We start from the raw sequence: 57,671 nt of genomic DNA, 5'->3' as shown, positions 1-57,671 counted from the left end.
GTTTATTATTTAATTATCTTCTTGAAATATAGTCAGATAACATATGGTTAATATAATATTCGTATATTTGCGCTACTTTCTAGTCATAGATTTTTTAAATAATGTTTATTAATAGTGTAATGCTTAAGAAATTATTATTTCTGTTAGGCCTGTGTCTATTGCCCTTGCTGACTTATTCACAAGCTTACGAGTTTAAGCGTTTGCCTCAAGGCGTGAACTCGATTTTTACAGAATACGCACCAACCTTAAGTGCCAACGGGAAAACAATGATTTTTCAGAGTGATAGGGATGAAGGGAAGTGGAAATTATTTGAAACCAAGTATGAAGACGGAAATTGGACAAGCCCTATTCCTATTGAAGCAGCAAATGCTTTAGTAAAGGATGGAGGTCTGATTGGAGGTCCTTCGATTACCTATGATGGTAACTATCTTTATTTCTTTGCGGCAGCCGAAGGCGGAATGGGTGCAGGAGATATTTATTATTGTGAACGTACAGAGTCAGGTTGGAGTGAACCTTTTAATGTAGGAGAACCAGTCAATAGTGACAGTGAAGATACCTTCCCTTCGGTATCGGCAGATGGAAACCAATTGTACTTTGTTCGTTTAGATACAGTGGTAAAAGAGAATGGTTCTGTTTGTTATGATATCATGGAGTCACACAAACAAGAAGATGGAAGTTGGGGTGAACCTCGCCCGCTACCAACTCAAATCAATATGGATTGTGAAAAAGCTCCTCGTATTATGTCAGATGGTAAAACGCTAATCTTCTCATCTAAAAGAGCTGGAGGTAAAGGCGGTTACGATTTATATATTTCTAAAAGAAATTCGGCAGGGGAGTGGTCAGATCCTCAAAACTTGTCTTTTGCAAATACACCAAGAGACGATCAGTTCTCTTCAGTATCGGCAAATGGTGACTTGCTTTTCTTCATTTTTGGAGAACCACATTCTGAAGAGATCATGGAGGAGCAAGAAGGGCTTCTGAAATGGAACTATGACATTTATCAAGCGGTAATCCCTGAAGAACACAGACAATACAAAAACATTACGATTCAAGGGTATTTCAGAGATACGAATGGTAATCCTGTGATTGGTGGTCTGAAAGTGCAAGATGCAGAAACTACAGAGTTCATCTTTGAGCAAGAGTGTAGTGAAGATGGTTGGTACTCATTGGTACTTACTGAGGGTAAGAATTATGAGATCAATGCCACAGCAAACGGTTTTTCAGATTATACATTCTATTATGACTTGAGAGACTTGAAGCAGTATCAAGAGATTGGGAAAGATATAGAGCTTTTTGCTACAGCAAATCTCCAATTGAATCTTTATGATAAAGAAATTTTGGAGCAGATTGATGCAAATCTTTTGGTGCGTGATGCTGAGACCATGGAGGAAATTGCTACTTTCTCAAAGTTGCATAAAGTAGAAAATAATATTTTGAGTCTTCCTTTAGGTAAGAAATACCACTTTACAGCTTTTAAAGAAGGTTTTGATTCAGCTTATTTTACTTTTGATTTGACTTCAACAGTAAAGTATCATGACTTTGAATATGATTTGGAACTACCTCCGATAATGGAAGAGTTTGAGTTCAATATTGCAGATGTCGAATCTGGAGGAGAAGTAGATGCAAACATTGTAATTACCAACAAAGAAACTGGTGAAGTGATTGAGATCAGTGCTGAAGAAGGAAAAGACGGTAAGTATAAAACGAATCTTCGTAAAGGCGGTAAATATAATGTTGAGGTAAGAAGTCCGAAAGGTTATTCATTCTTCTCAACCAAGTTTGATACTAAAAAGAAAAACAAAAAGCTAGATGTGAGTTTGCATGCTTTGAAAGCAAATACGAAACTTCCATTGAAAGACATTCTTTTTGAGTCAAATTCAGCTGAACTTGTAGAAAGTTCATACAAAGAGTTGAAGCGTTTGGTGAAAATGATGAAGGATAACCCAAATATTGTGGTTGAGCTTGCTGCACATACCGATGATGTAGGTAAGGATGATTACAATTTGGAGCTTTCACAAGATAGAGCCTTAAGTGCGGCGGCATACGTGAGTACCTTCGGTATTCAAGGTGACCGCATTGTGCCTAGAGGATATGGCGAAAGCCAACCTGCGGTAGAAAACGATACGGAAGAAAATCGTGCATTGAACCGTAGAGTTGAGATGAAAGTACTATCTATTATCAACTAATTTTTTTGAACCATGTCTGCTAAAAAATATATATTCTTACTTTTTGGCCTTTTCTCAATACAGTCAATTTCTAATGCTCAGATCATTAGTGAAGAAGAACTGTATCTGCCATTAAAGTATAAGGACCTTTTTCCTCTGATCGAGGCAAATGAAGATGAAAATCCGAAAGTACTTCGTCATATGAAAAAGTTCTTACAATATCATCCATTAGAGGTGAATGTAAGATATCAGATCGGGAAATATTATGAGCGTCAGATCAAAGGATTTGATGTTCTGAAGGAGGATGATGCCGTTTTTGCTACTGTAGATTCTACCGTCAAATATATGGAAATGACTCTTCCTGTACTTAACGAGAAAGAAGTGAAAGGAAAGAAGGCAAAGACTTTTTACCTAGAATTCTTGAAATCTTCTTTTGCACAAGTAGGGCAGGAAAAAGTGGATCATTTCTTAGTAAAGAAAGAAATAGAAAGCCGTGTCGCTGCAGCTAAACTTTATAAAGCCAATGTTGATACGGTTAATATGTATTTCAACAAAGCTGTAATTCATTACACTGAAGGGCAGGAAGAGTTTATCAGTATCTGTGAAAAATACGGAACACTGAAAGACTTGTACATGATGGCTGATGCTGATCTATTTGAACGATTAGCGAAAGTAAAAGCAAACTACAACGCATTTGTAGCTTATTTTGATAAGTATAAAGCGTTTATCAAAGATTTCCCGATTGAAGGTTATAATCAAACTTATACATTAGCACCAATTGAAAACTACAGATTGCATGGGTTTGCAAAGTCTGATTTTCTAGCCAATGAAATCACAGTTTGGGATTATAGCACTTGGCATGATGATGTTGTCGCTTATCATACAGAACATATTGTTCCTTTGAGAGCGTTGATCACCAGCTATGACAAAGAATTGGACTTGGGGATTAAGGAACGAGCAACAGCTACAGTGCCTAATGAAGAAGACCTTCGTGTAAATAGAAAGAATATTCTTAAAATCAAGAAGTTTGATCTTTCAGCATTACCTGTAGATTTGTACCGCTATAAAGTTTCTAAAATCAATATGTTGAATCAGAAAATTCAAGGAGATTCAGCAACATCAGCACTTTCTTATCAAAGAGAATTACGTTCGTTGGCAGAGCAATGGACATACACTATGATTAGTGAAGATTTCTTGGGTAAAGTTAAAGCTAAATCTAAAGATCCTGTGCAATTATTGAAGCATAGAGACTTTTTTGATGAGTTGTATTTAGGCAAACTTAATTCCTTTTTAGGAGCGGAAAAGAAACAATTGAGTAGAGAGTCTCTGAAGACTCAAAATGACATCATCGATCTTATTTCAGAAAGTAATAAGCCTTTTACAGATTCTCTTTATGTAATATATGATGAAGTAAAAATTCCATTATTTATTGATGAGGATGGTCAGAAAGATGATGATTTACTTTTTGATATCGGAAGTGAATTAGAAGAAGATGAATTTGCTACGGAAAAGAAAGAAGTTAAAGTTGAAAAAAGAGAGACTAGATACTTTACTCAATTCTTAGAACGAAGTACAGATTCTACTTTTGTTGTAGCAGGTTATAAGTCCGATCATACAGGAAGAAAACCTTTCATTCTTCAAGTAAAAGGAGAAGAGTTGGATTGGTATAAAGAACCTCAAATCGCTGAAGATAGCTTGAAAGGAACTTTGCATACAAAAGTCGCGGCTTTCAATATCAAACGTAGAAACACAACTTTAGTACTTCATACGGAAGCAACAGAGGAGAATGAGAAAGGAGAAACTGTTATGAATACTTTAGTCAGGTTTAATGATAGAGGTATGCAAGGGCATAACTTTATTGTTCCAAGTCAACTAGAGCCTGAGACAGTTAGTCCATTTGCTGAAAAGAGAGCGTACCTATTTACTTTCAAGTCTGAAGGGATTAGTACTCCAGATAACTTGCAGCCTACTCAATTGCTATGTGCCAAATCTGACGGAGAGGAGCTATGGGCTGATTCATTAATGCTTGCTGGAGAAATTCAATCATTTGAGCCATTTGGAGATCATTTGCTTTTAGTGTCGAATTATCAATCTATTGTTGATGCTAAAAAACAAAAAGTAAATGCTGTAGATGCTTCTTCGGGAGGTACAAATATTTACATTGGTGTGTATGATCATCTCGGGAATATTATCAGAGATTACAAGACAAAATCAAAAACACAATATGCAGTTGAAGCTGTCAGTAATCATGATGACCGTATCAATATTATTGGTATGGAAGGGAAGAAAAGCGATGATAAAGACTTAAAAGATCAGAAGCTAGTTCTTCTGACTTTGAATGATGAGCTACGTCTCATTCAAGGAAATGTAGAATAAGAAAAGATTACTTTTTAGCGTGTAGAGAGGGAATGTGTGTGACTTAGAACCGACATTCTCTCTTTATGCTTTTAAACTAAAAACAGAAACAGATCTATATTGGGGAGAACTAATAACTTAATACAATGACCAGAATTTTTTTATTATCAATTGCAACTTTCTTACTGAGCTTGTCCACCTTATTTGCTCAGGATGCAAAACAAGACCCAGAACTTCAGGCAAAGTGGCATGTTCATATGGACAAAGCCGAGCTTCTTTATCAGGAAGAAAATTATGAAGAAGCACTTTATTCATTTGTAGAAGCGATTCGAGTTATCCCAACTGATACTACAGCCTACATTTATGGCGCAAACTGTGCGTTTGTACTGAATGACTTTGGTTTAGTACAAGATTTTGCAAATGACTTCCAAGGTTATTTCAAATACCTTTCGCCAGATATTGCGATGCTTCTTACGCAGATTGATGAGTTGGAATATTTAGGCAAAGTTCAAGAAATGGTAGAGACAGATGTAGATCAAGCTTTGGTGCTCCTTGATTCTGCTGCTGAAAAATACCCTGCAAGAGCTATAGAATTTTCGAAGTTTAAATTAAATATATTCTTCCAAGAACAACGAATAGAGGAAGCTGTAGCTTTGCTTGAAAACTTGGTAGAAACCTATCCTGAAGAAGTTGATTTCAAATACAATTTAGCATTGATTCTTCATCAGAGTGATGATCTGGAAGGAGCTGTATCTCTTTATGAGCAGTGTTTGGATGTTGACCCGAATTACTTCAATGCATTGTACAACTTAGGTATTATCAATTATAATACTGCTGTTGGTTTGTTGAACGAGATGAATCAACTTACAGATGAGGCCTTTCAAGCTGAAGGTAATGCATTAAGAAAACAGTCATTGGATCATTTCTTAAAAGCAAAGCCATACTTTGAAAAAACAGCTGAACTAAACACGGAAGATAATGATGCGATAGAATCTCTAAACTCAACGGTTCTTCAGTTGGCAAACTTACGTCAGTTGGGTACTGCATTTGGAGAAGATGAAATTGTAGCGACTAACAGAAGTTCAGTAGATGATCTGAAAGAGGCTGAAAATTCAATTGAAGAAGTAGCCAATGATGGAGAAGGAATTGATGCATTAAAAAATAGTGAGGAGTCGATTGCTGCAATAACAGCGGAAGAAGAAGTTGTAGAAGCAGTAGAAGAAACACCGAAAGCTCAAGGACAAAGTAAACTATTGGTTTCTAATCTCCGATTTGAATACCCAGAAGGAGCACAAGAACTTGAAAAAGGAGGGAAAGGTTTTATCAAGTTCCGTGTAGATAACTTTGGAACAGGTGTAGCTGAAGAACCTACTGTAAAACTATTCTCAGTAATTGAAACACCAGGTTTGGTTTTCGATAAAAATGTTGTGATAGAGAACCTTGAAGCCATGCAAGGTGTCGAGGTTTCTTTAGAAGTGAGCTATACCGATTCGCAGGTAGCGACAAGGGGCTTTAAGGCAATTAAGACGGATGTGAATTCATTCAAATTAATGATTGCGGATAAAAGTCTTTCTCAATCGGATATCTTGAGTTTTGACCTAAATCTTTCAGACAAGCCTTCAGCTGCAGAGGAAGATTTTGCGATGGATTTGGATATCGATGTGATGGAAGCTCCTAAGTATTATTTATTGATGATTTCAGTAGATGAATACACCGAGTGGACACCTCTAGATAATGCGGTAAAAGATGCACAAGATGTAAGAGATATGCTGACACGTCATTATACTTTTGAAGATGAAAATGTGTTTGAATTGTATAACGAAGAAGTGACTGCATCAAATATTCGTAAGGTTATTCTTGAACTGAAAGAAAAAATTCAACCTACAGATAACCTTTTGATTTATTATTCGGGACATGGTTATTACGATAAAGCTTTTGAGGAAGGATTCTGGGTTCCAGTTAACGGTTCCGCTGATCTAAGTGCAACAGATACTTATATCTCTAATGAAACAATTTTGAAGTATGTGAAAATGTTGGATACACAGCATACATTCTTAATTGCAGATGCATGTTTCTCAGGTTCGTTATTCGCTCATGGTCATAGAGGCGCTAGTTACGCTGATGAAGCTGAGTTGTTTAAATCTCGTTGGGGACTAACTTCAGGTTTCCTTCAGTATGTTTCTGATGGAGAAGCGGGTACAAATTCACCTTTCGCAAAAGCGTTGATGACTTATTTGAGAGTAAACAGAAAAGATAAAATGTTGGTGACTCAGCTTATTCAATATGTAAAAGAAACTGTTTATAATAATACAGATGGTCAGATGCCAATGGGTGACCGACTTAGAAATGTTGGTGATGAAGGGGGAGAGTTTGTATTCAGAAAACGTCCTGAGCCTCAGATATAATTCTCATCATAAAACAGAATTAAATAAGGAGCTTGATCTATGATATATAGGTTGAGCTCTTTTTTTTATGTTTTGTGTCAGCTAGATCGTGTGGTGAAATTTGTGATGTCGAATACTAAAGGTAATAACTCCCCAAACACGAAAAGTATCTTTTTTAGGGTCTATTTTACGAGGTCTAAACTTGTAGTTTTCGGCTTTTAGCCAAGTATCTGTATCTGTCTGAAGAAATCTTTTGACCGTAAACTCGCCATTGAGCCAAGCCAGTATCACATCATTGTGTTTAGCCAAAACGGAGCGATCAACAATGAGAAGGTCATTGTCGAAAATACCTGCATTGTGCATCGATTCACCTTTTACACGAATCATGAAAGTTGCAGGCTGATTTCTGATGAGGTATTCTTCTATTCGTAAGTCTTCCTCCATAAATTCATCAGAAGGAGATGGGTAGCCAGCAGGAATGATAGAACTGAATAATTTAATCACGATAAAGCATTTTACGCGTATTGACACTTTCATCTACGCTAATAAAATACATAAAAGTAGAATATATTTTAATTTAAAGATCTTTTTTTCTAATTAATTGTAAGGAAGAATCTTTTTAAGATAGTCTTTTAGTTGAGGAATGCTCCTGTAGGTAAAAAAGTAAGTGCTGTTATTTTTAGTATTAGTAAAGTAAGTATTGTTTGTTCGAGCTATTTATTCTGAATATTATTTGCGTACTCTATTAGTATAGTTTATTGTGAATTAGCGAAATAATTAAGCATTTTTTTCTATTTGTTTGTCAACATGTGCTAGTAAGCTGTCTCAAGCATAAGAGAATGAAAAATCGAAAGATCAGCTAAACTAAAATCCCCAATAAGAATGATCAAAAGTTTTATTTATCGCATAGGTGTGGTCTTGTTAATTGGAATCTGTGCATGTTCGGAACTAGATGAGTTAGTAAATGCAGATGCTCCATTGACAGATGTTGAAAGAGAGGCAGAGTTAAGTATTGTATCTGATGATGCTCAAGCGGATCAAGAATATGATGTTGTAGAGGCCGAGTTAGATTTTGTGATTAGACAGTTTGAAGAAAGTAGTAATGCGAGAAGTAGTACTTCAGAAACTACTTGTGCGGTGGTTACATTAGATACAGTACTGTATAATGTGTCACCTTTATCTATTATTAACGAGTATACCGTAGATTTTGGAGAAGAAGGTTGTGAGAGTGAGGTATTTGGAATAACAAGAGTACTAAGAGGTAAATTGCATGTAGTTGATGAGGCTTTGTTGAGTAATGCACAAACTCGTTTATCTCTTAAGAGAAGTATTGTATTTGAATCATTCTATGCCAATGATGTAAAAGTAGAAGGAACAAGAACAACTCGAGCGATTTTTGAAGAGGGACAAAACGATTTATTGATTTCAACCTTGAAAGGTGGAAAGTTGACCTTCTTCGATGGTTCTTCAATAACAAGAGATGCCGATTGGACAATCGAGAAAGTTGCAGGAGAGAGTTTTTTTGAAGAAGAGTTTAGTATAGAAGGAAATGCTTCGGGGCAGAAAAGAGATGGTGGAGTTTATACAATGGAAGTAGTATCGCCTCTTATTGTGAAAAGGTCTTGTGGTCTAGCATGGATTCCTGTAAGCGGAGAGAAAAGATTTACAAGTAGCAATCATAGTATTCAAGTGAATTATGGTGATGGTACTTGCGATGATGAAGGTTATGTAGTAAGTGTAAGTTTAGATGATGGGGATTACTTTACAGTCAATCTCTCTGAATAAAGATTACAAACTTTTTAAAGCTCATCCATGAGGAAAGCCTCTGTTTTTTAAGACAGAGGCATTTTTTATGTCTTATTTTTCTCTATTTATAAAGATAGCTTGTAGCTCTTCTGCATTTTCAGGTTTCATTTTTCCTGCTAATATCAAACGTAGTTGTCTTCTACGGAGCGCAGAAGCGAATTTATCTTTCTCTTGCTCCGTTTCAGGAACAAGTTGAGGAACCTGTACTTTATTACCTTTCCCATCGATCGCCACAAAAGTAAGATAGGCTTCATTGGTCATTTGTTTAATTCCCGTAGTGATATCTTCAGAAGAAACCTTGATGTAAACTTCCATTGACGAGGTGAATGAACGTGTAACTTGGGCTTCAAGTGTCACTATATTTCCAAGACCAATCGGGTGATTAAAAGATACATTATCTACAGATGCCGTAACTACAATGCTATTGCTATGTCTTTGCGCTGCAATTGCAGCTGTCACATCCATTTGGTGTAGAAGTTCACCTCCCATTAGTTTATTCAGAGGATTGGTTTCGTTGGGTAGTACAATTTGGTTGGTAACAACTTTAGATTCACTCGCCAGTTTTTGCTGTTTTGTCATCGTGTTTTGTGTTTATTGGTTTTAGTTGAGACTATCCCAACCTTGTTCTCCTCTCAATTTAACAAAAGAGAATAGTTCGAAAGTCTCTTTTTTAAATTCATTTTCTGAAATACGGTGGTAACGGGTCATTATCTGAGAACTGGAATCTCCAATTGGAATCACCAAAATTCCTCCTGTCTTCAACTGAGAAAGAAGCTTATTCGGAACAAAAGGAGCACCAGCAGTGACAATGATTTTATCATAAGGCCCTTTGACGGGATAGCCCAATGAGCCATCTCCATGAATACAGTCTACTTTGTAGCCTAATTTTTTAAGTAGATTATTAGCTCTTACATGTAACGATTGTAGGTATTCAATACTTGTAACCTGAGCACCCATATCTGCTAAAACGGAGGCTTGATAACCTGATCCAGTACCAATTTCTAATACTTTATCTCCTTTTTGAAGTTCTAATAATGAGCTTTGAGTTGCAACGGTATAAGGACTAGAAATTGTTTGCCCATGACCAATTGAAAAAGGTTTGTCTTGGTAGGCATGTTCTAAGAAAGCACTATCCATAAAGAGGTGACGAGGTATCCTTCCCATACTTTCTAAAACTTGATGGTTTGAAATACCTTTTCGTTGAAGCATTTTTATCATTTGACTTCTGAGTCCTCTATGTTTATAACTTTCTAGCACTATTTTGATGTTAAATTAGATGATGAAGATAGCTTTTTTATTGTAAAAAAATAAAAGAAAAAGTTTACAGCATCTACATACAAAACACATTTGAATGCTTTTTTGAAAAGAATTTTGAGCTGAAAGAAAAAAAAGTGGTTGATAATCAGTTTGCAATGGCTAAGCTTGCATTTTTATTTTAGAAAGCTTTGGTGAAACTACCTTTATCTGCTACCTTTGCATCGCAAAAAAGACAAAAGGTCTCGTGGCCGAGTGGCTAGGCAGTGGTCTGCAAAACCATGTACAGCGGTTCGAATCCGCTCGAGACCTCTCTTTTATAAAACGCTTAGAAGTTTAACTTCTAGGCGTTTTTTTTTACCTTTTTCGTAACAAGTAGTTCATGTTGTTACAGTTTATTAGTCTGATCTTTTTATGAGATTTAGTAATTCTTATAAAAGTACAATTCTACACTTAAGAGTTAATAAAAGTGAATAATGTTTAACATGAGGGACAACTTGCTTTCATATCAAGAAGCCTTCATAACATAGAGGAGGTATTCATGTTGACTAAATAAGTGTTTGACGGTGCTTTCCTCTAATTGTTAATGGAGATGTTTTTATGACACTTTATGACAACAATATAACTCGATAATGCAATTTAGAGTTATTCTAAATAAGTCGAAATAAGCCTTAATCGGTGTTAATATGCTGATTATGAATGAACTTTTTTAAAATCAATATCAAAATGTTTATGATTAAAGTCACCATTCAGGCTTGATATTTATTTGAAAAGAGGACGCTTAGTACTAGATTTGCGGATGTTAACATAGAAGAGTAATAGTAAGACTAAAAACTATACAAAAATGAGTATCGGCAGAAGTGTTACAAGATTGCGATTCGCAATCCTTTGGCTTGGGTTACTGCTGGCGGCAAATCTCTCATTTGGACAAGGAGCTGGAGACGGTATCCCATCAGATGAAGGACAAGTTGCAGCAGGTGCGGAACTGTTTGACGCCAACTGTTCGTCATGTCACGCTGTTCATGAGCAGGTTGTAGGACCAGCTTTGAAAGCGGTATATGAGCGAAGAGACGTTAAGTGGATCCAGAATTTTGTTAAATACCCAAAGAAAGTTATCGATAGTGGGGATGAATATGCAAAAGCCCTCTACGAGCAGTATCAGCAGTACATGCCTAACCAGGCGGTATCTGATGAAGAGATTTTATCTATTCTTGCTTATGTGAAAGCGGAGACTATCGCAGGTCCTAAAGTGGCAGAGGTAGCAACTGATCCAGCAGCGGGCGATGCAGCTGTAGCAGGAGCTGAACAAGCAGTTAGTACAAATCTATTGATCGGAATCATCATTGGTTTAGGTGTTATCTTGGTGATCGTATTAGTTGTTCTTTTGATGTTGATCAATGTATTGACAAAATACTTGAACCAACAAAAGGATTTGTCATCAGATGACGCAGCTTATGTAAACCAGAAATTTGACCTTAGCGCAGTATTCAAGAGTCAAATATTTGTAGGATTTGCATCATTCGTATTTATCATAGTGGTAGCTAAAGCGACAATCGATGGATTATTCTCTATTGGTGTACAACAAGGTTATGCTCCTGAGCAGCCAATCGCTTTCTCACATAAGCTACACGCAGGATATTACGAAATCGATTGTAAGTACTGTCATACAGGCGTAGAGAAGTCAAAGAATGCAAACATTCCTTCTGCTAACATTTGTATGAACTGTCACTCGCAAGTAAGAACTGAGTCTGAAGAGATTCAAAAAATCTATGCTGCGATTGAAAATAATCAACCTATTCAGTGGGTAAGAATCCATAACCTACCTGACTTGGCTTATTTTAACCATCAACAACACGTTAAAGTGGGTGGTGTCGAGTGTGAAACTTGTCACGGAGATATCAAGGAGATGGAAATCGTGCAACAACATTCACTTCTAACAATGGGATGGTGTATTGACTGTCACAGAAAAACAGATGTGAATACAAAGGGTAACGAATACTACGATAGACTAGTTGAGTTGCACGAAAGCACGGCTAAAGAACCAATGAAAGTAGAAAATATCGGAGGTTTGGAGTGTGCGAAATGCCACTACTAATTTTTGTCTAACGTTTGGCATACAAACTTTAAAGTTTTTGACTAAAAGACCATGACAAAGAAAATATATTGGAAGGGCGTTGAGCAACTGACAAACGACCCTGAGTTCGTAAAAAATGCAGATAAGGAATTCCCAGAGCATTTACCAATTAAAGATGCTTATGGTGATAATAGTGGGGAGGAAAGTGGCGACACTAGACGTGACTTCTTGAAGAAAATGGGATTCAGTTTGGCGGCAGTTTCTTTGGCAGCTTGTGAAGCTCCAGTAAAGAAAGCTATCCCTTACTTGAACAAACCTGAAAACGTAGACCCAGGTGTTCCTAACTATTATGCTTCTACTTTCATCAATGGTAGTGAGGCTTACCCAATCGTTGTAAAAACAAGAGAAGGTAGACCAATCTTTGTAGAGGGTAACACATTCTCTTCAGTTACTAGAGGTGGTGCATCAGCTAGAGCGCACGCTTCAGTGATCTCACTTTATGATGTAGAGAAAATCCAGTATCCAACGAAAGGTGGAAAGAAAGTTAGCTGGAAAGAATTAGATAAAGAAGTAATCAGTGGCTTGGGCAAAGCTGGGAAAACTGTAGTAGTCTCTCACTCTATCGTTTCTCCTTCAACAAAAATTGCTCTTAATGCATTTGCTGATAAATATAATGCAGAGGTAGTTACTTACGATCAAGAAACTGTTTCTGCAATGATCGAAGCTAACAAGGCACAATTCGGTAAAGCAGTTGTTCCTTCTTATAGCTTTGACAAAGCAAACGTTATTGTCAGCTTTGGTGCTGATTTCCACAATAACTGGGTAGCTGGTGTTGAGCATACTGCTCAATATACTCCAGGACGTAAAGTAGGACCGAACAAGAAGGAAATGTCTCAACACTTCCAGTTCGAAAGCATGTTGACAATTACAGGTTCATCTGCTGACTACCGTACGCCAGTTAAACCTTCAGAAGAAGGTCTTTATGTTGCCGCTCTTTACAACGAAGTAGCAAAAGCAACAGGAAATACAGCCGTAAAAGCTCCAGCAGTAAAAGCTGAGACAATTACTAAAGCTGCGAAAGCCCTTTTGAAAGCAAAAGGCAAATCATTGGTAGTGTCAGGAATCAACAATGTAGCAGTACAACAGTTGGTGAATGGTATCAACCAAATGCTAGATAACTACGGTAAGACATTGGACTTGAACAATCCTTCTTTCACTAAGCAAGGAAGTGACAAGGCAATGACTAATTTCATCAACGACTTGAAATCAGGTCGTGTAGGTTCAGTAGTTTTCTACAACACAAACCCTGTGTACGATCACCCAAGAGGTGCTGAAATCGCTGAGGCAATTAAGAAAGCTAAACTTTCAGTTGCTACTGCAGATAGATTAAACGAAACAGCTTCTCTTTGTACATACAACGCTCCAGATACACATTATCTTGAGGCTTGGAATGATGCAGAAGTTAAGAAAGGTTTCTTCTCATTAGGACAACCAACAATCTCTAAAATCTTCGATACTCGTCAAGCACAAGATTCATTCTTGACTTGGGCAGGCGATGTACGTAGTTACGAGGAAATCATCAAGACTTATTGGAAAGAGAACTTGTTCCCTCTTCAATCAAAAGAAGCTACTTTTGATAAGTTCTGGGTACGTTCACTTCACAATGGTGTATTGGAAGTTGCTTCTACAGTAAGTGTACACGAATCTAGTGATGCTTCAGTAGATTATACTTCAAGCTTTGATGTTGATGCTGCTGGTCAAGTAATCAGATCAAAGTATAAGAAAAATAACGAAGGTATTGAACTTGTAGTTTTTGCTCCAACCCTAATCGGTAACGGTGCAATGGCTAACAACCCAATGCTTCAAGAAACTCCAGATCCAATCACGAAAGTGACTTGGGGTAACTACGTTGCAATTTCTCAAGCTTTGGCGAAAGAATTGTTCTCAGCTGAAGAGTTTGAGACTAAGAAAAACGTAGTAGCGATCACGATCAACGGTAACACAATCGAGTTGCCAGCAATCGTACAGCCTGGTTTGAAAAAGAACGTAATCGCAATTCCTTACGGATACGGTAGAGGTGAAGGTGCAGGACGTGTAGCAGCTGAGGCTGGTGGCGTTAACGCATTTGCATTTGCTGGTTCTGACAATGGATTTGTAGACTATAATATTACTTCAGGTATCGAAGTGAAGTCGGCAGGTAGACAAGAGCAAGTTGCTCAAACACAAACGCATGAGACAATCATGGCGCGTGAGTCTATCATCCAAGAGACTACACTTGCAGAATATGTGAAGAATCCTGCTGCTGCAAGACACGAAGTGAAAATTTCATCTTACAACGGTGAGAAAAAACCAACAGATATCTCTCTTTGGGATATCCAAGGTGATGGTTATAAAAATGCAGATGAAAAAGCTGCAGAAATCGCTAAAAAACCAGCTACAGCATTGTTGTGGAACGAGAGAATCGGATTCAAATCTGATGTTCACGAATACAACAATCACCACTGGGGATTGGCTATCGACCTTAACGCATGTAACGGATGTAACGCCTGTGTAGTAGCTTGTCACACTGAGAACAACGTTCCTGTGGTAGGTAAAGAAGAGGTAATCAACCGTCGTGAAATGCACTGGTTGAGAATTGACCGTTACTACGCTCACGAAGAGGCAGACGTATCAATGCCAGACGATTATATGACAATGGAAAGAGCTTTGGAAAATCCTGAAGTTGTATTCCAGCCTATGATGTGTCAGCACTGTAACAACGCTCCTTGTGAAACTGTATGTCCGGTAGCTGCAACTACGCACTCTACAGAAGGTTTGAACCAAATGACTTACAACAGATGTATCGGTACGAAATACTGTGCGAACAACTGTCCTTACAAAGTACGTCGTTTCAACTGGTTCAAATACCACAACAATAATGAGTTCAACTATCATATGAACAACGACTTGGGTAAAATGGTATTGAACCCAGACGTTACAGTTCGTTCAAGAGGTGTAATGGAGAAATGTTCTATGTGTGTTCAGAGAATCCAAGCTGGTAAATTGAAAGCTAAGACTGAAGGCAGAGAAATGAGAGACGGAGATGCTACTACAGCATGTGCTGCTTCTTGTACTGCTGGAGCTATTCAGTTTGGTGACTTGAACGACTCTAACTCAAATGTTCGTAAACTTCTTGAAGGAGAGTTGGAAGAAAGAGCTTACAACGTACTAGATGAGATCAACGTTCGTCCAAACGTTTATTATCTAGCGAAAGTAAGAAACAAAGACGCTTCTAAGAAACATGACGCATAAATGATAGCGGATAAAGGATGTCAAAATCCTTTATCCCTTTCCTTTTAGCAGATTTCTGTAAAAACTGAAACATAGATAACCAAAAATATATGCAGGTTGTATCAAAAGTTCGTGAGCCACTGGTAACCGGTGGTAAAACGTATAAGGATATTACGGAAGACATTTGTCGTCCGGTGGAGGCTGCGCCTAATCCTCGTTGGTTGGCTGCCTTCGGTGTGTCTGTTCTTTTGTTGTTAGCTGGTGGCTACTACTTAGGGGACATGCTATGGAATGGTATTGGTAAGTGGGGTATGAACAAGACCGTACAGTGGGCTTGGGATATTACCAACTTCGTATGGTGGGTAGGTATCGGTCACGCCGGTACATTGATTTCTGCCGTATTGCTTTTGTTCCGTCAGAAATGGCGTACATCAATTAACCGTGCTGCTGAGGCGATGACAATTTTCGCCGTTATTTGTGCCCTTCTTTGGCCAGTAGTACACATGGGACGTCCATGGATTGGTGGTATCTGGGCATTGCCTTTACCAAACACATATGGTTCACTTTGGGTGAACTTCAACTCTCCACTATTGTGGGACGTATTTGCGATTTCAACATACTTCTCAGTATCGTTGGTATTCTGGTTCATCGGTCTTATTCCTGACTTTGCAACTATCCGTGATAGAGCAACGACAAAAATGAGCCGTTTGATGTACGGTATGTTGTCAATGGGTTTCAACGGATCAGCAAAAACTTGGATGCACTATGAAGCTGTATCATTGATCTTGGCTGGTTTGTCAACTCCTCTAGTACTTTCAGTACACACTATCGTATCATTTGACTTTGCAACATCAGTTATCCCAGGATGGCATACAACGATCTTCCCTCCTTACTTCGTAGCAGGAGCGATCTTCTCAGGTTTTGCCATGGTATTGACGTTGATGATCATCACTCGCAAAGTTTACAAATTAGAAGATTATATCACTATGGAGCACATCGAGTTGATGTGTATCGTAATCACGATTACAGGTTCTGTAGTAGGTATCGCTTATATTACTGAGTTCTGTATTGCATGGTATTCAGGTGTTGAATACGAGCAATATGCATTCGTAAACCGTATGACAGGTCAGTACTGGTGGGCATATTGGGCTATGATGGGATGTAACGTAATCTCTCCTCAAATGTTCTACATCAAGAAAGCAAGAACAAGCATCGGCTTTATCTTCTTCATTTCTATTGTAGTAAACATCGGTATGTGGTTTGAGCGTTTCGTAATTATCGTAACTTCGCTTCACCGTGACTTCTTGCCATCAAGCTGGTTGTACTTCAACCCTACAATCCACGATGTGATGAGTTATGTAATGACATTCGGTTTATTCTTCACTTTATTCTTCCTATTCTCGAAATACTTCCCAGTTGTCAACATGGCAGAGGTGAAGTCAATCTTGAAGGATTCAGATTCTAAAGTGTACAAGAGTAGAAGAACAATTTCTAATGATGTGTTGCCTGAAGCTGACCGTGTGCCAGTAGAAGAGCAAGGATAATCTTTAACAGAAAAAAGAGAAACGACATGGAGAAAAATAAGCATTTTTTAGTCGGTATTTTCGATGACCATGACATCTTGCTGAATGCGGTAAAACACGTTAGAAAACAAGGTGTAAAAATCGAAGAGGTTTACACTCCTTATCCAGTTCACTTCTTGGAGGATGCACTTGGCTACAAACGTTCTTTCATGCCTAAAGCCGCTTTCGGTTTTGGTGCACTAGGAACATCATTAGCAATCTTCTTCCAAACTTGGGTAATGGGTATTGATTGGCCTATGATCATTGGTGGTAAAACACACGTAGCTATTCCTGACTTTGTGCCAATTACTTTCGAATTGACTGTACTTCTTTCAGCTTTCGGTATGGTAGGTACATTCTTCGGAACGCAAGATTTGAAGCCTCACAAAGTACCTCGTGTATTTGACAGAAGACAATCTGACGATAAGCACGTAATGGCAATTGACCTTGCTGCAAATAGCCTTAGCGAAGAAGAACTAACTGCTTTATTGAAAGACGTTCAAGCTGAGGAAGTAAATCGTAAAGATTTCACTGATAAAGAAAATAAAGGCTCATTTATCGAGTATGTAGTTGACTTGTTCACTAACGGTGTTACTGAGTCTGCTAGATCACTTAATAAATAATCCTTTTAGACATCGTTTATTCTAAAGTTAAAAGAAAAGATCATGCGATTTTTTAGCAATAAATTAGCAGGACTATGTCTGATCGGAGCTGTAGCCTTAACAGGTTGTAGCGCTGATGGAAACGATCCGGGTGTTGAATATGCACCTCAGATGTATCACTCAGTACCATACGAGCCATTGACTCAGATCACAGGTGAGGAAATTCCTACAAGTTTGGGTGCAATTGCTTACGGTGTTGTAGATAAATTCTATGGAGCAGATGAGAATGAGAACTACTACAAGCAGTTCATCAACTCTCTTCCATACAATGATTACAACGGTAAAGTTGCAATCAACGTGAAGAAACCTGTAGAAGGAACTGTTGCAAGACAGAACTTCACTTCTGTTACAGGTGCAAACGAAGCACAACCAGATCAGCTGATTTTGGATTATTCAAAATACGGCAAAGAGGATATCGAGTTGGCTGCGGCTGAGTTAGTCAATCCATTGACTGACAAGGAAACAGTTTCAACAATGTTGAAAACTGCAGGTAAAGGCGCTTCTGACGCTGAGCTTGCTGCTTTTGATAAAGACCTTGTAAAAGATGGTAAAGCACTTTATACTTCTTACTGTCAGCCTTGCCACGGTGCAGAGGGTAACGGTAAAGGTAAAGTTGGTGTAGTATTCAAAGGGGTTGCTAACTTGAAAGGTAACGCTGTGAAAACTGCATCTGACGGACACATCTTCCACGTGATCACTCACGGTAGAGGAAGAATGTGGGCGCACAAATCTCAGATTAACCCTGAGGAGCGTTGGAAAATTGTTCGTTACGTAAGAACACTTCAAGGTAAGTAATCAACTTAAACGAATCTGATAATGGGACACGTTGATATAGATATTAAAAACGCGGTTGAGGAGCAGTTTGAGTTTAAAAGCTCCTTGAAGAAAGGCATTATCACTGTTGGAGTGGTAGGAGTTGCCTTGTTCGTACTAGGATTGGTGATCGCTATGTTTGGTGGTCACGGTCATGAAGAAGCACATCACGCAGTAGAAGGTGCAGCTGAAGCTCATGCAGCAGTTGCAGATCACGCTGCTGAAGGTGAGCACCACGGACCATCTCTATTCACTAGAGTATTGTCAGCTATTTGGTACAACAACCTTTACTTCCTAGGTTTGGGTATCATTGGTGTATTCTTCTTTGCATTACAATTTGTAGCGAATGCAGGATGGTCAGTACCTTTCTTGCGTATCATGTTACGTTTCGGTCGTTTCTTGCCAATTTCATTGGGTGTGCTTTTAGTGACATTCCTAATTGGTAGCCACGATCTATTCCACTGGACACATGATTACCTTTGGGCTGATCCTACAGCAGATACTTTTGATCCAATTATTGCTGGTAAGCGTCTTTACTTGAACACTCCTTTCTACATTGGTAGAATCGTATTCATCGGTGCAGGATGGTTGTTCTTCATGTGGATGCTTAAGAAAGTAACTTTGGATGAAGATAACCAACCACAAGGAACAACATTGAACTTCCGTAAACTACAACGTTTGGGTGTTGCTTTCTTGATTTTCTTCGGAGTTTCAGAATCAATCTCTTCATGGGACTGGTACATGTCAATTGACCCTCACTGGTTCTCGACATTGTACGGATGGTACATCCTTTCAGCTTACTTGGCTTCAGGTATGGCTGCATTGATGCTTGTAACTATGAAGTTGAAAGATTGGGGATATTTGAAAATCGTTAATGAGAACCACGTACACGATATCGGTAAGTTCTTGTTCGGTTTCTCAATCTTCTGGGCTTACTTATGGTTTGCACAGTTCCTATTGATCTACTACGCAAACATTCCAGAAGAAACGATTTACTTCGTAGACAGATTGATGTCTGATAAATATTCTTGGTTGATCTTTACTACCTTGATCTTCAACTTCTTGATGCCATTCTTCGTCTTGATGACAAGAGATGCTAAACGTAAGTTTGGTATTGCTCAAGTAGCTGCAGTATTGGTATTGGTAGGTCACTGGTTAGAGTTCTATTTGCTAATCACTCCAGGAGTAATGAAAGAGGCTGGTTCTCTAGGATTTATCGAAATCGGATTGGGCGTAATCTTCTTCGCTGCATTCGTATTCGTATTCTTCCAAGGTTTAGCAAAACACAAATTGGTTGCTAAGAATCACCCAATGCTTGAAGAAGCAATTCACCACCACTGCTAGGATTTCCTAGTAAGGTGTAGAAATACAAAATCCCTTAGGCAGTAATGTCTAAGGGATTTTTTCGTTCTAAGTTTTAGAGAGTATATATTTTTATTCGGTTCTAGATATTATGAAATACTTTTTAGCCTTTATTTTTTTAGCCTCAACTTTAAGTTTGACTAGAGTTCAGGCGCAAATAGTATCAGCAATAATCAATGACTCTGATGGTTATACAAATGTTAGAGAAATAGCTACTATTCAATCAGAAATCAAGGATAAGTTTGTAGATGGGGAAGTTTTTGAATTTAATAGTGATGACAAGTTTGAAAAGAAAAATTGGATTTCTGTTTATCTGAATCGTGATTCAAGAAGTAAATGTGGACAAGCTAGTAAAATGATGAGTAGTGGATTTCTGCATTCCTCGAGACTGTTACCATTATCTGAAATCAAAACAACTTATAAACGGAAAAGAGTTTCAGTAAATCTGATAGAACTAAGTTCTGATAATTTTAAAGTTTTTATTGAGACTCGTAAGCTTTCTGATAAAGAAAATAAGGAGTTATTCTATGAATGCCTTTGGGGTACTGATACAGGTAATCCAAGTAATGTGATTCATAAAATCACAATTCAAATAGAACAAGCTACTTTTGATTTACCCACCAATGCATTTAATGATCTTTATAAGGTCACTTTAGATAAATCATATTTGAAGAAGTATAAAGATTTTATTTATGTGACGATGAGCAATAGTGATGGGGCAGGTTTCTATGAGGTTACTTGGGTATTTAAAGAGAATAAATATTTAAGAAGATATATAAATCAAGGACCTTAGAAATTATAGATAGGATAATACTTACCGAAGAGGAAAACTGATAAGCAACTAAAATGACAACTTATATGATAAGATCGAAGAAAAACCTTTTCCCTTTTTTGCTTCTATTTTTTACGTTGCCAATTGCTTTATTACTTTCTACAAAGTTATTTATAGATTCGGTACAGGTACTAAAAAGTGGTTTTGCCTTTCAAGAAGTATGTATGATCATTTTTAGTCTTCTGATTTCTTATACCTTCCTCAGGTATTTTATTATCTTGAATACAAAGATTAAAATTGATCAAGAGGCAATCCTGTTCAAATCGTTTACTAGACATCGAGTATATAAACTGGAGGAAATCGATTTTTGTATAGTGACTGAAGAGTATGCACGTTATCATGTGGCATACGAAACTATATATCTTGTAAAGGATAATTTGATTGTTGAGCGAATTTCAAGCTTTGATTATAAAAACTATGATCAGATAAAGGATACTCTTGCCATGATTCCACAAGAATATTTATATATAAACTCTTTGAAACAAGCAGTAATTATTGTGGGAATAAGAGTCAAAGCGAAATAGAAATTAACTAATAGAATGAGGTTTATCGTGGGAATGGATTGTGGGTGATTCAATTTTTTCATACTTAGAAAACCAAAAATGAAACAAAGCATAAGCTACTATCTCACACTATTTATCATTAGACTAAAAGGAATAAAAAAGAATTTTAGTGAAGACCCGATTGATGTTTTTAAAGTAAGGAAAGAAGATCAGCATAAACCCAAAGGTCAATTTTTTAAACGAAATAGGTTAAGAAGTATAGAAATAGCCGATTCTGTAGTAACTGAAGTAGGATTAAATAAAACTTCAAATCAGCTTGTGATTTCCATTCATGGTGGAGCATTTATTTCTGGACCTACGCAATTGCATTGGGATGCCGTTAAGAAAATAGCAACTCAAACAGCTCAAAAAGTCTGGCTTTGTGATTACCCTAAAGCACCCGAAAATCAGATTGGGACGATATCAGAGAATATTTATCTAATTTATCAGAAAGCACTAGAGGAATTTGAACCTCATAATATCTCTATGATTGGTGATTCTGTAGGCGGAACGTTAGTGGTGAGTTTAATGCAATGTTTGATAAAGCAGACAATAAAGCTTCCCAAGCAAATCATACTTATTTCACCAGTGATGGATGCATCTATGACAAATTCAGAGATAGAAGCTGTAGAATTTAGAGATCCGATGTTGGCAAGAAAAGGTGTACTTAGTGCAAAGAAACTGTGTGCAGGTAAGCTAGAATTGAAAGATACTTTAATTTCTCCGTTATATGGTGAATTTGATAGATTTCCTTTAACAACCATTTATGCTGCTGAAAACGATATTACTTATCCTGATCAAAAGTTGACTATTGAGAAGCTAAAAGAATCAGAAGTAGAGGTTAAAGTAATTACAGGTGAAAATATGCCTCACATTTGGCCGTTATTACCTGTGATGAAAGAAGCGGAATTGTCTTTTCAATTGATTGTTGAAAGCTTGAAAAATAAAGTTACCTCTCATCAGAAAGAATAGAATAAGTAAGAGATCAGATATAAGATGGAGGAAGTAGAAAAAGGAAGTGTCTACCATGATAAACACTGTAGGAAGTCGTCAAGAGAAAATAAGATTGGCATATTTAGTATGCTTATCGGTTTGAATTTTTTAGGACTCGCTGCTTTTTGGTTGAAGGCAATGGATATTGATAGCCCACCTTCAGAAATGAGAAATACCATAATTTTTTTCGTACTAGCAATTGTATTTCTTAGTCTTATGAAGTTTGGTATTCGTCCTTATGTGAAAAAAAGAAAGCAGTTTGCTGAATCCTTCTTTTCACATTTAAAGAAAATATACTTTGTAGAACGTGAATATGTTTTAGTCCAAAAGGATGATAATTATGGTTTGTTGGATACAGAGTATATTTCATTGATGCCATGTATTTATTCTAAGTTAGATTTTAAGAAAATTGATAGATACATCGTAGTGGAGAAAGACGGTAAAGAAGGCGTATGCAATGCTTTTGGAAAGAATATTATTCCTACAGAATATGATGAAATTGTAGAATATGATATTATGAAACGATGTTTTATATGTCTTAAAGGCGATAAGGTTGAAAGAAGAGACAAAAGAGGGCGTATTTTATCTGACTTACTTCAATGATGAATAAGAAAGTGATTTTTTTGATGTTACTGCAAGTCTTACTATTTCAAACCATATTTTCTTGCAGGCAATATATCCCAAAGGAGGTGACTAATTATCAATACTTTGATAAAGAGCTTTCAGATACGTTAGTTTCAGAGCCATTAATAGCTATTACCAATGAAGATTACCTCAGATATGGTGTAAGTGTAGCATATATCAGCATAGAAGGTGATACGATTATTCCTTTTGGCAAATATGCTTATTTCGGAACAGATACTTTAAAGCATTTCGCTTATGTGATGGAACACCCGAATGATAGTACGTATGGAAGACAGGTTATCATTGATAAAGATGAGAATACCCTTTTTGATATCGTAACCTATGACATCGGTCCCGATTATTTCAATGAAGGATTAACTCGAGTATCAAGAAATGGAAAAATGGGTTTCGCTAATATTTATGGGCAGCTAGTTATTCCATGTCAGTTTGATTTTGCAATGCCTTTTTATGATGGGAAATCAGAAGTTACTTATACAGCAAGAGAATATTTGGATGGAGAAGACCATTTAAGGATAGAAAGCGAGGAGTGGTTTGTAATTGATAAAAAAGGAAATATAATAGAAGGAGAAAAATCCCAAAGGTAGCGTAGCCTATGGGATTTTTTCAAATACACTTCTTTGAGTGAAGTAAATATTTATACCGCTTTTTCTTCAAGCTTTTTACTGATGATTGCCAAATCAAAAATAAGAACTGTCATTACACCTAGGGTATAAGCTAGGATATCGTACCAATCAAAAGAATGCCCAAGAGTGAGGTTTGTAAATGTATTTTTTTGAATTCCTAAGCGATTTAAAATGTCAATATATTGACCAAATTCGATAAAGTAGGCGAATAGTAAGACGCTAATTCCAAGAACGATTGGCCTAATATTGATTACAGCTCTAGGAAGTGCATACATTAGAATGACAACCAAGTAATCTCCAAATGTCGGTCTGAGAAAAGTGTCTTTGAGTATTGTTGCTAGTAATACTTCAAAAAGAAAAACTCCGAGTGCTAAGCCTAAAAAAATCTGTTTCTTATTCATTTTTGCAAGTTTAAGCGAACAAGTTAAGTGTTAGATTTGATTCGTGCTTTATTTTTAGAATGAAATTATCCTAAGGTTTAGCATGAGAAACAAAGGTTCTTTCTAGTTTGTATTTCCCGATATACGGAATGTTATCTCCACCAATATAAAGATGCCCGTCAAACTCTTTTACCGCTCCTGCTTCAGGAATTACGTTGCCTTCTAGGTCAAAAAGAGCATTCAGAATTTCACCTTCTGAACTGATGTTTAAGATCATTCCAAAAGCCTGTTGCTTGGGTTGAAGAACTTCTGGAAGTCCGTAAATCAGCTTTTTAAACCCTGTTTTAGCATGTACATTATCAAGCGCATCATTTCGACAAGTAGAAAAACCTAACCAAAAACTACCATCTTCCCGAATAGAGATTCCGTTTGGAAAACCAGGGAGGTTATCCATAAATACTTCTGACGTCCCTTGTTTCTCACCTTTTAGCCAATATCTGATAATTCGGTATTTACTGGTTTCGGTCATTAAAAGGAAGTCTTCGTTTTTTGAAAGGACAACACCATTCCCAAAATAAGTACCATTGATTAGTGTTCTTACTTTCTTGGTGTAAGGGTTGTATTGGTAAAGTCCTCCTTCGGCTTTCAGTTCCATGATCAATTTCCGGCCATATTTGACAGTGTATGGAGAGCTACTAGAAGTATTCGAAAAGTAAATCATACCGTCAGAAGCGATATCTAATCCATTTGGAATTAGAAATGGCAATTGTTTTTCATTTTTTTTGGCTAATACCGTTACCTCTTTATTTGGACTGATACAGATTAAACCTTCTTTGTGGCTTAATGCAATCAAATTATTGGCTTTATCGAAATGTAAACCAGCTACCCAAGAGCCTGCGTCGTAAAAAATTTCAACTGTTCCTGTCGGAGAAATTTTCAATATTTTTCCATCACTAAAATCATTTACTCCTTTATGTACTCCACAATATAAATTTCCGAGATCATCAAAAATGATATCTTCTGGCCCTACCCAAGTTTTTAATGCTATTTTTTGAGCAGAAAGCAATTGTTGATTTGTGCTTAACTCATTTTCGAATTTTGGCTTTTTCGGAGGATTCCATGCTGAAGGTTCTAAGGAGCAAGAGGTGAAAAAAAGCAAAAGCAAAAAGTAATAGCTGTGTCTTTTAAGATTTGTCATTTGAATCGAATTTTGTTTTTGACAAATCTCGGAGTAAATAAAGGAAGTCTCGTTTACCTATGTAAAGACTTTAGTAGTTGACCGTATGTAAGTTTTTGCGAAGCCTACTGAGTTGAGTAGCTGAAATTCCTAGGTAAGAAGCAATGTGATATTGAGGGATGACTTGTTCTAGGTTTGGAAATTGTTTTCTGAATTTCAGATAGCGTTCGGTTGCATTTTGAAGTGCCATTTCTAGCTCTTTTTTCTCTTTCTCAAGAAAGTAGAATTCAGCTATTTTTCTTCCTAAGCGTTCTAGGTCATGATATAGTTCATACATTTTTTCAAGTTCATTGAAGTCAGCTATCCATATTTTACACTCAGTGAGTGCTTGTTGAGGAATTAGATTAGGTGTTTTGGTCAGAAGAGAGGTGTAAGCCCCGATCAGACTCGGAGCGACAAAGAATTGCTTGTTATATTCTTTGGCTTCGTTATTTGTGAAAAATGCACGAACACAGCCTTCTTCAAGAAATGCTATTTTTTCAGCATACTTGTTTTCTTCAATAAAGAATTCTTTTTCATTGAGTTGCTCAAAAGTGAAGAGCTGAGATACGGCAGTCCATGTTTCTTCAGAGATAGGAGATATAGTAGATAAATACGATTTGAGATTTTCCATGGAGAAGAAAAAATAGTTTAGGGTATTGAAATGTAATTATAAAAATAACTAACAAAAGGATTTTGTAAACTAGACTGTAAGGTGTCTATAAAACAAAAGAGAAACAACCTAACAGGTTGCTCCTCTCTAAAAATTAAACAGCTAGATCTGTTCTAAGTACATGATGTGTGTTTGTAGCGTTTGAATTATCTCTCTTGTTTTTATTTCTTTTACACCTTTCACTGCAATATTTTACTTCATCCCAATCTTTTGCCCATTTCTTGCGCCATGTAAAACTTCGGTTACATACGGGACAAATCTTGGTGGGAAGGTGTTGCTTTTTCATTGTTTATACCTTTTTGAATTCGGGCACTTCGTGAGGTCGAGCGTAAGGAAATTGACCGACTTTCTCCAATGCGTAATAAGCATTTAGTCCTCCTATACCTACATCTTCAGTACTACTTAGGTCTATAAGTCCTTTTTCATCTACAGCATGGTCTGGTACAATCAAGTGTTCAATCTGTCCGATGACCATCATCGTATCATTGATTGGAATCGGAATAGTTTCTAGGTAACGCATACCTAATTTCACCTGACTTTCTTTGACAAAAGGAGCTTGAAAACCTTCTATATATTCTTCTGTGAGTTGGCATTCTTCAAATTCTGATAATTCTCTTTCAAACTTAGCAGAAGTGTAATGTGCCTTATCGATAAATTCTTGATGGACTCTATTGATCGTAAATACCCCCGTTTCTAGAATATTCTCGTAGGTATGACGACACACTTCATGTTGTGGTCTGAGAATAAAGCCGAGTAATGCAGGATGACTTCCTAGGTGAACTACTGAGCTGAAGATGGCCAGATTTGAACCATCGTTTTCCGAGTAAGTACCGATTAGGTTGGCAGGTTTTACTCCTGTTATCGAATTGATAAGGTTCAGTCGCTTAACACGTCCTTCGTTTTCTATGTCTTCTTTGGTTAAATGCATCGTAAAAATTTTGGTTAAGCTTCAGCGAGTTGTTTCAATTCTTTTCGACATTTCTTCCAATAAGCGAAGAATGATGGGAAGTAACCTTTAGGACTAAACATCCAATCTCTAGGCTCTTCTGTTCCTTTGTAGTGTTGGTTGAGTGGGTGTTCTTTATAGACTATATCATTCAACTTATATTCTTGTTTCATTTCAGTGAATTCACCTATATAGACTTGAATACCCTCAATGTTATCGGATAGTGAAAGTATGAAATCAATGCTTTTTTGTGAAACAGGATACTGTTCGAAAAGGCTAGGCTCCAATAGCAGTATTCTGTTAGCTTTCTCTTCTTGATGCCATAGTGGATCAAGGTTATAGAAATTATAGATATAAGTTGGTAACTCAGAGTCTACCTCAATTTGTTGTTTTTCGGGTAAAGGTGTTTCAAATTTAAAAGTACTTGTATCTATTAATTCATTCGGAATATCAACATCATGCAAATCCTCTTTGGGCATATCCAAGTATGTGCCATGTTGTTCGGTGTAACAAAACTTGTTGATATTTGCCTGTTCTGCATAATATTTCTTTCCGCTGTTAGCTCCAGCAACCCATTGCCAACTAAGGGCATTGCTCGCCCAATCTGCATCTAATAAGTTGTAATACATCCACTGTGCAGGCGCAAACCAATGACTCTGTCCAATGTTACAAGCAATTGCGGCAATGTACATACGTATATGATTGTGAATGTATCCGGTGTCATAGAATTTAATGATTGCATGATCTACTGCCGCAATGCCTGTCGTAGCTTTCATCAAGGAGGTGGGGATATCATGATGAGCTACTTTTTCTTGTTGCTGTTTAAGATCGGTATTTATTTGATCTCCTTTGGCTACCCATATTTGTTGCCAATAGTCTCTCCAAGCCAATTCTTGGATAAACTTCTCTTGATGATAGAGATTGTAGCCTCTATCGATCAAGCTTTGCAAAACTTGTTTTGTAGATATGACTCCTCTAGAAATGTATGGTGACAAATAACTTACATTTCCATCAACATAGTTTCTGGTACTAGAATAGCCTACAGGATCAAGTGTCTTTACTTTTTGGGCAATATTTTGGTAATCTGTAGAGAACATTTATCGTTTAGAAATCTTGTTACAGCTAATGATGCGTTGTCTATTGCATTTAAACCTTTTAATTTCGGGATTACGTTTTTTCGAGTGTTTTTGACTTTTACCTTCTCCAACTCTTTTGCGCCACAACCTAAAACTACTTGCTTTCAAATTAGCTCTCATGAACTTAATCACATCGCTTTCGGATAGGTTGAATTGATAGTCGATAGCTTCAAAGGGAGTTCGGTCTTCCCAAGCCATCTGAATTATCCTGTCAGAATCTCTCTCACTCAGAGATGTAAACTTTGACATACGAAACGTAAATTACTTTTGAACTGGGATTTCATTGAACTTACCAAAGCGTTTTTCAACGGCTATCCATCGGTAAGCAAAGATTTCATTGAGTTTACTCTCAATAAATAATGAGTTGGCAATAGCACCAAGAAATCCCATAGGTGGTTGATAAGTAACAATGTCTTTCATCAAAACGCCACCATCAATTGGTTCTATATGATGCTGATGATGCCACATGCTGTAAGGGCCAACACGTTGTTCGTCAACAAAGAATTCAAAGTCTTTGACATGAGTGATCTCAGTTACCCAATCCGTTTTAATACCCAAAAGAGGACTGACTTTATAACTGATGATCATTCCTGGGTACATTTTTTCACGGAGCATTTTTGAGGTGATATCAAAGCCCATGTAGTCGGGCGTGATTTCCTTGAGATTTCTTGGGGAGGAAATGAAATCCCAAACCTGTTCAATGCTTGCGTTAACTTTTTGTTCTCTGTAGAATTGATAGAAAGCCATGAGAAAAGTTAGTTTTGAGTTGGTAATGCTTCAATTTCTTTAAGTACTTCCATTGCTTCCGCATACTTTTGGTCTCCCTTCATGCGGTTACTTTTGGATAGATCATGTGACTCTTTCAGTAACTTTTCGTATTTCTTTTGGAGTATCTCCGCTTTTGATTTTTTCTTGAATAGACCGAACATGCTTTTGGGATTTATTTTGTTTAACTAAAATTCTTAATCCTTAAACAATGAGTTTTTCAAAATGTTCAGAACTTTGTCGAAAGCTTTTTAATTTTTCTCAAAACTGTCTGATTATTATCTGTTTTCGCTGAAAAATAGATTTTTTCCCCGTTTGTCTTTGTGATCAACAAAATAGGCTTCCTTACTTTATTAATCACTAGTTTTACTTTTTCTCCATCTTCCGTCTTATAATAACCTTTGTCAATTTCTCCAATGGAAAAGCCATTTGCACGTAGTGTGATATTGGGTAAGTCGTCAATCAGAGAAATAGAAGCGATTTCATCATTTTGTAGTTCTTCACCATAAAAACCTTCAACAATAATTTGATTAGGCTTTATGACAATATGATCTTCTTTCAGACCGAAAGCGAACAAAGTAGTGACAGTAGCTAGTGTGATGACGAGTACAACAATACTGATCTGATACCAAGGCGTTTTGAGTGAGTTCGAGAACTTTTGATGACTCTTGAGTATGAAATAAATGTAGCAAAGTATAGGATATACAGCCAAGAATAAACCAAGTGCTTCTTCACTAATAAAGTATAGTCCAATACTCAAGGCTAAAAATGAAATACCGAGGAAATGATGAAAGCCTTTGAAGAAAGGAAGGAAGGCTTTTAAATCAAAGTTTTTACGTTCTTCTTCAGACATTGTATTATATCCTGAAAGAAGGTATTTCGCATTAGATTCATTTATAAGTGAACCTATTCCTAAAAAAAGTAGACTAATGAAAACGATAAGATAGATCATGTGGGTGTTTTTTGATTTGTAATGAAAAGATAGAAGTTTCGGGGTTTTTAGCGTAGTGAATTGTTGAAATTATTCAAGTAATTCAATTCTAGAAGATAGATTGTTGTATAAAATATCTCTTATGAAAATCTATCTATTCATTTACGTTTTCCTTTTACTCACAGTTTTTGAAGTTAAAGCGCAAAAGAACTGGGAGTTTAAAAAAGAGAAGGAGCAAATAAAGGTCTATCTAAAAGATGTTGAAGGTTCAAAGCTGAAAGCATTTAAGGGAGAATGTGATATCAAAGCTCCAATTTCTAACTGCATAGCTTTAATTCAAGATATTCCGTCTTTAGCTGATTGGATGCCTAATACATCATTTGCCAAATTACTTTCAAATAGTGCCGATTCACTTTTAGTTTACTATTCTGTATCTGAAGCACCTTGGCCACTCAGTCCAAGAGATGGTATTTATCAGTATGTATTTCAGTATAACAAATCGGAAGAACTCTTAGAGGTTAATATAAAATTGGAGGCAAATAAATTACCCGAGGAAAAAGATAAAATTAGAATAAGAGTAGGTGGAGGCAGATGGCTTCTAAAGAAAATTGATGATTTTTCTACAAAAGTAATCTTTGAGTTTCACGCAGACCCTGCTGGTGATATCCCTTCTTGGTTGGCAAATAGTGTAGTTGTGGATACTCCAATAGATACGCTCAAGAATATGAAAAACTTAGTGAATACGGCTAAGTATACGAATCAGCATTTTAGTTTTTTGAATTAGTTGAATGCCGTTCAGTGTGAAAATTTTCAATTTCAGTTTGGGTATATGTCATTCTAGATACCTTTTTCAACGGTTCATTTACACCTTTCATAAGTTTGTATAAATCCTAAGAAACAAGTAAGGAAACCATTCTTTTTCTAAATCAAGATGATCGATTTTTAGCATTTGAAAGGTTTCCTTTAAGTTTGGAAAATAAATGAATGAACATTCACTCATTATATTACACATTTCAAGAATAATGAAAAAGAAAGGTTTATGGTTTTTGTTGGTTCTATTGCCAATGAAGCTATTCGCTCAAGAACTTGATCGTAACTTTTTTGTGGAGAAAGCACTCGAACGTAACTACGAAATCAAGATTCAGAAGAATAAAGTAAAGGATGCTCAGATTGATAGTAAAAAAGCAAAGGCAATGTACATTCCTAAAGTGGGCTTGTCTTCGGCTTATTTATATACACTGAACAGTTTGAGCATGGAACGAGATATCAGTGAATATCAGGATGGATTTAATCATTTGATTGAAAATGGAGGTGAAGCCATAAATGGTGTCATGGATGGGTATCAACAGTACCTTCAAGGAGCCGCAGCGAAAGACCCAAACTTAGCAGCAGCATTAGCTGACCCAAGTACACAGGCATTGATGGGACATACACAAGGTTATTTTTCTCAAGTGGGGGGAGAACTGATGGGAAGTTTGAGTGGTATGTTTCCTTCTACATTGTCATTAGCGCTGAACGACCAACACCTTTGGTTCTATGATCTTCATGCAGATATGATCATTTTTTCAGGAGGTAAAATCCCCGCATTATCTAAAGCAGCTCATGAAAAGTCTATGGCTTTAGAGGCAATGGTTGAAAAGAAAGAGATTGATGTGATCAAAGAGACACTTGATTACTATGACAGACTAGCGGTAGTTAATCAATCACTTCAAGTATTGGCAGACTCCCGAAAAAGATTGGACAAACAAACAGAATTTGCTCAAAAAGCAGTAGAAGTGGGTTTAGCTACAAGCTATGACTTGAATAAAATCAAGATTGCAGAACAGGAGATTAAAGCGAAAGAGATTGAGCTCAAAGGAAGTCAATCTTTATTATATGCAAAACTTCAACAGTTGACAGGAATTCCTGTAGAAGAAATTAGACAAGTACAACCCAAACTTGAGTTGTGGTGGGTAAATATAGATGAAACGAACACTTCAGCTCGTCCAGAAATTAGAGCATTAGATCATTCTGTAATGGCATTGGAACACAAACACCATTCAGAAAAAGCCGAATACTTACCAAAGGCAAAAGCTTTTGCTCATGTGATGCATGGTGGTTCAGACCTTACGAAGATTGAGCCATTTGCTTTTGTAGGAGTTGGTTTGAAATGGGAGATTTTTGACGGTACAGTTCGTAAAAAAGATATTCAAAAGTCTCAATTAGAGCTTGAAAATATGCAAGCTCAAAAAATGCATGCTGAAGAAATGGTCGCATTAGATTTAGAGAAGAAGTATATGGAATGGCAAGTGTCAACTCAGTTGGTTGATCTTCAAGAAGAGAAAGCTGAGGACGCTAAAGAAGCACTTGTTATTCGTAAACGTGAACTCGAAAATGGTCTAGCAGATACAAATCAGTTATTAGAAGCTGTGACTGATTTTGAAAATGCACGACTTGACAAAATTCAAACTTTACACCGTCAGCGAGTGGCAGCAGCATCTTTGCTAGAAGCAATGGGAACTTTAGATGCCGACCATTTACAATAATCAATTATTTGCCAATTTTTGAATAAGATACAATGAAAAAGATATATACAATCCTGTTCGCAATAGCAGCTTTGACAGCTTGTCAGAATACTGAAAATGAAACTTTCTTCAAAGGGAAATTAAAAAGAGAAGTGTATTCTGTTGCCTCTAAAGTTCCAGGTCGAATTACAGAGTTGAGAGTTTCTGAAGGGCAAACAGTTCATAAAGGAGATACCTTGGCTATGGTTGATGTACCAGAAGCAGAAGCAAAACTTCAACAAGCAGAAGGAGCGGTAGCTGCTGCAAAGGCTCAGTATGAAATGGCTTTTAAGGGTGCTACTAAAGAACAAATAGAGCAAGTAAACGCTGCTTATAATGCTGCCAAAGAACAATTCGGATTTGCAGAAAAAAGTCTGAATAGGGTGAAACAGATGTATGATGAAAAGCTCATCACAGAACAAAAGTATGATGAAGTACATACCAAATACTTGATGGCGAAAGCAAAATTAGAAGGGACTGAAGCAAAAAAAGAAGAAGTAGAAAGTGGTGTGCGTTCAGAAAAGCAGCGAATGGCTTTAGGTACACTTAGAAGAGCTGAAGGTGCTTTGCAAGAAGTGAATGTTGCATTGGGAGAACGTTATTTGATTGCGCCAGCAGATATGACTTTGGAGACTGTTGCACTGAAGGTTGGAGAATTAGCTTTGCCGGGCTATAACATTTTTGTGGGTTATGCTAAAAATGAAACGTATTTCCGTTTTGCAATGGCAGAGCAAGATGTCGCAAACTATAAAATAGGAACAAAGATTACGGTAACACCTGCTTTCGGAGAGCAGAAGCCAATTCAAGGAAAATTGGTAAGTATAAAAGAGCTTTCTAGTTATGCCGCACGTAAGTCTATGAACCCAAATTACGAAGTAGATCAGTCTTTGTATGAACTGAAAATTGTTCCTACAAACTTCAAAGAGACAGAAGGTCTGTTGACAAATACAACTCTAATCTTGAAGTAATAAAATCATTAGTCCTCACTTAAAAAGTAGAATGTATGGAAATGATTTACAACTTTGGTCGGCTGATGCTCAGAGAGTGGAAGATGTTTCGCTCTAATAGTGTAGCGGTTGCTATTTTTATAGGAGCGCCAATAGCTTACGGATTATTGTTTGGTTTTGTCTATAAACAAGCCAAAGTAACAGATTTACCTATTACTGTTTTGGATTATGACAATACACCGCTAAGTCATAAGGCTATTGAAATGTTGGAAGATAATTCCTATTTGGAAGTAGTTGCTTTTCGTGAAAATGAACATGAGAAAATAAAGGACTTGAGTAGTAATGATATTGTAGCTACAGTGACAATTCCGAAAGGCTTTGAAGCCGATGTCATGCAAAAAAGGTATCCCGAAATTCAAGTAGATATAGATGGAGCAAACGTTGTGACCGCAAACTATGCGAATATGGGTATTCTGACTTCTTTAGGTACGCTAAAAGCAGGAGTTGAGATTACAGCCCTGAATAAACAAGGAGTACCGATAAATACAGCATTGGAACAATATGAACCTTTCAAGATAAATACTGATAGATTATATAATGGAAACTCTAATTACTTGACCTTTATGTGGCCAGGAATTATGGGGACGATTATGCAGCAAGTATTCTTGATTGTAATGGCACTTACTTTTGCCAAAGAGTTTGAAGAAGACTCGTTTGATGCATTGGCAAAACAAGCGAACCACAATCCTCTGATGCTTCTCACTGTGAAATCTATGCCTTATTGGTTGCTGGGCGTATTGCTTTGGGGTGTTTTACAATGGCAATTCTTCCCAATGTTTAATATGCCTACTATAGCTCATGAAGGAGCTTTATTCTTATTGGTTTGTGTATTTATGTTGTCACTCACAAGCATTGGTACACTTTTCAGTTGGATATTTCCTTCCCAATTGAAAGCAACAGAATTTTTGATGGTTATAGCTACGCCAAGTTTCATTTTATCGGGTTTCTCTTGGCCTCTTTCTGAAATGCCTTTAGCCATCCAATATGTTGCGAACTGCATCCCATTGACACATTTCCTTACAGGATTTAGAAAAGTTTTATTCTATGGAGCAAGGATTGATCAGATTACAATGGAAGTGACAAACCTTATGATTATAGGTCTTGTATCGGGGCTATTGTGTTTGCTTTTGGTTAGTTTAAAGACCAAAAGAATGATGAAACAAGAAAATAGTTAGAAGAAAAGAAGAACCATAAGAGTCAATCAATTCTTGTGGTTCTTTTTTTAACATCTTTGTCCAAATAAAAAGATGATTTTGTTGTAACCCAATCACAGCAATAGCCGTCTTAAGGAGTATGTTTTTTAATAATGTCAAATTAATCAAACGATTCAACATCAAAAACTTATCCTCATGGACAAAGAAAGAAAAGACAAAATCCAAAATCTAATCGAAGAACTAATTGGTGAAGCTATGGATGGCTTCAAAGAACAAGGTCGAAACAAAGGTGGCGGATTTGCTAGAGATATGGCAGACTTTGCTTACGAAATGGAAAAAGAGTTCGGGAAGAGGGGGAGAAGACGAGGCAGAAGGAATTGTGCAGATGAAGAAACCATCGTAATTGAAGACGAAAAAAATGACGCAAAATCTTCTAACGTAGATGTAGAAGTAAATGTCAAAAAAGATGATTCAGAAATTTCTCTATTGAAGGCTAAAATCGAAGCTTTAGAGGTACAACTTGCAGAAAAAGATGAAGTCATTTCACTTCTAAAAGAGCAAATGGCGACACTCAAAGGTATTATAGATTCAAAATTGTAATAGCATAATTAGTTTTACTCATATATACTCTTCATTCATTTGAGTTTCCCTCATTGAATAAGAATTAGAACCCATTCCAACTTTGGAGTGGGTTCTTTTTATTTTGGACGTATGGCTCATTTCAGAATATTCACACAACTATACTTTTGATAGCTTGTTAGCCTGTTCATAGTCTTGTACCTTTGTGTAAGGAATAAAGAATAGCGTTATGTATAAATTAGAAGATAAGGTTTATCCCTGCGATACAAGTTTGACAATGCGTTTTATTGGAGGAAAGTGGAAGTCTGTTATCCTTATACATTTACTTGATGGTACAAAAAGGTATAATGAAATCAGAAAACTAATTCCAACAATCACGGAACGTACGCTAAGTTTGCAATTGAAGCAACTAGAGGATGATAAATTGATTATCAGAGAAGTTTATACGGATAAACCGCCATTAAAAGTGGAGTATAAACTAACTGAGTTTGGAAAGACCTTGGAGCCTGTTTTAAAGTCTATTGCGGATTGGGGTGGGGTAGCTGCTGCAATTATGGAAAATATTGAGCTAGTAGAAAAAGGAGAAAAAAATAACGCTAAGGCTTAGCCCTAGCGCTATACAATACAATTTATAGATAGTTCTGATATGTTTTCTTATTGAGCGTCTACTACAGTCATTGTAACCATGTTTACAATGTCTTGAACATCTGAACTCATGTCAAGAAGCTGTACAGGACGGTTCATACCTAAAAGTACAGGTCCAAATCCTTCAACACCACCAATTTCTTGAGCCATTTTATATGAAATATTGGCTGCAGAAAGGTTAGGGAAAATCAAGACATTCACATTATTATCAATAAGTTCTGTGAATGGGAACTGAGCTTTTAACGTTTCAGGATTTAAAGCGAAAGTCGGCTGGATTTCACCATCAATAACCAAATCTGGTTTTGCTTCTTTCACTAAACGTAACACCTCACGCATCTTTCTTGGCTCTTTACCTTCTGTACTACCAAAGTTTGAATATGATAGAAGTGCAACATGTGGCTCAATATCAAATTCACGCTGTACGGTAGCACTCACTTGTAGTGTGATTTCAGCAAGTTGCTCGGCAGTAGGGTCACGGTAAATAGCGGTATCAGCAAGGAAAAGCGGACCTTTCTTTGTTAGAAGTACCTCCATTGATGACACTCTGTTTCCATCTTCTCCACCAATAATTTGAAGCATCGGACGAAGTGTTTCAGAGAATTGACGGCTAAGACCTGTTACAAGACCGTCTGCATCACTATTCTCAATCATCATGGCTCCATAGTAGTTTCTACGGTTCATGGCATCGCGAGCCTCAAATTCATTGACACCTTTTCGCTTACGGATATCGTAGAACATCTGAGCATATTTCTCACGATTTTCTTTATTTCCTTCCGAACGAGGGTCTATGATTTCAATACCGTCGATATCGATTTTCATATCCGCAGCTAATTTTCTAATCAAGCTGATTTTACCTAGAAGAACTGGTTTTGCCAATCCTTCATCAGATACAATCTGAGCAGCTTTCAAGATACGTGGGTCATGAGCTTCAGGCATAACAATACGCTTTGGTTTTTGTCTTGCCTTGTTCATGAGTGAGCGGATTACGTAATCCTCTTTACCCATACGTTTCTCTAGCTCTTCTTTGTATGCTTCCCAATCGTCTATTTCAAATTGAGCAACACCAGAATCCATAGCAGCTTTAGCTACGGCAGGAGCTACAGTTGTCAACAAACGAGGGTCCATTGGTTTCGGAATAATATAATCTCTTCCGAAAGACATTTTATCTTTATGATATGCTTTCAATACAGCATCAGGCACTTGCTCTTTCGTCAGACGAGCAATGGCTTTTACGGCAGCCAATTTCATTTCCTCATTAATTGCAGTTGCACGAACGTCTAGTGCACCACGGAAAATGAATGGGAATCCTAATACGTTATTTACTTGGTTAGGATGGTCAGAACGACCTGTTGCCATAATAATATCTTCACGTGTATCGATGGCAAGATCGTATGCAATCTCAGGATCAGGGTTTGCTAAAGCGAAAACGATTGGATTATTATTCATTTTCAATAGCATATCAGGTGTCATCAAGTCACCTTTAGAAAGTCCTAAGAATACATCAGCGTCTTGAATCGCATCTTCTAACTGATGAAAATCTAGTGCTGTAGCAAATTCTTTTTTATTTCCAGAAAGGTTATCTCTGTCTGCACGAATTACACCGCGGCTATCACAGATAATTACATTTTCTTTTTTAGCTCCTAAATCAATAAATAGTTTTACACAGGTAATTGCAGAAGCTCCTGCACCCGAAACTACAATTTTTACATCTTCTATCTTCTTTTCCGCAATTTCTAAGGCATTAAGAAGAGCTGCACCAGAAATAATAGCTGTACCATGCTGGTCGTCGTGCATGACAGGAATATTCATTTCTTCTTTAAGGCGCTTCTCAATTTCGAAACAGTCTGGAGCTTTAATATCTTCTAGGTTGATACCACCGAAAGTAGGCTCTAAGGCTTTCACTACTTTACAGAATTCATCAACATCGGTAGCATCTACTTCAATATCAAATACATCAATACCTGCAAAGATCTTAAATAACAATCCTTTCCCTTCCATTACAGGTTTAGAAGCTTCTGGTCCGATATCCCCAAGCCCTAACACTGCAGTACCATTGGAAATCACGGCTACAAGATTTCCTTTTGCAGTATATTTATATACATCTTCTTTATTGGCAGCAATTGCTTCACAAGGAACGGCTACACCAGGAGAGTATGCAAGTGCTAAATCTCTTTGTGTATTGGTCGGTTTGGTAGGGATAACTTCTATTTTACCAGGAGTACCCAATTGATGGTAATCAAGGGCATCTTGCTTCCTAATTTTGTCTTTAGCCATGAATTTTAGTTTTACAGTAAATCGTGTTGATATTTTCTATTGTATGACCGAAACGCTTATTCTGAACTAATTACAGTTAAGAGAGTAAGATTTATATATGGCTGATTTTAGTAAAGAATTGTGCGAGCGTTGGTCTTTATTTTTTATACAAATGATCTCATATTGAGTTAGATACTCAATACCAAAACTTGATTTTTATTATTTATTGTCAATTAAACACTATATGAGTTAGAGTTGAAGCCTCAAATCTAATAATTTTTTGTATCAAACCGCATTTCTGCAAAATTTTAAGTCTGAAAGCAATCTGTATGCTCTAGTGCAGAACTCTTTTATTGATATAAAAAGTTTCTGTAAAACTTAAAGTCTATATAGTTCTATATTTAAGGGCAATAAACTAACTTATCTGACATTTGTTATATGATGACAGACTTTTTAAACCTTTTAACCAAGTAAGGAATATGAACTTTTGTAGCCATTGTGGAAGCGATGCATTGGATTTTATTATACCAGAAGGAGATCATCTGCCAAGATACGTTTGTTCCAACTGCGGTACTATACATTATCAGAATCCTAAACTTATTGTAGGTTGTTTGCCTGTTTATGAAGGTAAGGTAATGCTTTGTAGAAGAGCAATCGAGCCAAGATATGGTTATTGGAACTTGCCCGCAGGCTTTATGGAAAGTATTGAAACGGCTGAAGAAGGAGCAAAACGTGAAGTTTTTGAAGAAACAGGAGCAACTGTGGAGATTCAAAGATTACATGTGGTTTATAGTATTCCGAAGGTTAGTCATGTGTATCTACATTTCTTAGCGGATATCAAAGATGGTTACTTTGTCGAGAAAACAGCTGAGAGTTTGGAAGTGAAATTATTTGACGAAAAGGATATTCCTTGGGACGAAATAGCCTTCCATTCAACGACCTTTGCACTTCAAAAATATTTTGAAAACCCTGAGGAAAAGGAAGTTCGTATAGGGTCTTTGGTACTTAACGAAGAATAATTTATTTTTTACTTAGAGCTAAAAACTGTTTCTGAACTGTTATTCTTATTTGATATGTCCTTGCATTGTTCTAGTTTTGCAAAAACAAAAGGTTAGGTAGATTTTACAAGATCATGTCGTCGGAAACAAAGTACATTTTCGTAACAGGAGGGGTTGCCTCTTCATTAGGTAAAGGAATTATTTCAGCATCTCTTGGGAAGTTGCTTCAAGCAAGAGGGTATTCGGTCACTATCCAAAAATTTGACCCATACTTAAACGTTGACCCAGGAACAATGAATCCATACGAGCACGGTGAGTGCTATGTAACAGATGATGGTGCTGAAACCGATCTGGATCTGGGACACTACGAAAGATTCTTGAACGTACCGACTTCGCAGAGTAACAACGTTACTACTGGTCGTATTTACTATAATGTAATCAAGAACGAGCGTGAAGGACATTACTTAGGGAAAACAGTCCAAGTAATTCCTCATATCACAGACGAAATCAAAAACAATTTTTATAAAGTTGCAGAAAAAGGTAACTACGATATCGTAATTACTGAGATTGGTGGTTGTGTAGGTGATATCGAAGCACTACCATTCTTGGAAGCGGTTCGTCAAGCTAAATTGGAGTTGGGTAGCCAAAGAGCTATGAATATCCATTTGACGCTTGTGCCTTATTTGAGTGCTGCGGGTGAGTTGAAAACGAAGCCAACACAACACTCAGTAAAACAATTGCAAGAAGCAGGTATTCAGCCAGACGTATTGGTGTGTCGTACAGAACACCCAATCGATTCGGGTATGCGTAAAAAGCTTTCATTGTTCTGTAACGTACAGCTTGAAGCTGTGATTGAATCAAGAGATGCAGAGACAATCTATGATGTGCCATTGTTGATGCGTAAAGAAAAGCTTGATGAGATTGTAATGAAGAAATTCGCTTTGCCAATGGACAAAGAGCCAGATTTGTCAAAGTGGAAGCATTTCTTAGGTAAATTGAAAAACCCTACTACAGATGTGAAAATTGTAGTAGTTGGTAAATATGTAGAGTTACAAGATGCTTATAAATCAATTGCAGAAAGCTTTGTGCACGCAGGTGCTATGAACGAAGCAAAAGTTTCTGTAGAATGGTTGAAGGCAGAGTTGTTGGTGGACACTGAAAACTTAGAAAAGTATTTAGGTGAAGCTGATGGAATTCTTGTTGCACCAGGTTTTGGTGAGCGTGGTATGGAAGGAAAGATCAACGCATGTAGCTTTGCTCGTGAACACAAAATTCCATTCTTCGGTATCTGTTTAGGTATGCAAGCTTCAGTAATTGCATTTGCAAGAGACGTTGTAGGTCTAAAAGATGCGAACTCATCAGAAATGGAGCCAGAGACGAAAAACCCAGTGATTGATTTGATGGAAGAGCAAAAGACCATCAAACAAATGGGAGGTACAATGCGTCTTGGAGCTTACCCTTGTAAGTTGAAAAAAGGAACATTGGCACACAAAATTTATGGTAAATCAGAAGTAAGCGAAAGACACCGTCACAGATGGGAATTCAATAACAACTATATTGAGGCATTTGAAAAAGCTGGTATGCTTGCTTCGGGTATTAACCCAGAGACTGGATTGGTTGAAATCGTAGAGATTGAAGATCATCCATTCTATGTAGGAGCTCAATTCCACCCAGAATTGAAATCTACAGTAGAAAATCCACAGCCAATTTTTGTGTCTTTCATCAAAGCAGCAATCGAAAATAAGAAGTAATCACTTCATAGATTAAAGACCTTTCCTCGAATGTTATGGGGGAAAGGTCTGTTTTTTTATATAATATCTCAGTAAAGTAAAACCTTCCATCTGATTTTTAGGTAAAATCATGTACCTTTGGCCTCTTGGAAGGAGAAGCTTCTTTGGAAGTCTGTCTTATCTTAGCGGATAAATAGCTTTGTAATTATCAATAAAATGGAGAATAATAAACAAACCTTAGGTTTTATTCTGATCACAGCAATGCTGGGGGTTTATATGTTCTGGTTTGCTCCAGAGCCTGTAGAACAACCAGACAATGCCGTACAGGAGACAACCTCAGTTGTGTCAGAAACAGCTACAGAAACAACAGAAAGCAACAATACGATTACTTTGAGTGATTCAGCTTTGCAAAACCAATACGGTTTGTTTGCTGAGGGGGTTCAAGGAACGGAGAAAGACATTGTACTTGAAAATAATGATGTAAAAGTAATTTTGAGTACAAAAGGTGGTACAGTTAAAGAAGTGCTTCTTAAAAACTTTACTGACCAGCATGACAATACACTTAAGTTGATTACAGAGGAAAGTAGCAATATTTCTGAAGTAGTGACTACTGATAAGTGGGGTGAAGTTGACCTAAACAAACTTTATTATCAAGTATCATCTTCAAATTCAAACGAGGTTACATTCACGCTTAGAGCAGGTGATAAGCCAGTTTTGAACAGAACTTACCGTTTGGAAAGTGAAGGTTTTATCATTCAATATGAGAATGAGTTTGCAGCTTTAAAACCATACGTGACTAAAGAAGCAGTGACATTCCGTTGGGTAGATCATATGCGTTTGGTTGAGTCTGACATGAAGCAAAGCCGTATGCGTTCTACTGTAAACTATTACGCAACAGACGATAGCTTTGATTACTTGTCACAAAACCCGACAGGAGATGATCAAGTGATTGTTGATAAGCCTTTGAGATGGGTGAGTATGAAGCAGAAATTCTTCAACTCTTCGATCATTACAGATAAGCAATTCAACAATGCAGACCTAGCTTGGACTGTAAACGAAAAAGATACTTCAGTTGTAAAGACTGGTGATGTTCAGCTTTCAGTGCCATTCGCAGATTTTAAAGATGGAAACATCAGATTCTACTTCGGTCCAAACGATTATGATATCTGTGACGAAGTAACTCCAGGTTTTGAACAAAACGTATATTTGGGTTGGGGGATTTTTGGTTGGATGAACCGAATTGCATTCATTCCTCTATTCAAAATTTTAGCTTCATATATTTCAAACTATGGTGTAGTTATTTTCATCATGGTATTGTTGATCAAATCAATCCTTTTCCCATTGACTTACAAGTCTTACTTGTCGATGGCAAAAACAAAGGTATTGAAACCTCAAATTGATGAGATCAAAGAAAGAGTAGGAGAGGATGATCCTCAGAAGGTACAAATGGAAACAATGAAGTTATACCAACAAGTTGGTGTAAATCCATTGAGTGGGTGTATTCCTATGTTATTCCAAATGCCTATTTTCTTGGCATTGTATAACCTATTCCCGAATGCCTTGCCTTTGAGACACCAAAGTTTCCTTTGGGCTGAAGATTTGACAACTTATGATTCAATCTTGAATTTACCATTCGAGATTCCATTCTACGGAGATCACGTTTCATTGTTCACTTTATTGATGACTGCTTCAACACTTATCTACACTCACCTTAATAACAAGATGAATGCAGGTATGCAAGCACAGCAAGGGCCAATGAAAGCAATGTCTTATGTAATGCCAGTGATGTTCTTATTCGTATTGAACGGATTCGCAGCAGCCTTGACATACTACTACTTCGTATCAAACTTGATTACAATTTCTCAACAAACTTTGGCTAAAAGATTTATCAACGAAGATAAAATCTTGGCTAAATTGGAAGAGAACAAAAAACGTAATGCAAGTGGAAACAAGAAGAAATCAGGTTTCCAAGTTCGTCTTCAAGAAGCAATGAAAGCAGCTCAAGAGCAGCAAGAAGCACAAAACAAGAAGAAAAAAGGCGGAAAGAAATAATCTTTCTTACTAATACACTGAAGCCCCAATAGAATTAAGTTTCTATTGGGGCTTTTTTATTTTTCAGATTAGGAGAAGTCCTTTGTATATCCATTCTGATTTTTTGAAATGTAACTGATTATTTCTGCTTTTATTTGAGTTAATTGTAATTATTTAAGCTAAAAATTATAAAAATATTAATATTTAATATCAATAATTGAAATCTGTCTTATATTTGGGTTAGCGTATTGAAAACATATTAATGTGTGACTAACTTTTATTGCTATGTTGATATCTACTACCAAAAAGAATAATGTTTTAAGAGACCTGTCTACTTTGCTGTTGAAGCACAAGCAAGAGATTATTGCTGAAAATCAGAGGGATTTAGAAGGAGCGGCTTCCTTGGATGCTACATTAGTTGACCGTTTGAAGGTTGATGAAGGTAAAGTGAAGGGAATGTCTGTTTCTGTAGATGAAGTAATGCTTCAAGATGACCCTGTCGGAACAGTTCTTCATGCTTATACACATCCTAATGGAATGAAGGTGGAGAATAGAGTAGTGCCTTTCGGTACAATTCTAATTATTTATGAATCTCGTCCTGATGTGACAATTGAGGCAGCAGTGAGCGCATTTAAGGCAGGGAATAAAATTCTTTTAAAAGGTGGTAAAGAAGCAAAGAATTCAAACCTGTATTTAGTGAAATTATGGCATCAAGCCTTAGTGCAAAATGATGTTTCTACAGACTATGTACAGTATTTGGATATTGATAGAGCAACTACACAAAAGTTACTTGCAGAAAATACACACAAACTTGACCTTATTATTCCAAGAGGAGGAGAGGGTTTAATCAATTATATCAAGTCTACTACAAATGTCCCATTATTGATTAGTGGTAGAGGAAATAACTTTGTCTATATCGATGATGAAGCGGATTTTGATATGGCAATAGATTTGGTTTTGAATGGTAAGAGCCGTTTGAGTGTATGTAATGCTATTGATAAAGTATTGTTGAATAGCTCAATACCTGAGTTGGAAGTGAAACTCGAAAAGCTAGTGACAAAAGCGAAAGAAATGGGCTTGAATGTACTAGCAGATCATACGATTGATCAATTAGATACTCGATTGAATGTAGTTGAAGGGGATGAGGTTTGGTCTGAAGAATTTTTATCCGAAAAAATACTTTTTAGTCAGATTGATACGCTAGAAAATGCAATCGAGAAAATCAATGAATATTCGGGTGGGCATTCAGCAGTAATTGTGACAAATAATAGAGATAAAGCACAGATTTTCCAGTATGGAGTTGATTGTGCTGCTGTATATCATAATGCTTCTTCACGATTTACGGATGGCGGACAGCTCGGTTTTGGTGCTGAAATCGCTATTAGTACTCAAAAACTACATTTTAGAGGTCCTGTAGGAATGGGGCAATTAGTTTCTAATAAGTGGTTTGTAGATGGAGAAGGACAAATAAGAGGCTAATGAGAAAACCAAGGATTGTACTTAAAGTAGGGACTTCAACACTAACAGCAGGAACTGACCGTATTTCGAGAGGTAAGATTGAAGATATTGCTAGGCAACTTATAGAACTGAGAGATACTTATGATATTATCATTGTGTCATCGGGAGCAGTAGCTACGGCACGTCAGTTTATCAATCTTTCCGCATGGGATTCAAATCAACTTCCCTCAAAGCAAGCTTTATCTGCTATTGGACAACCCAAATTGCTTCAGATTTATGCTGAAGTTTTTGCAGACTTTGGGTTGAAAGTAGCACAATGTCTGATGACATATAAAGATTTTGATAATGAGGAATCGAAGAAGAATACCCGTAATACAGTCAATGAACTTCTAATGCATGGTTTTATTCCTGTATTCAATGAAAATGATACCGTAGCGGTAGAAGAGTTGATTTTAGGGGATAATGACAAGCTTTCAGCCTTGGTAGCTACACTGGTGAGTGCCGAGAAGTTGATTATAGCTTCAGATGTTGAAGGACTATTTGATAAAAATCCGAATTTATACTCAGAGGCACAATTGATTCGGGAAGTACATGAATTGGATACTGTCGATCAATATATTGAAGAAAGGGAAAATGGTTTGGGTACAGGAGGAATGACCTCTAAAATAAGTGCGGTTAAAATTTGCTTCGATCAGAACATTGAAGTATTTCTATTGAATGGAGCACACCCAAATTTCCTTATTCAAAGTTTAAATGGGGAATTAGGTTTTACTCGTTTTTCACCAATTGCATCAAATTGAGACTCGTTTATATCAAAAAAATAAGGCTTGAACTTTCGGTTCAAGCCTTTCTTTTTAGTATTGATTTTATCATTAAATACCTCCAACCATAATGAATGGTGCCCAGTATTTTGGTGCATCAAATTTTTCTCTAAGCTGTTTTTTTGCAAGAACGAAAGCTGATTTCTTCTCCATGTTATCTTCTAACCAGTTTCTGTAGAAGTTTGACATGAGTTCTTGTGTTGCTTCATCTGATACTTCAAACAAACTCATGATAATGGCATTGGCTCCAGCTACAATAAATGCACGTTGAAGACCATAAACTCCTTCACCTACTTTGTCATCACCTCGACCTGTTTCACATGCACTCAATACGACAAGTTCCGTTTCGTCAAGGTCTAGGCTCATTGCTTCGTAAGCGGTAAGGATTGCTTCCTCTTTGTTAAATTCGTAAACATTCCCTTCATCCATTAAAGGACCAGCATTTGTGAGTAGCAGTCCAGAACGTAGAAGTGGGTTTGTAGCTTCTTTACCTTGAGTAAGAATATTGTCATCACTTTGGAGTTTGTCTTCATCTTCAAGGAAGAAACCATGCGTTGCAATATGGAATACTTTAGGACTTTTTACTTTCTTAACGGCTTCTTCTGTTGCTTCTTTATGGATAAACAAGTTGTTTGTGTTTCCAGATTGTGAAAGAAGGTCTTGAATCCTTTTTACCTCAGCTAATGTACCTGGAAGCTGTGTGATTCGTCTGTTCGTGTATTGATCGTACTCTTCTTCACTTAGATCATTGTAGAATACAGGATTACCAAATAATGCAATCTCGTTTACATTAGGATTGATTACTTCATCTGGTTTTTTAGCATTATCAATAAGGTCTTTGGTAGAACTAATCAGAGAAATATGATTTCGATCCAGGACATATTTTGAGTCTTCTGCTAAAAGTGCTTCCAAGTTCATTTGGTTGTAAACTCCCTCAGCCGATAAATAAATCGTATTATTCTCGTTTATTCTTTTAGCAATTGGCTCCCAATATCTAGTGTATGAATCGGTGTCTTTTAATTCGAACTCAATACAGGTTCTATAATACCCTAACCCTTCTTTTTCAAGATAATTTCCATCGGGTAATTCAACAATCTGAGCTTGCCCAGTAGGGTTAACGACCATTGCAGCATATACAACAGAGTCTGTAAATACTTTGTCAAAGTGTCTGAATCGGATCAGTTCGATTGCAGTTTCATCTTTTGCTAAAGACTTACGAACATCCTTCCAGCTTGTACGTCTTTTCTTTTTCTTAGAAAACAGACCAGAACGTTTACTTAATTCTTTTTCCAGATCATTGATTTCTTTTTCTAGTTGCTTTGGTGTTTGCTCCAGTTGTTGAGCATCATCTTGTGAAAGTGCTAACAGTTTAACAAGTTCAGCCTTCTTGTTTTCCCATGTACTGTATTGCTCAATTAGGATACTGTCATTACTAGCTAAGATTTTCTGACGTATTTTTTTAGAAGCATCCAGCAGTAGAGATTTAGTTTCCAATGTATTTGCATACATATTGGCTAACATCTTTTTATTCTTCGGATTTTGAACACTTAAATTACTGTAGAATTCGAAGTCGTCTTTGATCTTTAACCAATACTGTGTTTTTTCTCTACTGGTAAGCGCAGGGAAATATTTCTTGATAAAGGTATCGTATTGTTTAAGCGTTTTCTCGGTATACTTTCTAGCTTTCTTTAGATTATCCAAGTTGTAATAAGCTCTTCCAACATTAGCTTGAGCATCTACATAAAGTGGGTGATTCTTAGAGAAAATAGATGAATAAGTTCCTTTCGCATGCAAGTAGTGATTTAGGGCTTTTTCGAAATCAGTACCAACTTTTGTTTCAAGGTCACCCAAAATCATTTCAATATTCGCTGAATAGGTGTTTTTGGCTGTACCTAGTTTTTCAGTGAAAATTTTCTGAGCTACAAGCAATAGGTTTCTTGCTTCGTCATAGTTCTTTGTTTCTATCTCGTTAAGGGCGAGATTTCTCAGAGCCGAAGCGTACATTGGAGTGTCGCTACCTAATTGATTTTCGATGATATCAACAGCTTTCTGGAAGTATGGCTGTACGGTTTCAGGATCACTTCCTTCATACAAACTTACTAAGGCTAGTTCAGTGTAGGCTTGTGCTACTTGAACGTGATTTTCTCCATATGCCTCCGTTAAGATGGCTAAGGATTTTCTGATAAGTTCTTGAGATGTCTTATAGTCTCCAATGGCAGTTTTGATATTTGCCATCGTCTGAAGAATAGGAGATAAAGGCAAACTACCTTCACCAAAAGTTTCAAGACTAAGCTTATGAGTAAGCTCTGCCATTGAATCTGCAGCTGTATAATTACCTCTGATGTATTCTAATTCGGCAAACTGTCCATAAGGTTCGATAAGGAAACGGCTACTATCTCCGTATCTTTCCTTTCTTATTTTAATCGTTTCTTCAAGTAATTCTTGAGCTTCTGAATATTTTTCAGTGTGAATATAAAGCTGTGTACGAACGGCAATGTTAGACGAATTCGCTGAAGCTTTTGGTATACGTTTACTTAATCTTTCAGATTTATTTAAGTAGGATTGAGCTTGGTCGTAAAGCCCTAATAAGGCATTGTAACGAGCGGCTGTTTCTAATAAAGCTGCATGATCTTCATTGAAAGTTCCTCTTCGATAAGATTGATCATTAAAGATGTTTAAACCTCTTTCTAAAAGAGAGTCCGCTTCTTCATACTTTCCAATCTTGATTTCTACATCAGCAAGTTGGTTCAAACCAGATGCATACCTTAAATGGTCAGTACCGTATTTACTTCTTTTAATATCTTCAATCTCTTTAGAAAGACTTAGCGCTTCTGTAAAGTTTCCAATCATTTCAGAGAAGTTTGCGTAACCCTCAACAAATGCAGTGTAGTCTTTATGAGTCGGTAATAGCAAACCTTTTACATTCTCATTGAAATGTGTGTGGTAGATAGAATCTGCGTGATCAAACTCATTGGTGTATTGCATAAGATGAAGAGCTTGCTCTGTTTTTGTCATATGATAAAGCAGAGATTCTTCACCAAGCTGTAATTTTTGGAAATCTAAAAGTTGATTCTGATATGTTTTGGCAGCTTGCAATTCATCAGTAGCTACAGATACTTTATATAGTAGTTCAAGAACCTTTAATTTTTCTTCGTGATTGTCGGGTGTTTTTTGAATGTCATTAATCAGACGAAGTAATTTTCTTCTAGAACTTTTATAGTTTTTATTCTGATAGTCATTTAACGCATCCAGACGAACTCCAGTAGAATAATAAGGAGTTTCTCTACCATAGTACTTTGTGATGTTATGGTTGATTTCCCACCATTGTTTATTTCTTTTGGCTGAAAAAGCATGAGATGAATAATAGGAAATAATGTCTTCATGAATTTTTAAGTATTCATGATGAATAAGTCCAAGTACTCTTTCTGCTTTAAAGAGGTTTTTTTCAAATTCTTTTTTCAGTGCCAAATCATCAATCCCCTTATCTAATTGATTCATCAAATACTCATGGTAATGAATAGCGTAAGCAGGATCATTTTTCCCTAAAGCTTTCTTAATCCATTCTAGTCCATCTTTGAGCGTAATGTTAGCCAACTCATAATTTCCATGAAGTCTAAGGATTTCACCTTCCAATGTGAGGGTATGCGCATAATTACGTTTACGTTCTCTCGCAGCTCTACCTAAAACTTTCTGAGTTTTGACTTTTCCGTCAAGCAATGAAAAAATCTTCTCTTGTGAAGTGATATTCCCTTGACTTACTTCTTGAAGCCTTGGGGTAAGAAAAGATGCATCATTGTAATGACCTTTGCTTTTTGCAATACCAATTTTGGTGAGTAGATATTTTTCTTCGAATCTCTTATCCCAAAAAGCACCTTTATCTTTTATCGGGTTGATTATAGCTTCAGCTTCTTTAAGGTAAGAGTCTGCAGAGTGAATATCTGAGTATTTTAAATATAACTCAGAAGCCGTAAGCAAACTGATAGCATAAGCTAGCGGCTGACGCTCTTTATATTCTTGGAAATAGTCAATAGCTTCTGTAAGCGATACTTCAAAATCCGTATTTCCCATCGCTTGCTCATATCTTGCTTTGTATAAAGAAAGAACAGCGTATGCATATGGAGATTTTCGTTGATTACGCTTAGTTACTTTACCTTCTATTTTTTGAAGTGCTTTTGCGTATTCACCTTCTTGGTAGTAGCGTTGACTAGACTTTAATTGTGCTTTTTGAGCCATTCCAAAAAATGAATGACAGATGAAAACAATAGTTAGTAGTCGGAACAATGTTTTAGCCATAAAAATATTAAAGTATGAGTTTGGGCAGTAGTCTTTTTCTTTCAACTAAGTGTTCGAAAGTTAATAAATCTGATTTAAGAAAAAGTACAGAGCGAAGATTTCCTGTCGAAAAATCCTCTTTTTTAATGCTAGAGTTGAAATAATAGGAAATTTCAGTCGAATTTTTGTGAAAATATAAAGCCGAAGCATTAAAAAAACAGAGAGTTAGCTTGATAGAGAAAAATAAATCCTCTACCTTTGCGACTCATTTTATGAGCTTTTCAAAAGCTAAAGCATGATACTCAGCTCGTTAAAGCTATCGAAGCTTAACGGGTTTTTGTTTGTCCGCTGCTTATGAAAAGACGTGGAAAACCTATCACGTTTAACAAATTAATTATTTAATAGGATGCCTGGATTAATTGGTAAAAAAGTCGGGATGACTAGTATTTTTGATGAAAACGGCAAGAATGTAGCTTGTACGTTGATTCAAACTGGTCCTAACGTAATCACTCAGGTTAGAACTGAGGAAACTGACGGATACAACGCGATCCAAGTTGGTTTTGACGAAAGAAAAGAAAAAAGAACGCCAGCAGCTTTGAAAGGTCACTTCGCGAAAGCAGGTACTACTCCAAAGAAAAAGTTGGTTGAGTTCAGAAATGTAGAAGGTGAGTTCACACTTGGACAAGAGCTTAAGCTTGAGGAAGTATTTGAAGAAGGCGAATTCGTTGATGTAGCTGGTACTTCAAAAGGTAAAGGTTTCCAAGGTGTTGTTAAGAGACATGGTTTCGGTGGTGTAGGTCAAGCTACTCACGGTCAGCACAACCGTCTAAGAGCGCCAGGTGCCATTGGTGCTTGTTCGACTCCTTCACGTGTATTCAAAGGTCTACGTATGGCAGGCCGTATGGGTGGTAAGCGTGTAACGGTTCAAAACCTAAGAGTGATCAAACTTTATGCTGAAGAGAATTTGATTCTTTTGAGCGGTGCGATCCCTGGAGCGAGAAATTCTTACGTGATCATCGAAAAGTAATTTAAAACATGGAATTAGCAGTACTTAATATTCAAGGCGCTGAAACAGGTAGAACTGTAACTCTTCCTGAAGCGGTATTTGGTATTGAGCCTAAAGATCACGCGATCTACTTGGACGTGAAACAATACTTGGCTAACCAAAGACAAGGAACTCACAAAGCTAAGGAGAGAGCTGAAATTACAGGTTCTACTAAAAAGATCAAGAAGCAAAAAGGAACAGGTACAGCTCGTGCAGGTTCAATCAAATCTCCAGTTTTCAGAGGTGGAGGACGTGTTTTTGGTCCAAGACCAAGAAACTATGGCTTCAAATTGAACAAAAAAGTGAAAGAATTGGCTCGTAAGTCAGCATTGTCTTACAAAGCTACTGAAAACAACGTTGCAGTTGTTGAAGCATTCACTTTTGAGGCTCCTAAAACAAAAGCTTACATCGAAGTGCTTAACGCATTGAAATTCGAAGGAAAAACGCTTCTAGTTCTTCCAGAATACGATGCAAACGTATACTTGTCTTCAAGAAACGTTCCTAAAGCAAACGTAGTTGTAGCTGCGGACTTGAATACTTACGATATCCTGAACGCAGACAAAGTAATCTTTGTAGAAAGCGCAGTTGAAAAATTGGCTTAATCATTTAAAGCGAAAAAAAAGATATGCAAATCTTAATCAAACCTCTAGTAACAGAGAAAATCGCTGAGATGAATGAAAATGGCGTTTACGGATTCGTAGTGAACAAAAACGCTAACAAAATTCAAATTAAGCAGGCGATTGAAGCTAAATACGGTGTTACAGTAGAAAAAGTAAACACTGTAATCATGCCAGCTGAAAGAAAAGTGAAATATACGAAGACAGCTATCCTTGAAGGCAGAACTTCAGCTTACAAAAAAGCTTATGTTACTGTAGCGGAAGGTGATATCATCGACGTATACGAAAATCTTTAAGCGATTTGAGTGAACGGCTATTCCTCACTAGAGACTTAAGCCGTTCTTTAAATAAATTAGTTTTTCATTGTTGTGTATTGTTCCTAACGAGGGACAGTAATAGCAAAATTATCTTTAAAAAATGGGTGTTAAGAAGTTAAGACCAGTAACTCCAGGGCAACGTCATAGAATTGCCCCTACATTTGAGGAGATTACAAAAAGCACACCGGAGAAATCTCTATTGGCTCCAAAGAAACGATCAGGTGGTCGTAACAACACTGGTAAAATGACTGCTCGTTATATCGGTGGTGGACACAAGAAGAGATACCGTATCATTGATTTCAAAAGAAACAAGCACGGTGTTGCTGCTACAGTAGTTGGTATCGAATACGATCCAAACCGTACAGCTCGTATTGCATTGTTGGAATACGCTGACGGAGAGAAAACTTATATTATCGCACCAGAAGGTCTTCAAGTTGGACAAACATTGATGTCTGGCGAAGAAGCTACTCCTGATGTAGGTAATGCTCTTCCATTGTCGAAGATTCCTGTAGGTACAATCATCCACAACATCGAGTTGAAACCAGGTAAAGGTGCTTCTATGGTACGTTCTGCAGGTGGATACGCTCAGTTGTTGGGTAGAAAAGGAAAGTATGCAACTATCAAGTTGCCTTCAGGTGAAACAAGATTGGTTCTAGTAACTTGTTACGCAACAATCGGTACAGTTTCTAACGGAGACCACATGAACGTTCGTCTTGGTAAAGCAGGACGTAGCAGATGGTTAGGTGTTCGTCCAAGAACAAGAGGTGTGGCAATGAACCCAGTAGATCACCCAATGGGTGGTGGTGAAGGTAAATCTTCAGGAGGTCACCCACGTTCTAGAAATGGTCTTTACGCTAAAGGTCAAAAAACTAGAAAGAAAAACAAGTACTCTGATAAGTTGATCGTATCAAGAAAATCTAAGAAATAATGGCTAGATCATTAAAAAAAGGACCATATATTGATTTCCGCCTTGAAAGCAAAATCGAGGCGATGGATGCTTCAGGAAAGAAACAAGTTATCAAAACTTGGTCAAGAAGATCAATGATCTCTCCTGATTTCATCGGACATACTTTTGCCGTACACAACGGAAACAAATTTATTCCTGTTTATGTAACTGAAAACATGGTAGGTCACAAATTAGGTGAATTTGCTCCTACTCGTAACTTCAGAGGTCACATCAACAAAAAAGACAAAGGTAAGAGATAATGGAAGCAGTAGCTAAATTAAATAAATGTGCGATCGCTCCACGTAAGATGCGTCTTGTAGTGGATTCGATCCGCGGAGCAAAAGTTGTTGATGCTTTGAACATCTTGAAGTTCGAGCGTAAAGCAGGTGCTCCTCTTGTTGAAAAACTGTTGTTATCTGCAGTTGCAAACTGGGAAGCTAAAAACCCAGATGAGTCTATCGAAGATGCAGATCTTTTCGTAAAAGAGATCTTCGTTACTCAAGGTAGAACTTTGAAAAGATTCCGTCCAGCTCCACAAGGTAGAGCACACAGAATCCGTAAAAGATCTAACAATGTAACATTGGTGATCGATTCAGCTTCTGAGTCTTTGATCGATATCCAAGTGAAAGACGAAAACGAATCAGATAACTAATAAAACACAGTTTCAATGGGACAAAAAGTAAATCCAATTGGTCTTAGACTAGGATACATCAGAGGCTGGGAGTCAAGCTGGTTCGGTGGTAAAGACTTCTCAGACAAACTAGTTGAAGACGAGAAAATCAGAAAATATCTTGCAGCTCGTATTCCTAACCCAAGAGCAGGTATCTCTAAAGTGGTTATCGAGCGTACGCTTAAGCGTATCACTTTGACTATTCACACTGCTCGTCCGGGTGTTGTGATTGGTAAAGCGGGTGCTGAAGTAGACAAGGTAAAAGAAGAATTGAAGAAATTGACTGGAAAAGATATCCAAATCAATATCTTCGAGATCAAGAGACCTGAAACGGATGCGAAATTGGTAGGTGAGTCTATCGCTCAACAACTTCAAAACCGTGTATCTTACCGTAGAGCTATGAAGCAAGCAATTGCTAACGCTATGCGTCTAGGTGCAAAAGGTATCAAAGTTAAAGTTTCTGGACGTCTTGGTGGTGCTGAGATGGCTCGTACTGAAATGTATAAAGAGGGACGTATTCCTTTGCATACTTTGAGAGCGGACATCGACTACGCTTTGTCTGAAGCTTTGACAGTATACGGTATCATCGGTATCAAAGTTTGGATCTTCAAAGGTGAGGTTTACGGTAAGCGTGATCTTTCATTGAACCCAGATGCTGGTAAGAGAGATAACCGTCGTGGTGGTCAAAAAGGTGGTAACCGTGGTGGCCGTGGTGGCAACCGTGGTGGTAACCGTGGTGGCCAACGCAACAAAAGAGGTGGACAAAAGAAAGGAGAATAATTCTCACTTTCTCATCTATACAAAGCCCGAACATTATTGTTCGGGCTTTTCTTTTATATGATTTTTTGTGTACTTATTTGGACTGTAATTCAACTTTTTTGAGACTTTTCCGTAATTCATCAAAGGTTTAGATCGATTACGATTAGATGTTTATGTGGTTCTTAAAACTTATATCTCGATTACCCTTGTGGGTATTATATCTCAAAGCTGATTTTTTATATTTATTTATAGCTTACATTCTACGCTACAGAAGAAAGGTAGCCCTTCAAAATATTCAAAAAGCATTTCCCGATAAGTCAGATAAAGAACATAAGGAAATTCTTAAGAAATTTTACCGTCATTTATCCGATTTAGGAATGGAAGTCGTTAAAGGAATTACCATTTCAGAATCAGAAATAGTGAAAAGAGTGAGGTTTCTTAATAAAGAAATAGTGGAAGCAGAATTTGATAAAGGGTATTCTATTATCATCATGGCTTCACATCAAGGAAACTGGGAATGGATTTTACAGGGAGGTTCTGCACAACTATCCAAGCCGATGGATGCAGTTTATAAGACTTTATCCAACAAATTCTTTGACAAGCTTATGATTTCTGTCCGTTCCAAATTTGATGGAAAGCCAATACCAATGGATAAAGTTTTTCGAGAAATCATATCTAGAAGAAGTGTTCAGAGAGGCTTTGTGATGGTTGCAGACCAAGCTCCTCACAGAAGTAGCCCGAAATACTGGACAGAATTCATGGGATTGGATACTCCATTCTTTACTGGTGCAGACAGAATAGCTGTTTCAACAAACTATCCAGCTTATTTTGTAAAGGTTTTGAAGGAAAAAAGAGGTTATTACACCGTAGAATTTGTAAAACTTTCTGAAGGACCTTACGAAAAGAATAAGCATAACATTGTCAAGAAGTATGCTGAAGAGTGTGAAAAAGTGATCAGAGAACAGCCTGAAAATTGGCTTTGGACACACAATAGATGGAAGTATACTAGAGAAAAAACAAAGGCAGAGTTAAATCATTATGAATAAGATTTCTTCAGTAAATCAGGTGTTTAAATGGTTTTGTACTACTTTTACCTGTGTTTTACATAGAGAGGAATTAAACAAAATATAACTTTTACGACTTAAAATTTATATAAATTAATTGTATAATTGTATTAATGGAGTTTATAGTAGGATTGAGTTATTTTTTGCGAAATAATCACATTTTTATAGCGAATAGTAAAGCTTGACCTCTAAGTTTGCTTGGGTATTTGTTATATTTGCATTCGAAACTCTATAGATTAAACTACTCTCTAGATAAAAGAAATCCCTATGAGCAATTTATATTATGAAAGTGCCTACAGACCGTTATTAGCATTAGATTGTGTGATCTTCGGATATGAGAAAGGAACGCTAAAAGTTCTTTTGTCAAGAAGAAAGCAGGATCCATACAAAGGTGCTTGGGGTTTAGCGACAGGGTTCTTGCATGCAGGGGAATCATTGGATGAAGCGGCTTCCCGTGTATTGAAGAAACAAACGGGACTAGATAATATTTATATGGAACAACTTTCCATTTTTGGAGAAGTTGATCGTGATCCTACTGACCGTGTAGTTTCAATTGTATATTATGCTTTGGTAAAAGCTGACCTATATGACCAGGCCGTTTTAGAAGATAAGCAGGCTGCTTGGTTCCCTATTACAGATTTACCTCGATTGATGTTTGACCATGAAGACATGATACAGAAATCTTGGGGTAAATTGAGAAGAAAATCAAGATACCAACCTATCGGATTCGAGTTATTGGCTGAGAAATTTACTTTGCCAGAACTGCAATCGCTTTATGAAGCAATTCACCAGAAGCAGTTTGATAAACGTAACTTCCGTAAAAAGATATTGGCTACAAATCTTTTGATCAAATTGGATGAAAAACAAAAAGGTGTTTCTAAAAAAGGAGCCTATTATTATACTTTCATCCCAGACAAGTATGATGAACTTGTTCAAGCAGGTTTCAACTTCGAATTGAAATCAATGGCATTTGGTCAGTAAGAAATCTGAAAAAAAATTGTCTTTAGCCGTCTCTTTTTACAGAAGAGACGGTTTTTTATTTTAAAAGCTTTTGTATTGAGGTGGTACTGCCAAAATTGAGGAAAAAAAGTGCCAATGATCAGTAAAGCTTTAGGTTGTAATTTCTAATTTTGCAGATCACAGTTTTAAATTTTTGCATATGAGCCATAATGAGACAAATCATTCAGCAGAAGAAAATAATAGTTCGCTGAATTTTATTGAGTCGATCATTGAAGACGAACTCAAAGAAGGAAAACATGGTGGGGTAGTACATACTCGTTTCCCTCCAGAACCTAATGGATATTTGCATATCGGACATGCGAAGTCTATTTGTTTGAACTTCGGATTGGCTCAGAAGTACCAGGCAAAATGTAACCTTCGTTTTGACGATACCAATCCATCTAAAGAAGAACAGGAATATGTAGATGCCATTAAAGAAGATGTGAAATGGCTAGGATTCCAATGGGATGGAGATGTAAAATATACTTCTGATTATTTTGATCAGCTCTACACTTGGGCTGTCAAATTGATCAAAGATGGTAAAGCTTATGTAGACGAGCAGTCTGCAGAAGTAATTGCATCACAAAAAGGAACACCTACGGTTGCAGGTACAGCAAGTCCGTTCCGTGACCGACCTGTTGAGGAAAACTTAGCAATGTTTGAGAAAATGAAGAATGGTGAACTACCAGAAGGAGCTGCTGTTCTTCGTGCCAAAATTGATATGGCTTCTCCAAACATGCATATGCGTGATCCTTTAATGTACCGTATCATAAATAAGAGTCATCACCGTACAGGAGATAAATGGCATATTTATCCAATGTATGATTATGCTCACGGACAATCAGATTATATTGAAGGAATTACAAACTCTATTTGTACACTTGAGTTTGAAGTACACAGACCATTGTATGAGTGGTTCTTGGAGCAAATTTATGATGGAGGAATCAAACCTTCGCAAAGAGAATTTGCACGTTTGAACTTGAGCTATACTGTAATGTCTAAGCGTAAGTTGATGCAATTGGTAGAAATTGGAGCTGTATCAGGATGGGATGATCCTCGTATGCCTACAATTTCAGGTTTGCGTCGTCGCGGATATACGCCAGAGTCAATTCGTAACTTTGCAAAAACAATTGGTGTAGGTCGTCGTGAAAATGTAATTGATGTTGCTTTACTAGAGTTCTCTGTTCGTGAACATTTGAATAAAGTGGCAGACCGTGTAATGGCAGTTCTTGATCCTGTGAAATTGGTGATTGATAATTACCCAGAAGGAGAAGAAGAGTGGTTGGATGCTGAAAATAACCCAGAAGATGAAAATTCTGGAAGTAGAAAAGTACCATTCAGTAAAGTTCTTTACATCGAACGTGAAGACTTTAAGGAAGAAGCTAACCGTAAATTCTTCCGTCTGACATTAGGTAAAGAAGTTCGTCTGAAAAATGCTTATATCATCAAAGGAGAGTCTGTAGTGAAAGATGCTGATGGAAACATTACAGAAATTCACTGTACCTATGATGCAGATAGCCGTTCAGGAAGTGGAACAGAAGCTTCACAACGTAAAGTGAAAGGTACGCTACATTGGGTGTCAGCAGCTCATGCTTTAGATGCAGAAGTTCGCCTTTATGATCGTTTATTTAATGATGAAGCTCCTGACGGACACAAAGAGAAAGATTTTAAAGACTTCTTGAATCCTGATTCTTTGACAGTCATTTCAAACGCGAAGATTGAGCCTAGTCTTGCAGAGGTAAAACCATTAGATAGTTTCCAATTCCAAAGAATGGGTTACTTCAATGTAGATAAAGATAGCACAGCCGAGAAGTTGATCTTTAACCGTACAGTAGGTTTGAGAGATAGCTGGGCAAAGAAAAAATAATTACTTTTTAGAGTAAAGAATGATAGCCTCCTTAATTATTTAAGGAGGCTTTTTTCATTTCCATAGAAAATGTGTTTTGGCATACGGTAAAGATTTTAATCTATTAAGTCAGAATTGAACAATAGTTAGAAATTAAAAACTGACAAATTGAATGTCGATGATTCATGATGTCTGACAGCTATTGAATGAGCGATGACATTATGACACAAAAAAAAGTTTTTTTTCTATTGGCACGTGCCTTGTTCTAGGAGTCCATGTATCTGAATAGGATACTTTGTTTAGATTTAAAATATTCACTTTATATAACGCTTAATTAATCATGGGAAAAATTATTGGTATCGACTTAGGAACTACCAACTCATGCGTTGCCGTAATGGAAGGTAACGAGCCAGTTGTAATCCCTAACTCAGAAGGTAGAAGAACGACTCCTTCAATTGTTGGTTTCTTGGATAACGGAGAAAGAAAAGTTGGAGATCCAGCAAAACGTCAGGCGATTACAAACCCTAC

At 37.0% G+C, this 57,671-nt stretch carries 52 protein-coding genes and 1 tRNA gene (1 of these 53 running past the window's edge); 38 read left to right on the top strand and 15 right to left on the bottom strand.

Annotation, left to right across the window (positions count from 1 at the left end):
* The first annotated feature begins 101 nt into the window (after window positions 1–101).
* The 3 genes from BC781_RS10665 to BC781_RS10655 all read left to right on the top strand — a co-directional run bounded on the left by BC781_RS10665 (window position 102) and on the right by BC781_RS10655 (window position 6,925).
* Window positions 102–2,186 (top strand): OmpA family protein, encoded by a 2,085-nt coding sequence (locus BC781_RS10665; protein ID WP_109617399.1) that lies wholly within the window; start codon window positions 102–104, stop codon window positions 2,184–2,186.
* Window positions 2,187–2,198: 12 nt separating this feature from the next.
* Complete coding sequence (locus BC781_RS10660) at window positions 2,199–4,541, top strand: hypothetical protein (RefSeq protein WP_109617398.1); 2,343 nt, start codon at window positions 2,199–2,201, stop codon at window positions 4,539–4,541.
* A gap of 125 nt (window positions 4,542–4,666) precedes the next feature.
* Window positions 4,667–6,925 (top strand): caspase family protein, encoded by a 2,259-nt coding sequence (locus tag BC781_RS10655; RefSeq protein WP_109617395.1) that lies wholly within the window; start codon window positions 4,667–4,669, stop codon window positions 6,923–6,925.
* Between the two features lie 81 nt (window positions 6,926–7,006).
* On the opposite strand, the gene BC781_RS10650 is transcribed toward BC781_RS10655, so the two are convergent.
* A complete protein-coding gene (locus BC781_RS10650) occupies window positions 7,007–7,408 on the bottom strand; it encodes a LexA family protein (RefSeq protein WP_158281441.1) in 402 nt (133 codons plus the stop codon).
* Window positions 7,409–7,786: 378 nt separating this feature from the next.
* On the opposite strand from BC781_RS10650, the gene BC781_RS10645 reads away from it, so the two are divergent.
* On the top strand, window positions 7,787–8,689 hold the full coding sequence (locus BC781_RS10645; RefSeq protein WP_109617391.1) for a hypothetical protein: 903 nt from the start codon (window positions 7,787–7,789) through the stop codon (window positions 8,687–8,689).
* A gap of 72 nt (window positions 8,690–8,761) precedes the next feature.
* Here the strand turns inward: BC781_RS10645 and BC781_RS10640 are convergent, their stop codons facing one another.
* The gene (locus BC781_RS10640; protein ID WP_109617390.1) at window positions 8,762–9,289 is read right to left on the bottom strand and encodes an acyl-CoA thioesterase; all 528 of its coding nucleotides are present in this window, start codon (window positions 9,287–9,289) and stop codon (window positions 8,762–8,764) included.
* A gap of 21 nt (window positions 9,290–9,310) precedes the next feature.
* Complete coding sequence (locus tag BC781_RS10635; RefSeq protein WP_109618006.1) at window positions 9,311–9,928, bottom strand: protein-L-isoaspartate(D-aspartate) O-methyltransferase; 618 nt, start codon at window positions 9,926–9,928, stop codon at window positions 9,311–9,313.
* Window positions 9,929–10,205: 277 nt separating this feature from the next.
* Here BC781_RS10635 and BC781_RS10630 point away from each other — a divergent pair.
* From BC781_RS10630 to BC781_RS10575, 12 genes are all read left to right on the top strand, one after another.
* Window positions 10,206–10,276: transfer RNA gene (locus BC781_RS10630), tRNA-Cys, on the top strand.
* A 532-nt stretch (window positions 10,277–10,808) separates the two neighbouring features.
* The gene (locus BC781_RS10625; RefSeq protein ID WP_109617388.1) at window positions 10,809–12,059 is read left to right on the top strand and encodes a c-type cytochrome; all 1,251 of its coding nucleotides are present in this window, start codon (window positions 10,809–10,811) and stop codon (window positions 12,057–12,059) included.
* A gap of 51 nt (window positions 12,060–12,110) precedes the next feature.
* Window positions 12,111–15,329, top strand: a complete 3,219-nt coding sequence (locus BC781_RS10620) for a TAT-variant-translocated molybdopterin oxidoreductase (protein ID WP_109617385.1) — start codon at window positions 12,111–12,113, stop codon at window positions 15,327–15,329.
* An 89-nt stretch (window positions 15,330–15,418) separates the two neighbouring features.
* Window positions 15,419–16,852, top strand: coding sequence for an NrfD/PsrC family molybdoenzyme membrane anchor subunit (nrfD, locus tag BC781_RS10615; RefSeq protein WP_109617383.1), 1,434 nt, complete (start codon window positions 15,419–15,421; stop codon window positions 16,850–16,852).
* A gap of 26 nt (window positions 16,853–16,878) precedes the next feature.
* Window positions 16,879–17,493: a DUF3341 domain-containing protein gene (locus tag BC781_RS10610; RefSeq protein WP_109617381.1), complete on the top strand. Its 615-nt coding sequence runs from the start codon at window positions 16,879–16,881 to the stop codon at window positions 17,491–17,493.
* 42 nt (window positions 17,494–17,535) lie between these two features.
* Window positions 17,536–18,327: a c-type cytochrome gene (locus BC781_RS10605; protein ID WP_170123104.1), complete on the top strand. Its 792-nt coding sequence runs from the start codon at window positions 17,536–17,538 to the stop codon at window positions 18,325–18,327.
* A gap of 21 nt (window positions 18,328–18,348) precedes the next feature.
* Window positions 18,349–19,689: a quinol:cytochrome C oxidoreductase gene (locus BC781_RS10600; RefSeq protein WP_109617379.1), complete on the top strand. Its 1,341-nt coding sequence runs from the start codon at window positions 18,349–18,351 to the stop codon at window positions 19,687–19,689.
* 109 nt (window positions 19,690–19,798) lie between these two features.
* The gene (locus tag BC781_RS10595; RefSeq protein WP_109617377.1) at window positions 19,799–20,500 is read left to right on the top strand and encodes a hypothetical protein; all 702 of its coding nucleotides are present in this window, start codon (window positions 19,799–19,801) and stop codon (window positions 20,498–20,500) included.
* A 65-nt stretch (window positions 20,501–20,565) separates the two neighbouring features.
* On the top strand, window positions 20,566–21,063 hold the full coding sequence (locus BC781_RS10590; protein ID WP_146201669.1) for a hypothetical protein: 498 nt from the start codon (window positions 20,566–20,568) through the stop codon (window positions 21,061–21,063).
* A gap of 78 nt (window positions 21,064–21,141) precedes the next feature.
* Window positions 21,142–22,053, top strand: coding sequence for an alpha/beta hydrolase fold domain-containing protein (locus BC781_RS10585; protein ID WP_109617373.1), 912 nt, complete (start codon window positions 21,142–21,144; stop codon window positions 22,051–22,053).
* A gap of 24 nt (window positions 22,054–22,077) precedes the next feature.
* Entirely contained in the window at window positions 22,078–22,677 is a 600-nt protein-coding gene (locus BC781_RS10580; protein WP_109617371.1) for a TDT family transporter, read from the top strand.
* Window positions 22,674–23,303: a WG repeat-containing protein gene (locus BC781_RS10575; RefSeq protein ID WP_109617369.1), complete on the top strand. Its 630-nt coding sequence runs from the start codon at window positions 22,674–22,676 to the stop codon at window positions 23,301–23,303. Before BC781_RS10580 ends, BC781_RS10575 begins: the two co-directional genes overlap by 4 nt.
* 50 nt (window positions 23,304–23,353) lie before the next feature.
* On the opposite strand, the gene BC781_RS10570 is transcribed toward BC781_RS10575, so the two are convergent.
* The 10 genes from BC781_RS10570 to BC781_RS10525 all read right to left on the bottom strand — a co-directional run bounded on the left by BC781_RS10570 (window position 23,354) and on the right by BC781_RS10525 (window position 29,410).
* The gene (locus BC781_RS10570; RefSeq protein WP_109617367.1) at window positions 23,354–23,743 is read right to left on the bottom strand and encodes a ribosomal maturation YjgA family protein; all 390 of its coding nucleotides are present in this window, start codon (window positions 23,741–23,743) and stop codon (window positions 23,354–23,356) included.
* A gap of 70 nt (window positions 23,744–23,813) precedes the next feature.
* Complete coding sequence (locus tag BC781_RS10565) at window positions 23,814–24,920, bottom strand: SMP-30/gluconolactonase/LRE family protein (protein WP_109617364.1); 1,107 nt, start codon at window positions 24,918–24,920, stop codon at window positions 23,814–23,816.
* Between the two features lie 70 nt (window positions 24,921–24,990).
* On the bottom strand, window positions 24,991–25,572 hold the full coding sequence (locus tag BC781_RS10560) for a Crp/Fnr family transcriptional regulator (RefSeq protein WP_109617362.1): 582 nt from the start codon (window positions 25,570–25,572) through the stop codon (window positions 24,991–24,993).
* Between the two features lie 133 nt (window positions 25,573–25,705).
* Entirely contained in the window at window positions 25,706–25,897 is a 192-nt protein-coding gene (locus BC781_RS10555) for a DUF2256 domain-containing protein (RefSeq protein WP_109617360.1), read from the bottom strand.
* 3 nt (window positions 25,898–25,900) lie between these two features.
* Window positions 25,901–26,539: a flavin reductase family protein gene (locus BC781_RS10550; protein ID WP_109617358.1), complete on the bottom strand. Its 639-nt coding sequence runs from the start codon at window positions 26,537–26,539 to the stop codon at window positions 25,901–25,903.
* A gap of 14 nt (window positions 26,540–26,553) precedes the next feature.
* Window positions 26,554–27,654 carry an FAD-binding domain-containing protein gene (locus BC781_RS10545; RefSeq protein ID WP_109617356.1) on the bottom strand — a complete coding sequence of 367 codons (1,101 nt, stop codon included), beginning with the start codon at window positions 27,652–27,654 and terminating at the stop codon, window positions 26,554–26,556.
* Window positions 27,655–27,942 carry a TIGR03643 family protein gene (locus tag BC781_RS10540; RefSeq protein ID WP_109617354.1) on the bottom strand — a complete coding sequence of 96 codons (288 nt, stop codon included), beginning with the start codon at window positions 27,940–27,942 and terminating at the stop codon, window positions 27,655–27,657. It lies immediately after the preceding gene.
* 12 nt (window positions 27,943–27,954) lie between these two features.
* On the bottom strand, window positions 27,955–28,440 hold the full coding sequence (locus BC781_RS10535) for an SRPBCC family protein (protein ID WP_109617352.1): 486 nt from the start codon (window positions 28,438–28,440) through the stop codon (window positions 27,955–27,957).
* A gap of 8 nt (window positions 28,441–28,448) precedes the next feature.
* Window positions 28,449–28,622 (bottom strand): Lacal_2735 family protein, encoded by a 174-nt coding sequence (locus tag BC781_RS10530; RefSeq protein WP_109617349.1) that lies wholly within the window; start codon window positions 28,620–28,622, stop codon window positions 28,449–28,451.
* A gap of 65 nt (window positions 28,623–28,687) precedes the next feature.
* Entirely contained in the window at window positions 28,688–29,410 is a 723-nt protein-coding gene (locus tag BC781_RS10525) for a DUF3784 domain-containing protein (RefSeq protein ID WP_109617347.1), read from the bottom strand.
* Between the two features lie 121 nt (window positions 29,411–29,531).
* Here BC781_RS10525 and BC781_RS10520 point away from each other — a divergent pair, with 121 nt between their 5' ends.
* From BC781_RS10520 to BC781_RS10490, 6 genes are all read left to right on the top strand, one after another.
* Window positions 29,532–30,173, top strand: coding sequence for an START domain-containing protein (locus tag BC781_RS10520; RefSeq protein ID WP_109617345.1), 642 nt, complete (start codon window positions 29,532–29,534; stop codon window positions 30,171–30,173).
* 238 nt (window positions 30,174–30,411) lie between these two features.
* Window positions 30,412–31,914, top strand: a complete 1,503-nt coding sequence (locus BC781_RS10515; RefSeq protein WP_158281440.1) for a TolC family protein — start codon at window positions 30,412–30,414, stop codon at window positions 31,912–31,914.
* Between the two features lie 32 nt (window positions 31,915–31,946).
* Window positions 31,947–32,900, top strand: a complete 954-nt coding sequence (locus BC781_RS10510) for an HlyD family secretion protein (RefSeq protein ID WP_109617341.1) — start codon at window positions 31,947–31,949, stop codon at window positions 32,898–32,900.
* Between the two features lie 35 nt (window positions 32,901–32,935).
* Window positions 32,936–34,114 carry an ABC transporter permease gene (locus tag BC781_RS10505; RefSeq protein ID WP_109617339.1) on the top strand — a complete coding sequence of 393 codons (1,179 nt, stop codon included), beginning with the start codon at window positions 32,936–32,938 and terminating at the stop codon, window positions 34,112–34,114.
* A gap of 174 nt (window positions 34,115–34,288) precedes the next feature.
* Window positions 34,289–34,693 carry a hypothetical protein gene (locus BC781_RS10495; RefSeq protein WP_109617335.1) on the top strand — a complete coding sequence of 135 codons (405 nt, stop codon included), beginning with the start codon at window positions 34,289–34,291 and terminating at the stop codon, window positions 34,691–34,693.
* 208 nt (window positions 34,694–34,901) lie between these two features.
* Entirely contained in the window at window positions 34,902–35,279 is a 378-nt protein-coding gene (locus BC781_RS10490) for a winged helix-turn-helix transcriptional regulator (protein WP_109617333.1), read from the top strand.
* A gap of 47 nt (window positions 35,280–35,326) precedes the next feature.
* Here the strand turns inward: BC781_RS10490 and BC781_RS10485 are convergent, their stop codons facing one another.
* Window positions 35,327–37,591 carry an NADP-dependent malic enzyme gene (locus BC781_RS10485; protein ID WP_109617331.1) on the bottom strand — a complete coding sequence of 755 codons (2,265 nt, stop codon included), beginning with the start codon at window positions 37,589–37,591 and terminating at the stop codon, window positions 35,327–35,329.
* Between the two features lie 458 nt (window positions 37,592–38,049).
* Here BC781_RS10485 and BC781_RS10480 point away from each other — a divergent pair, with 458 nt between their 5' ends.
* From BC781_RS10480 to proB, 5 genes are all read left to right on the top strand, one after another.
* A complete protein-coding gene (locus BC781_RS10480) occupies window positions 38,050–38,589 on the top strand; it encodes an NUDIX hydrolase (RefSeq protein WP_109617329.1) in 540 nt (179 codons plus the stop codon).
* 113 nt (window positions 38,590–38,702) lie between these two features.
* Complete coding sequence (locus BC781_RS10475; RefSeq protein WP_109617327.1) at window positions 38,703–40,319, top strand: CTP synthase; 1,617 nt, start codon at window positions 38,703–38,705, stop codon at window positions 40,317–40,319.
* Window positions 40,320–40,514: 195 nt separating this feature from the next.
* Window positions 40,515–42,350, top strand: coding sequence for a membrane protein insertase YidC (yidC, locus tag BC781_RS10470; RefSeq protein WP_109617325.1), 1,836 nt, complete (start codon window positions 40,515–40,517; stop codon window positions 42,348–42,350).
* A gap of 264 nt (window positions 42,351–42,614) precedes the next feature.
* On the top strand, window positions 42,615–43,808 hold the full coding sequence (locus BC781_RS10465) for a glutamate-5-semialdehyde dehydrogenase (protein WP_109617323.1): 1,194 nt from the start codon (window positions 42,615–42,617) through the stop codon (window positions 43,806–43,808).
* A complete protein-coding gene (proB, locus tag BC781_RS10460) occupies window positions 43,808–44,587 on the top strand; it encodes a glutamate 5-kinase (RefSeq protein ID WP_109617321.1) in 780 nt (259 codons plus the stop codon). The genes BC781_RS10465 and proB overlap by 1 nt, the downstream gene beginning before the upstream one ends.
* A 72-nt stretch (window positions 44,588–44,659) precedes the next feature.
* On the opposite strand, the gene BC781_RS10455 is transcribed toward proB, so the two are convergent.
* Entirely contained in the window at window positions 44,660–48,901 is a 4,242-nt protein-coding gene (locus BC781_RS10455) for a CHAT domain-containing tetratricopeptide repeat protein (protein WP_109617320.1), read from the bottom strand.
* A 385-nt stretch (window positions 48,902–49,286) separates the two neighbouring features.
* On the opposite strand from BC781_RS10455, the gene rplC reads away from it, so the two are divergent.
* From rplC to dnaK, 11 genes are all read left to right on the top strand, one after another.
* Window positions 49,287–49,907: a 50S ribosomal protein L3 gene (gene rplC, locus BC781_RS10450; RefSeq protein WP_109617318.1), complete on the top strand. Its 621-nt coding sequence runs from the start codon at window positions 49,287–49,289 to the stop codon at window positions 49,905–49,907.
* Between the two features lie 8 nt (window positions 49,908–49,915).
* Window positions 49,916–50,527, top strand: a complete 612-nt coding sequence (rplD, locus tag BC781_RS10445; RefSeq protein ID WP_109617316.1) for a 50S ribosomal protein L4 — start codon at window positions 49,916–49,918, stop codon at window positions 50,525–50,527.
* A gap of 23 nt (window positions 50,528–50,550) precedes the next feature.
* Complete coding sequence (gene rplW / locus BC781_RS10440; protein WP_109617315.1) at window positions 50,551–50,838, top strand: 50S ribosomal protein L23; 288 nt, start codon at window positions 50,551–50,553, stop codon at window positions 50,836–50,838.
* Window positions 50,839–50,959: 121 nt separating this feature from the next.
* Window positions 50,960–51,787, top strand: coding sequence for a 50S ribosomal protein L2 (gene rplB / locus BC781_RS10435; protein ID WP_109617313.1), 828 nt, complete (start codon window positions 50,960–50,962; stop codon window positions 51,785–51,787).
* The gene (gene rpsS / locus BC781_RS10430; RefSeq protein WP_109617311.1) at window positions 51,787–52,065 is read left to right on the top strand and encodes a 30S ribosomal protein S19; all 279 of its coding nucleotides are present in this window, start codon (window positions 51,787–51,789) and stop codon (window positions 52,063–52,065) included. Before rplB ends, rpsS begins: the two co-directional genes overlap by 1 nt.
* Entirely contained in the window at window positions 52,065–52,457 is a 393-nt protein-coding gene (rplV, locus tag BC781_RS10425; RefSeq protein WP_109617307.1) for a 50S ribosomal protein L22, read from the top strand. The genes rpsS and rplV overlap by 1 nt, the downstream gene beginning before the upstream one ends.
* 15 nt (window positions 52,458–52,472) lie before the next feature.
* Complete coding sequence (gene rpsC / locus BC781_RS10420) at window positions 52,473–53,255, top strand: 30S ribosomal protein S3 (protein WP_109617305.1); 783 nt, start codon at window positions 52,473–52,475, stop codon at window positions 53,253–53,255.
* A 152-nt stretch (window positions 53,256–53,407) separates the two neighbouring features.
* The gene (locus BC781_RS10415; RefSeq protein ID WP_158281439.1) at window positions 53,408–54,280 is read left to right on the top strand and encodes a lysophospholipid acyltransferase family protein; all 873 of its coding nucleotides are present in this window, start codon (window positions 53,408–53,410) and stop codon (window positions 54,278–54,280) included.
* Window positions 54,281–54,565: 285 nt separating this feature from the next.
* Window positions 54,566–55,279 carry an NUDIX hydrolase gene (locus tag BC781_RS10410; protein WP_109617301.1) on the top strand — a complete coding sequence of 238 codons (714 nt, stop codon included), beginning with the start codon at window positions 54,566–54,568 and terminating at the stop codon, window positions 55,277–55,279.
* 178 nt (window positions 55,280–55,457) lie between these two features.
* Window positions 55,458–57,164, top strand: a complete 1,707-nt coding sequence (locus tag BC781_RS10405; RefSeq protein WP_109617299.1) for a glutamine--tRNA ligase/YqeY domain fusion protein — start codon at window positions 55,458–55,460, stop codon at window positions 57,162–57,164.
* 319 nt (window positions 57,165–57,483) lie between these two features.
* A protein-coding gene (dnaK, locus tag BC781_RS10400) for a molecular chaperone DnaK (protein WP_109617297.1) crosses the window boundary here: on the top strand, window positions 57,484–57,671 show its 5' end (the start). It continues 1,744 nt past the right edge of the window; 188 of the gene's 1,932 nt are visible here — the first part of the coding sequence; the start codon lies at window positions 57,484–57,486; its stop codon lies off the right edge, out of view.

The sequence above is a fragment of the Sediminitomix flava genome (assembly GCF_003149185.1).
Classification (GTDB): Bacteria; Bacteroidota; Bacteroidia; order Cytophagales; family Flammeovirgaceae; genus Sediminitomix; species Sediminitomix flava.
The sequence above is the reverse complement of the archived record's forward strand: the minus strand, read 5'-3'. Positions and strand labels throughout refer to the sequence as shown.

Coding starts and splice junctions, on each gene's coding strand:
- BC781_RS10475 (WP_109617327.1), top strand. CDS start 38,703: ATGTCGTCGGAAACAAAGTACATTTTCGTAACAGGAGGGGTTGCCTCT.
- rplV (WP_109617307.1), top strand. CDS start 52,065: ATGGAAGCAGTAGCTAAATTAAATAAATGTGCGATCGCTCCACGTAAG.
- BC781_RS10575 (WP_109617369.1), top strand. CDS start 22,674: ATGATGAATAAGAAAGTGATTTTTTTGATGTTACTGCAAGTCTTACTA.
- BC781_RS10560 (WP_109617362.1), bottom strand. CDS start 25,572: ATGGAAAATCTCAAATCGTATTTATCTACTATATCTCCTATCTCTGAA.
- BC781_RS10540 (WP_109617354.1), bottom strand. CDS start 27,942: ATGTCAAAGTTTACATCTCTGAGTGAGAGAGATTCTGACAGGATAATT.
- rplD (WP_109617316.1), top strand. CDS start 49,916: ATGGAATTAGCAGTACTTAATATTCAAGGCGCTGAAACAGGTAGAACT.
- rpsS (WP_109617311.1), top strand. CDS start 51,787: ATGGCTAGATCATTAAAAAAAGGACCATATATTGATTTCCGCCTTGAA.
- BC781_RS10660 (WP_109617398.1), top strand. CDS start 2,199: ATGTCTGCTAAAAAATATATATTCTTACTTTTTGGCCTTTTCTCAATA.
- BC781_RS10415 (WP_158281439.1), top strand. CDS start 53,408: ATGTGGTTCTTAAAACTTATATCTCGATTACCCTTGTGGGTATTATAT.
- BC781_RS10550 (WP_109617358.1), bottom strand. CDS start 26,539: ATGCATTTAACCAAAGAAGACATAGAAAACGAAGGACGTGTTAAGCGA.
- BC781_RS10515 (WP_158281440.1), top strand. CDS start 30,412: ATGAAAAAGAAAGGTTTATGGTTTTTGTTGGTTCTATTGCCAATGAAG.
- BC781_RS10570 (WP_109617367.1), bottom strand. CDS start 23,743: ATGAATAAGAAACAGATTTTTTTAGGCTTAGCACTCGGAGTTTTTCTT.
- BC781_RS10595 (WP_109617377.1), top strand. CDS start 19,799: ATGAAATACTTTTTAGCCTTTATTTTTTTAGCCTCAACTTTAAGTTTG.
- rplW (WP_109617315.1), top strand. CDS start 50,551: ATGCAAATCTTAATCAAACCTCTAGTAACAGAGAAAATCGCTGAGATG.
- BC781_RS10530 (WP_109617349.1), bottom strand. CDS start 28,622: ATGTTCGGTCTATTCAAGAAAAAATCAAAAGCGGAGATACTCCAAAAG.
- BC781_RS10405 (WP_109617299.1), top strand. CDS start 55,458: ATGAGCCATAATGAGACAAATCATTCAGCAGAAGAAAATAATAGTTCG.
- nrfD (WP_109617383.1), top strand. CDS start 15,419: ATGCAGGTTGTATCAAAAGTTCGTGAGCCACTGGTAACCGGTGGTAAA.
- BC781_RS10600 (WP_109617379.1), top strand. CDS start 18,349: ATGGGACACGTTGATATAGATATTAAAAACGCGGTTGAGGAGCAGTTT.
- BC781_RS10520 (WP_109617345.1), top strand. CDS start 29,532: ATGAAAATCTATCTATTCATTTACGTTTTCCTTTTACTCACAGTTTTT.
- rplB (WP_109617313.1), top strand. CDS start 50,960: ATGGGTGTTAAGAAGTTAAGACCAGTAACTCCAGGGCAACGTCATAGA.
- BC781_RS10635 (WP_109618006.1), bottom strand. CDS start 9,928: ATGATAAAAATGCTTCAACGAAAAGGTATTTCAAACCATCAAGTTTTA.
- BC781_RS10645 (WP_109617391.1), top strand. CDS start 7,787: ATGATCAAAAGTTTTATTTATCGCATAGGTGTGGTCTTGTTAATTGGA.
- BC781_RS10525 (WP_109617347.1), bottom strand. CDS start 29,410: ATGATCTATCTTATCGTTTTCATTAGTCTACTTTTTTTAGGAATAGGT.
- BC781_RS10495 (WP_109617335.1), top strand. CDS start 34,289: ATGGACAAAGAAAGAAAAGACAAAATCCAAAATCTAATCGAAGAACTA.
- yidC (WP_109617325.1), top strand. CDS start 40,515: ATGGAGAATAATAAACAAACCTTAGGTTTTATTCTGATCACAGCAATG.
- BC781_RS10605 (WP_170123104.1), top strand. CDS start 17,536: ATGCGATTTTTTAGCAATAAATTAGCAGGACTATGTCTGATCGGAGCT.
- BC781_RS10585 (WP_109617373.1), top strand. CDS start 21,142: ATGAAACAAAGCATAAGCTACTATCTCACACTATTTATCATTAGACTA.
- BC781_RS10610 (WP_109617381.1), top strand. CDS start 16,879: ATGGAGAAAAATAAGCATTTTTTAGTCGGTATTTTCGATGACCATGAC.
- BC781_RS10490 (WP_109617333.1), top strand. CDS start 34,902: ATGTATAAATTAGAAGATAAGGTTTATCCCTGCGATACAAGTTTGACA.
- BC781_RS10455 (WP_109617320.1), bottom strand. CDS start 48,901: ATGGCTAAAACATTGTTCCGACTACTAACTATTGTTTTCATCTGTCAT.
- BC781_RS10505 (WP_109617339.1), top strand. CDS start 32,936: ATGGAAATGATTTACAACTTTGGTCGGCTGATGCTCAGAGAGTGGAAG.
- rplC (WP_109617318.1), top strand. CDS start 49,287: ATGCCTGGATTAATTGGTAAAAAAGTCGGGATGACTAGTATTTTTGAT.
- BC781_RS10555 (WP_109617360.1), bottom strand. CDS start 25,897: ATGAAAAAGCAACACCTTCCCACCAAGATTTGTCCCGTATGTAACCGA.
- BC781_RS10485 (WP_109617331.1), bottom strand. CDS start 37,591: ATGGCTAAAGACAAAATTAGGAAGCAAGATGCCCTTGATTACCATCAA.
- proB (WP_109617321.1), top strand. CDS start 43,808: ATGAGAAAACCAAGGATTGTACTTAAAGTAGGGACTTCAACACTAACA.
- BC781_RS10465 (WP_109617323.1), top strand. CDS start 42,615: ATGTTGATATCTACTACCAAAAAGAATAATGTTTTAAGAGACCTGTCT.
- BC781_RS10580 (WP_109617371.1), top strand. CDS start 22,078: ATGGAGGAAGTAGAAAAAGGAAGTGTCTACCATGATAAACACTGTAGG.
- BC781_RS10565 (WP_109617364.1), bottom strand. CDS start 24,920: ATGACAAATCTTAAAAGACACAGCTATTACTTTTTGCTTTTGCTTTTT.
- BC781_RS10410 (WP_109617301.1), top strand. CDS start 54,566: ATGAGCAATTTATATTATGAAAGTGCCTACAGACCGTTATTAGCATTA.
- BC781_RS10655 (WP_109617395.1), top strand. CDS start 4,667: ATGACCAGAATTTTTTTATTATCAATTGCAACTTTCTTACTGAGCTTG.
- BC781_RS10665 (WP_109617399.1), top strand. CDS start 102: ATGTTTATTAATAGTGTAATGCTTAAGAAATTATTATTTCTGTTAGGC.
- BC781_RS10625 (WP_109617388.1), top strand. CDS start 10,809: ATGAGTATCGGCAGAAGTGTTACAAGATTGCGATTCGCAATCCTTTGG.
- BC781_RS10510 (WP_109617341.1), top strand. CDS start 31,947: ATGAAAAAGATATATACAATCCTGTTCGCAATAGCAGCTTTGACAGCT.
- BC781_RS10480 (WP_109617329.1), top strand. CDS start 38,050: ATGAACTTTTGTAGCCATTGTGGAAGCGATGCATTGGATTTTATTATA.
- BC781_RS10620 (WP_109617385.1), top strand. CDS start 12,111: ATGACAAAGAAAATATATTGGAAGGGCGTTGAGCAACTGACAAACGAC.
- BC781_RS10640 (WP_109617390.1), bottom strand. CDS start 9,289: ATGACAAAACAGCAAAAACTGGCGAGTGAATCTAAAGTTGTTACCAAC.
- BC781_RS10590 (WP_146201669.1), top strand. CDS start 20,566: ATGATAAGATCGAAGAAAAACCTTTTCCCTTTTTTGCTTCTATTTTTT.
- BC781_RS10545 (WP_109617356.1), bottom strand. CDS start 27,654: ATGTTCTCTACAGATTACCAAAATATTGCCCAAAAAGTAAAGACACTT.
- rpsC (WP_109617305.1), top strand. CDS start 52,473: ATGGGACAAAAAGTAAATCCAATTGGTCTTAGACTAGGATACATCAGA.
- BC781_RS10535 (WP_109617352.1), bottom strand. CDS start 28,440: ATGGCTTTCTATCAATTCTACAGAGAACAAAAAGTTAACGCAAGCATT.